Origin of the sequence: Wansuia hejianensis (assembly GCF_014337215.1) — a bacterium.
Taxonomy (GTDB): domain Bacteria; phylum Bacillota; class Clostridia; order Lachnospirales; family Lachnospiraceae; genus Scatomonas; species Scatomonas hejianensis.
The window spans coordinates 137,501-195,171 of the sequence record NZ_CP060635.1 but is presented as its reverse complement, the minus strand read 5'-3'; the positions used below and the strand labels follow the sequence as shown (position 1 = coordinate 195,171).

Below are 57,671 nucleotides of genomic sequence, written 5' to 3'. Positions count from 1 at the left end.
GTCACAACGCTGTTCTGCAGCTCTGACGTCAGTTGGGCGATCTCCGCTTCCTGATCTATCTGCCAGCCGAATACTTCATTGGGCACAGTCACCGGGTCAATTCCGGTAGCATGGAATGTCATGTCTTTATGCAGCGTGTCCACAGCGGCCGCCATATCGGCCACATACTGCCGGATGTTCTGATTCCACACCTCTTCATCTTTTCGGTATCTGCCCTGCTCATCCTGGACCAGCCAGCCTTTCAGGACGCTTCCGTCCAGCACCTGATTGCCTGATGGCAGCGTATAAGTGATGCTGCTGGAAACCAGCCGGTTCAGTTCCTCCGCCTGCTGCACAAGTTCCTCGGCATCCTGCTTGATCGAAGGTTCTTCATATATCCCCAGTTCTTCCACGTCCAGCTTCGTCTCTCCCGCAGCCACTGCCTCCCGTACCGCCTGAAGCAGCTTCTCCCGGTCCAGCCGGTTCCCGGCAACCTCCGGTACAACTGCAAAGCCGTCCTCCTGCCATGCCACATATGCATCCTGTGGAGCAGTCATCTGAGTTTCCTGAATCTCATCAATGCTAAAAACTGCTTTCTCCAGCCTGGCCGCATCATAGGAGGCGCCTGCAGTCGCCTCATTGACACTTTGGGTAAAATATCCTGTGATCCAGAAGATTGGCACCTGGCGGTCTTTGATCTCCTGCACGCTTCCGTCAGAGACATAGGAATAACCGATCTCATCTCCCTGGAGCTTCTCTGTCTTCCCGTCCCGGAACGTGATTGCGAGGCTGTAATCCTCTGTCAGCTTCTCTAACCGGTCCTCCACCTGTGAGACTGTCATGCCGCCGCAATCCACTCCATTAATAATCGTGCCTCTGAAAAACTTGTCCTGGTACTGATAAGCAAAGACCAGGTATACCCAGAGCAGCACGGCCACCGGCAGCAGAATCATAAGTGCGATTCGCCTGCCCTTTTTCTTCTTCTTACCCGGCTTCTTCTGTTGCTTTCCCTCCTCCGGCGGCACCTGCTCCCCAGCCTGGCTGCTTACTGAAGTTGCCTGAGACGGATTGCCCGCCTCCGTGCCGGGTGAAAAACCCAGCATGTTTTCCAGCTGTTTTTCCAGCCCTTCTTCAAATTGTTCGTTACTCATACTCCCTTACTCTCCTTTTTGATGTGACCAGCGGAGTCATCCCCTTCTGCGGCAGCACACCCCTTATTTGTGCCGCCGGCTCAATGCCCACACCAGTTACCGCGATGATACCTGAGTATCATAACATAAACATTTTAAGAAAAGCTTTATATTATCTTAATAACCTATCACATTTTTTCTTCTATTTTTTTACCAGCCTGTTATCAGTAAATTTCCAGTTCTGACCGCTATCAAACAGCCAAAATGCGGGTTTTCCATTTTTTTACCCCCTCAGCGGGCGATTCCGCTCTGTAACATTCCTGTTATATATTTAAATATTTGCATATAATAAGCCTTTGCAAAGCAAAAAATGGAGCGCATTTTTTGCTTTTTGAATGTACTTTCTTCTTATTATATACATGTTTAGATACACTTTTTTACGTGCTATTATGGTACACCGGGCCGTCAAAAGCAGATTTACCCCGCATCAGGGGTTCTCTGCCTGTTGCAGCCACCTGTATAATAAATGTATCCTCTACTCCATAAAAGGGCACGGGACCTTCATCCCGTGCCTTAGCTTTCATGGCTGCCTTTCCGGCCGCCAGATTTTTCTTATTTGTAGTTAACGATCTTCCCAAAATCTGGCTTCAGTGACGCTCCGCCCACCAGGCCGCCGTCGATATCTGCCATCGCAAACAATTCAGCCGCATTGCCCGCGTTTACCGAACCGCCGTACTGGATGCGGATTGCCTCCGCCGTATCTGTATCGTAGATCTCAGCAATGCATTCACGGATCCCTTTGCATACTTCCTCTGCCTGCTCGCTGGTGGCAGTCCTTCCGGTACCGATTGCCCAGATCGGCTCATAAGCGATGACAGCGGTCTTTGCCTGGTCAGCTGTTACGTTCTGGAAGCCGACCTTTACCTGCTGGCGAATCCAGTCCATAGTAATGCCCTGCTCTCTCTGCTCCAAAGATTCTCCGCAGCACATGATCGGGGTCAGGCCGTGCTCAAATGCTTTGAGGACTTTCTTGTTCACATCCTCACTGGTCTCATGGAAGTAATCCCTTCTCTCAGAATGGCCCAGAATAACATACTTAACGCCTGCGTCAACCAGCATCGCCGGAGCGATTTCGCCGGTATAAGCGCCTTTTTCCTCAAAATACATATTCTCTGCAGCAACTTCAATATTCGTTCCTTTGCAGGCTTCAACAACCGGAACAATATCGATCGCCGGCACTCCAAATACCACATCCACTTCATCACTCTGAACCAGCGGTTTCAGCGTCTCAACAAGTGCGACAGCCTCACTGGGGGTCATATTCATTTTCCAGTTTCCTGCAACAATTTTTCTTCTTGCCATGTTCTTATCCTCTTTTCATAAATTAATAGCTGCGCCTCCGGCTTGCCAATCGCTAAATTGCTTTCGGATGTTTCTTCAACTAAGCTCGTCTACGACTCGCTAAGGTTCAGAAACGGCCTCGCACTAAGCTCTGGCTGCGCCTCCGGCTTGCCAATCGCTAAGTTGCTTTCGGTCATTTATCGTTAGCCGCTGCCACGCCCGGAAGCTCTTTGCCTTCCAGGAATTCCAGCGATGCGCCGCCGCCGGTGGAGATGTGGCTCATCTTGTCACCAAAGCCCAGCTGGTTCACCGCCGCTGCAGAATCGCCGCCGCCGATGATCGTAGTTGCCTCTGTCTCTGCAAGAGCCTTTGCCACCGCGATGGTTCCGGCTGCCAGGGTCGGGTTCTCGAACACGCCCATGGGGCCGTTCCATACGACAGTCTTAGCGCTCTTTACCGCTTCTGCGAACAATTCTGCGGTCTTATTCCCGATATCCATACCCTCCATATCAGACGGGATATCATCCACGGACACTACCTTAACCTCAATAGGGGCATCGATGGGGTTCGGGAAATCAGCTGCGATAGTGGTATCTACAGGAAGCAGAAGCCTTTTGCCCAGCTTTTCAGCCTTTTCCATCATTTCTCTGCAATAATCTATCTTGCTGTCATCTACGAGAGATTTTCCGATCTCCTTACCCTGAGCCTTCAGGAAGGTATATGCCATACCGCCCCCGATGATCAGCGTATCACATTTTTCCAGCAGATTAGAAATCACATTCAGCTTGTCCGCAACCTTGGCGCCGCCCAGAATTGCCACAAAGGGACGAACCGGATTCTCCACAGCATTGCCCAGGAACGCAATCTCTTTCTCCATCAGATAGCCCACAGCGGCGGTGTCCACGAACTGGGTAACGCCTACGTTGGAGCAGTGCGCACGGTGCGCGGTTCCAAACGCGTCATTTACAAAGACATCACACAGGGAAGCCAGGTCTTTGGAAAAGGCTTCTCCGTTCTTGGTCTCCTCTGCGCGGTAACGGGTATTCTCCAGAAGCACAATATCCCCGTCCTTCATGGCCTCTACAGCGGCCTTTGCGTTGGGGCCGACCACTTCCGGATCAGCGGCAAATTTCACTTCCTGTCCCAGCAGTTCGCTTAAACGAACGGCCACCGGCGCCAGAGACAGCTCCGGCTTCGGCTCTCCCTTCGGCTTGCCCAGGTGGGAGCAGAGAATCACCCTGCCGCCGTCATTGACAAGCTTCTTGATGGTAGGCAGAGCGGCCACCAGACGGTTCTCATCAGTAATTTTTCCATCCTTTAAAGGAACATTGAAGTCACAGCGTACCAGGACTCTTTTTCCTTTTACATTAATATCATCCACGGATTTTTTGTTCAGCATATTCATTTCCTCCTGAATAGAATTAGCATTAAAAGGGCCCGGTCCAAACAGACCGGACCCCTTGGGTTCTGAATCAATGAAACTATTTACTGTAACTCAGAGAAGTATTTGATCGTACGAACCATCTGGCTGGTATAGGAATTCTCATTGTCATACCAGGAAACAACCTGAACCTCTGTGGTTCCGTTGTCCAGCGGCAGAACCATTGTCTGAGTAGCATCAAACAGAGAACCATATCTCATTCCAATGATATCGGAAGAAACGATCTCGTCCTCATTATATCCATAGGATTCGGTAGCGGAAGCTTTCATCTTGGCATTGATGTCGGCAACCGTCACAGTTCCTTCAACAACTGCGGTCAGGATGGTGGTGGAACCGGTCGGGGTCGGCACACGCTGTGCAGCTCCGATCAGCTTTCCATTCAGTTCCGGAATAACCAGGCCGATTGCCTTGGCAGCGCCGGTGCTGTTCGGAACGATATTAACAGCTGCTGCACGGGATCTTCTCAGATCGCCTTTTCTCTGCGGTCCGTCCAGAGTCATCTGGTCGCCGGTGTAAGCATGGATCGTTACCATGATACCGGATTTGATCGGAGCCAGCTCGTTCAAGGCCTTTGCCATAGGAGCCAGGCAGTTGGTAGTGCAGGAAGCTGCGGAAATAACAGTATCGGTAGCCTTCAATTCTTCATGGTTTACATTGTAAACGATGGTCGGAAGATCATTGCCGGCCGGAGCGGAGATAACAACTTTTCTTGCGCCCGCTTTGATATGAGCCTCTGCTTTAGCCTTGGAGGTGTAGAAACCGGTACACTCCAGAACAACGTCAACTTTCAGTTCTCCCCAGGGAAGGTTCGCGGCATCAGCCTCTTTGTAGATTCTGATTGTCTGTCCGTCTACAGTGATGGTGCCTGCTTCTTCATCAGAGGTAACTGTGTCTGCCAGAGCATATTTGCCCTGAGATGAATCATATTTTAACAAATGAGCTAACATCTTCGGAGATGTTAAATCGTTAATTGCAACTACTTCATAACCTTCTGCACCAAACATCTGTCTGAAAGCCAGACGCCCGATACGTCCAAAACCATTGATCGCTACTCTTACTGCCATGATTTTAATTCCTCCTAAAAGTGTTTAAAATTGATTTAGTTTCAACCTGCACTATATTCTACCTAATTATCTTTGAAAATTCAAGCCCTTATTTCCAAAAAACGCCGGCTTTTCCATTATATTTTTATAAACTCCGGTTTTCTTCCGTTAAATACCGTGAGACAGTCAAACCCGGCGTCAGACACAATCTGCTTCAACGTCTGGAATTGATACCCTATCTGCTCCGGCCTGTGAGCGTCTGAACCTGCGGTCACCATCGTGCCTCCCAGTTCCCGGTAACGCTTCAGGATATCCGGGTGGGGATTGGGAAAGCCCAGGCCGTATTTGAAACCTCCGGTATTCATTTCCAGAGCGATATCCCTTTGGATCAATTCCCGGAGAATCTCGTCTATGATGTCCGCATATTTATAATAGGAATAATCTCTTTCTTTCTGATAGCCGTACCTCACCACATAATCCATATGGCCCAAACTTTGAAAGCCACGTATATTCCTTACGCACTCCAATGTGAACCGGAAATACTCCCGGTACATCTCTTCATCCGTCCTTTTAATCTCATCCCGGTCATCGGGGTCTACCCCGTCCACCAGATGAACTGATCCGATCACAAAATCAAAGGAAAATTCGTTCAGATACCTGCTGATCTCTTCCTTCAAATGTGGCTGAAGCCCCAACTCCACACCCACACATAGATCCAGCCTATCGCTGTACTTTTCCCTGACCTCTTCCAGCTTCCTCAAGTAAGCGGCCGTGTCCAGCGTGAACTCGCCGTCCGGAAAATCCATGTCGTAGTGGTCTGTGATGCAGATTCGCTTCATTCCCAGGCTGATGGCCTGCTCTGCCATAGCCTCCACCGGCGTATTGCTGTCATCAGAAAAGCAAGTATGCATATGGCAATCTGATATCATAAAATTGTACCTCCTCCGGCCACGCAGCCGTCCTTATAAAATACGACTGCCTGTCCGGGCGTCACCGCTCTGACCGGCTCGTCAAATGTGCATTGAATTTCATCAGGTCCTGTCCTTTTCACCCGGCATCCGGCGCCTCTGTGTCCATAGCGGATCTTCGTCACAAAGTGGCCCTCTTCACCGATATCCATTTCGGGGACTGCCATAAAGGAGATATGATTCGCCTTCAGCGTCCCGGAAAAGACTTCATCCCCTTCACCGATGACTACCTCGTTTGTCTCCGGACGGATTTCCCGCACAAACACCCGGCGGCCCATGGGCAGCCCCAGACCTCTGCGCTGTCCCACCGTATAATGGGTAATCCCCCTGTGGCGCCCGAGAATCTCGCCTTCACTGTTGACAAAATTCCCTTCCGGCATCTTCCTGCCGGCATTTTTCTCTATGAATGCTGCATAATCTTTATCCGGCACAAAACAGATCTCCTGGCTGTCATGCTTGTCCGCTACCGGAAGTCCGGCCTTCTCCGCCATCTCCCGGATCTGGGGTTTTGTGTAATCCCCTACCGGCATCAGCGTGCGGGCCAGCTGCTCCTGAGTCAGGCTGTACAGCGCATACGTCTGGTCCTTTTCAGCCGTCACCGAATTGCGTATGGCATAGCGGCCGTTGGACAGCCGCTCAATCCGCGCGTAGTGTCCGGTCGCGATATAATCGGCGCCGATCTCAATGCTTCTCTGCAGCAAAGCCTCCCATTTCACGTAGCGGTTACAGGCAATGCATGGATTCGGCGTCCTCCCATGAAGATATTCCTCTGTGAAATAGTCAATCACTCTTTCTTTGAACTCACGCTTGAAATTCATCACATAATATGGGATCTGCAGAACCTGCGCCACTCGCCTGGCGTCTTCCACCGCAGACAGTCCGCAGCACCCGCCCTCAGCCTCCTGAGTAAATTCATCCTCCTCCTGCCAGATCTGCATGGTCACCCCGATCACCCGGTATCCCTGCTTCTGAAGCAGCCAGGCGGCCACCGAGGAATCCACGCCCCCTGACATTCCAACGACCACTGTTTCCCGTGCCATTTTAATATTCTTCCTCTTCTTCTCCCTCGCTGATGTCCGACTTAGGCTTCTGCAGCCCTTCTATTTTAATATGATGCTTTTCGGCATAATCCCAGAGAGCCGCATGAATCGCCTCTTCTGCCAGCAGAGAACAGTGCACCTTCACCGGCGGCAGTCCGTCCAGAGCTTCCATCACTGCTTTGTTGGTCACTTCCAGAGCTTCCTGGATTGTCTTTCCCTTGACCAGTTCTGTAGCCATGCTGCTGGTAGCCACCGCGGCGCCGCATCCGAAGGTCTTGAACTTGCAGTCCCGTATAATGCCGTTATCATCGATATCCAGGTACATTCTCATGATATCTCCGCATTTTGCATTGCCCACAGTTCCAACACCGCTGGCATTATCGATCTCGCCCACATTCCTGGGATTCTGAAAATGGTCCATCACTTTTTCGCTGTACATTCTATATTCCTCCATTCTGAACTTCAGATTATTTTCTCACTGTATCATGGATTTCGTCTTTCCCGCCACAAAATCTTCATACAACGGTGACATGGCGCGAAGCTTCTTCACAATTTCCTTAATCTTATCAACGGTAAAATCGATATCTTCCTTCGTAGTTTCATCCGAGAGCGTCAACCGCAGAGAACCATGGGCGATTTCATGAGGCAGGCCGATGGCCAGCAGCACATGGGACGGGTCCAGAGATCCTGAAGTACAGGCCGACCCACTGGATGCACAGATGCCTTCCATATCCAGCATGATCAGAAGGGATTCTCCCTCGACAAATTCAAAGCTGAAATTCACGTTGTTCGGCAGACGCCTGGACGGATGTCCATTTAATTTGCAGTTGGGGACTTCGGCATTGATTCTCTGGATCATATAATCCCTGAGCTGGATCTCCTTCTGTGTCCGTTCTCTCATGGTCTCCGCCGCGCGTCTGGCAGCCACACCGTAGCCCACGATTCCCGGAACATTCTCGGTGCCGGCCCGCCGCTTTCTCTCCTGGGCGCCCCCATGGACGAAGGACCGGATCTTCACCCCTTTCCGGATATACAGAAAGCCAATTCCCTTCGGGCCGTTGATCTTATGCCCGCTGGAGCTGAGCATGTCGATATCGTATTCATCCACCGGAATCGGTACCTGGCCAAAAGCCTGAACCGCATCCGTATGGAACAGAATTCCATGCTCCCTGGCAATCATGCCGATCTCTTTGATGGGCTGGATCGTGCCAATTTCATTGTTGGCAAACATCACAGATATGAGGATAGTCTCCGGCGTAATGGCATTCTCAAGCTGATCCAGCTTCACTACCCCGTCCTCATCAACGTCCAGATAAGTGATCCGTGCGCCCCTCTCCTTCTCCAGATATTCGCAGGTATGAAGGATCGCGTGGTGCTCAATCTTCGTAGTAATGATGTGGTTGCCCTTGCCCTTATATGCCTCAAAGGCTGCCTTCAGCGCCCAGTTATCCGCTTCACTTCCGCCTGCTGTGAAATAGATCTCTTCCGGTTTCGCACCCAGCACTCCGGCAATTGTCTCCCTGCTGGCTGTTATGGCTTCCTTACTTTTGCCGGCAATCGTATAGATGCTGGACGGATTGCCATACAGCTCTGAAAAATAAGGAAGCATTGCATCTACCACTTCCGGAGCGGTCTTTGTTGTAGCCGCATTATCTAAATAAATCATAGGTTTTATCTCCTCTTTTCTTTAATTCTTACATCTCTGGACTGGCTCCCCGCCATTCTTTTCCAAAAGCCTCCTGCTTTCTCCGACCAATTCACCCAGCATGATGGAATCCACCGTGTGGGTGATCGCATCATTGATTTTCTTCCAGACAAACTTGGTCACACAGCAGTCTGCTCCTTCGCAGCCCTGCTCTTCCTGGTAAGCCGAACATGCAACCGCTTTCAGATCGCCTTCGAGAGCGCGCAGAATATCTCCTACCGATATGGTATCCGCCGGCTTAGCCAGGCGGTAGCCTCCTCCGGCTCCCCGCACGCTGACAACCAGTCCAGCCTTCTTCAGAAGCCTCACCAGCTGCTCCAGATAGCTCTCTGAGATGCCCTGGCGTTCCGATATGCTCTGGATGGAAACTGTGTCCTCTTTTTCATGCACAGCCAGGTCAATCAACGCCCGAAGCCCATACCTTCCCTTTGTAGACAGCTTCATATCCGTTCCACCTTCTCAATAATAATTCCGACTAAATTACTCGGATTTTTGTTCATCCTTAGAATATCACCGCCTAACAGTTCTGTCAAGCCTAATCTTTTCATAAATTAGGGGTAAAGGACTTTTTGGGAGCAGTTATATGTCCAACACGAAAAAAGGGTTTTTGAGGGGTGCACTGATTCTGACAGCCGCAGGCTTTCTGAGCCGGATTATAGGCTTTTTTTATAGAATATTCCTTTCGAGAACAATTGGTGCGGAACAGATTGGAATTTATCAGCTGGCCTCTCCGCTGTACACGCTGTGCCTGGCCCTCTGTGCCGTCGGCATCCATTCGGTGCTTTCCCGTTCCATCTCAGCAAAATTCGCAAAAGGAGATAAAAAAGCCGCCTTTGACACTCTGATCACCGGCCTGATAATCTCTCTGACCCTCTCCATCGCAGCCGCTTTCCTACTCCATCGGTTCTCCGGATTTCTGGGCGCCGCCATCCTCCACGAAACACGGTGTGTACCTCTGCTGAAGCTGCTATCCTTTTCGCTGCCATTTTCCTGTATTCATTCCTGCATCAGTGCTTATTATTATGCGCGGAAAAAGACGGGAATCCCTTCCCTCTCACAGCTTCTGGAGCAGGTAGTCCGGGTGGGGGTCTCGTTCCTCTTTTACTCCATCAGCCTGCAGCAGGGTACGCAGCCTGGCGCTCTGCTGGCGGTCTCCGGCGTGCTGGCCGGCGAGCTGGCCTCCTGCCTGTTCTCACTGATCGCCATTAACCTGGAATTCGGCAAATACCACTATGCCGTACATACCCTGGAAAAGCCCATGACCTACACGCGGGAGATTCTCCTGCTCTCTCTGCCGCTGACCTTGAACCATGTGTTGGTCACAGTCCTTCACAGCACTGAAACAATCCTGATTCCCGGCAAGCTGGAAGCTTCCGGCCTGACCGCCTCAGCCGCCCTGAGCCTGTACGGGGTTCTGACCGGAATGGCGCTGCCCATGATAATGTTCCCATCTGCCATCACGAATTCCATCGCCGTCATGCTCCTGCCCAGCGTCGCGGAAGACCAGGCGATAGGAAACTGGAAAAGTATCAGCCGGACCATCGAATCTACCATTCACTACTGTCTGATACTGGGCATATTTTCCATCGGCGTATTTTTCTGCTTCGGGGACCCCATCGGAACACTGCTGTTTGACAGCACCGATACCGGAGTTTTTCTGAAAATACTCGCTTTTATATGCCCGTTCCTTTACCTGAACACAACCTTGTCCAGCATCCTGAACGGTCTGGGCAAAACTAATTTAAGTTTCATTGAAAATGTTATCGGTCTGGGAATCCGAATCCTCTTCGTGATGATCCTCATCCCGCAGTATGGCATACTGGGCTATCTCTGGGGCCTGCTGATCAGCGAACTATCCATCACCTGCCTGAACCTGCTGTTCCTGTATCACCTGACGCCTTTCCATTTCGATGCTGTCTGCTACATCATAAAACCCGCGCGCGCCCTGCTGGTCAGCCTGGGCTGCAGCCTGCTGGCTGAAAACCTTCTGTCACGTCTGTCCATCGGGGTACCGCTGCTGCAGCTCTTCCTGTCGCTGCTTATCATGGGAGTGATCTATCTTCTTTTCTTTCCCGAAGAATGGAAAAAATATACGAAAAAGAAGTGAGTGGTACAGGATCCGTGTAATATCACAGACAGCGGGCAAAAGGAATGAGATGAGCTTCGGAGAACATGATTTTATTTTTTATTATCGACAAACCTTCTCAATTGTAGTATTATAACGACGGTGGGGCAGACAGATCTGCCTGCCCGAACTGTAGTTTTACCGTCTATTTTACATTAAAGGAGACAATCGCAAATGAGCTTTCAGATTATGAAAGAGCTGCCCACGCCGGAAGAGATCCAGGAGCAATACCCTCTTTCCGCTTCGGCGCTCAGGATAAAAGCTGACCGTGACGATGCAATACGTAAAGTGTTCACCGGGGAATCGGATAAATTCCTGGTAATCATCGGGCCCTGTTCAGCTGATAATGAAGATTCTGTCTGTGATTACGTGAACAGACTCGCCAGGATACAGGATAAGGTGGCTGATAAGCTGCTTCTGATCCCCAGGATCTACACCAACAAGCCGCGGACCACCGGAGAGGGTTATAAGGGCATTGTCCATCAGCCCGATCCGGAGAAGAAGCCGGATCTGCTGGCCGGCCTGGTCGCCATGCGCAGAATGCACATCCGTGCGCTGGAAGAATCCGGCCTTACCGCCGCAGACGAAATGCTGTATCCGGCCAACTGGAGTTATGTGTCCGATTTCCTGTCCTATGTGGCCATCGGAGCCCGTTCGGTGGAAGACCAGCAGCACAGGCTGACAGTTTCCGGCATTGATATTCCGGTAGGCATGAAGAATCCTACCAGCGGAGACCTGTCTGTCATGATTAATTCAGTGATCGCCGCCCAGAGCGGACATACATTTATCTACAGAAGCGCGGAGACGCATACCTTCGGAAATCCTCTGGCCCACACGATCCTGCGCGGTGCCACCAACAAGCACGGGAACGCTATTCCCAATTACCATTTTGAGGATCTGGAGCTGCTGCTGGATAAGTATGCGCAGACCTCGCTGAAGAACCCTGCAACCATCGTAGATACGAACCATTCCAATTCTAATAAGAAGTATAACCAGCAGCCGCGGATCGCCCGTGAAGTTCTTCACAGCCGCAGGTATGATTCGCGCATCGCATCTCTGGTCAAAGGGCTGATGATCGAAAGCTATATAGAACCGGGCTGCCAGAAGATTGGCTGCGGAACGCATGTCTATGGTAAATCCATCACAGATCCGTGTCTCGGATGGGACGAGTCTGAACGGCTGATCTATGAAATCGCAGAGCTCTGCTGATAAGGGAAGGGAGCGGTATGCTAGAATATAAGTATGACACCCAGCTGTTGATCGAAGGACAGGATCTGGACGAGGATGTAATTAATGAATATTTCACACGGAACTTTAAGGGCGACTGCCTCCTGGCAGTGGGGGATGAGGAGCTGATTAAGATTCATTTTCACACAAACGAACCCTGGAAGGTACTGGAATACTGCGCTTCGCTGGGAGAAATTTACGACATCGTCGTAGAAGATATGGACAGACAGACAAGAGGCTTAAAAGGATAAATAACCGCCGAAAATGAGCTGACGCATGAATATCCATCATGCGTCAGCTCATTTTCATATTCCTGTCTGCGTCTCATTCGGTCATTTTCTAGGATGTGCCTTGGTGTACACATCCCTGATCTTGTAAATCCCCATGTTCAGATACATCTGAGTCGTAGAAATATCAGAATGCCCAAGCATCTCCTGGACGCTCTTCAGATCAGCTCCATTTTGGATCAGGTGTGTGGCAAAAGAATGCCGCAGCGTGTGCGGCGTGATATCCGCCGTAATTCCCGCGTCCGCCGCATAGCCCTTTAACACCTTCCAGAAACCCTGACGGCTCATGGGCGTGCCGGAGCAATTCGTAAAGAGATATTCACTGGTTTTTCCCTTCAGAAAGGATGCCCTGGCTTTCTCCAGATAATGTTCCAACGCCTTCTTCGCCGTCTCCCCGAAGGGTATAATCCGGTCCTTTCCCCGCTCTGTGCAGGTGATATATCCCATCTGCAGATTCACATCCCCCATTTTCAGGTGAATCAGCTCGCTCACGCGTATACCCGTAGCGTACAAAAGCTCCAGCATGGCCCTGTCCCGGATTCCTTTCATCGTCTCCCCATCCGGCTGCCGCAGAAGCTTGTCCACTTCTTCCACAGTCAGGATCGACGGCGCTTTCTTCTCAACCTTCGGTGGCTTAAGCTGCTCCGAAGGATCTGCCTGTATCTTGTGTTCTCTGACCATATACTGGAAAAATGACCGAATCGCCGCAATATTGCGTGAAACAGTGGCGGGAGACATATGCTCCCGTTCCAGATACAGCATGTAAGAATTCAAATTAGTGGCGGTTATCTGAGTCAAATCTCCAATCTGCTGACCTGCAAAATATACCGCCGCCTTTTTCAAATCCCGTTCGTAAGAAATCTCTGTGTTGTGTGACGTTCTCTTCACGTTATGTAAATAACTGATATAATCTTGAATTGCATTTATCATATTCTAGTCCCTCTGTCTGATATTATAAAAGCAATTCACCCTTCAAAATCTTTATAAGCCATTATAACCGTAAATTTTAGAAATTGCAAACGCATTTTTCGTTGAAAAATCGGGATTCCCAGGCGTTTTCGACAAAAAACAACAACATATCGGAAGGAGCCTTTTTTTACACACCACATCTTGTAAAAAAAATATTTTATTTTTTTTTAACTTTTAAAATACCAGATTTAATATGTAGGGGTTCACATAACATTCCAGCAGAATGCCGCAGAATATCACAGCCAGCGGCGCCAGACAATTCAGAAGATACCCCTTATATAATTTCCGGTTCAGACCGTCTGCCCCCCGGCTTTTCTCAGACATCTGGTATACGCTGGTCAGATAAAACAGCCCTGCCGGCAAATATAGAAAAATCTGAGGCACACACGCAGCCACAAGAACCGCGAACCCCTTCAGCCCGAGCTGAAGGATGGCAATTGCCGCCAGCGCGCCGCTAAGAAACCCCATCCAGAGAAGACCCGCGATAACCAGGACAGTTCCCAGCACAGTAACTCCGACGAGATGATAAACACCCAGCATACCCATCCGCTTCTGCACGAGGTACCACAGATAACCGCTCGTATGCACCTGTACGCTGACCCCTTCCCCTGTGCTGAACAGGCTGAGCGTATCAATATCCTGGGTCCTGTAACGCCAGACCAGATTGACAAATATGATTCCAAGTACAAATCCCGCCAGGAAGAGAAGCAGGAAGAAACGCCAGTATGCCAGTTGCTCAGACTTTCTGAATTTTCCCATAAGAAGACCCCCTCTAGCTATTGTATGAGGGGGTTCCTTCGATCATTACTTTTCTTTTACGCTTTCGTCCACGTCTGTTTCTCCCGCAGCATCCGCTTCTGTCTCACCGGCATCTGATTCTGCAGGCACCGTTTTTTCCGCAGCTGCTGTTTCTTCACCTGCCGTCTCTGCCTCTTCCACGGCCCCGGATTCAGCCTCAGCCTTCTCTTCCTCCGCTGCATCTTCCGCGGATTCTTTCTCTTCGAGGACTTCCTCCATCACCGCTTCATCCTCAATCTTCTGTTCATTGTCGCCGCGCATCATCCTCAGCAGCCCACGGATGCTGGCCAGCACGAAATAAGCCCCGGCGCCGAAGAAAAGGATACTGGCACATATTCCCAGGATCATGCTTCCCCCTGTCATGTTGCCCTTTGCGATCCCCTGGACCAGCTGTACAGCCAGATAAAACAGATAGGCCCCGGCAATAATCCTGATAAAGTAACTGAATTTTTCGTTTCTCATCTTCTACTCCTTTGTATGTTTTCTAATAAATAATTTACTATTCCATTGCAATTAAAGCCGCGCCGATGGCTCCGCAGAGCTGGGCATATTCTGATACGTAGATTCTGGTTCCCAGCTTCTCTTCGAGTACCCGGACAATTCCCTCATTCCTGGCCACTCCGCCGGTCATCATATATACCTCTTCGCCGCCGACCCTTTTAATCAGAGCTGCTGTTTTAGCAGCCACAGCCTTGTTCAGGCCATGGATAATATCCGGGGACGGCGTATTCCGGGCGATCAGGGAAACGACCTCTGATTCCGCAAACACCGTGCACATGCTGGAAATCGTCACATCTTCTCTCCACTTCTGGCCGAGAGCGCTCATTTCCTCCATAGTGAGCTCCATGGTCCGGGCCATCATTTCCAGAAAGCGTCCGGTCCCTGCAGCACATTTGTCGTTCATAACAAAATTCTGCACAGTTCCCTGTCCGTCTATACAGATTACCTTTGAATCCTGGCCCCCGATGTCTATGACTGTCCTGGCCTCCGGATTCAGATAGTGGGCACCCCTGGCATGGCAGGTAATCTCCGTCACGGATGCATCTCCCCTTCCGATCGTCTCTCTGCCATACCCAGTAGAAACTATTTTTCCGAGATCCGCTTCCGTAAGCCCCGCCTTCTCCAGCGCGCCGGCCAGAGCCTTGCCCGCTCCTGCGGCCGCTCCCGCTCCCGTGGGGACCACGGACCAGGCCACCAGATTCTTGTCCTGATCCAGTATCACCACATCCGTGCTGGCAGAGCCACTGTCAATCCCCGCCGTATATCTTTCGTCCCTTTTTGTCTCTCGCTCCGTATCAGACAAGGACAGGCTCTCCGCAAACGCATCCAGCCGGGTAGACAGCTGCCCGCTGCTCTGCCTGGTCCCGTCAGTCTCTATCTTCAGAAGAGGCACTTCCCGGCTGTCCTTAATATTCGCATATTCAAAACTGTAATAGTCACAAAACTTCATCGTGTGATAAATAATCCCTCTGGCCCCGCCTGTCAGCACCTTCCGCTTCTTAATGCTCATCATCCGCATGCAGGGTATCTGATTCAACAGGGCTTTCCCATAATCCGTCATGAATTCCCGGGCAGTCGCCGGCTTCTTGTCCGCAGCGGCGATCTGCCGGTTCCCGCTGCAGGTATCGTCACACACCGGTATATTAAAATGCTTTTGCACCAGATCGCGCAGATGGGCGCCGCTGTGTGCCCCCTGCAGACTCAGGTGCGGCTGTGCGCCTCCATCCGAGGAAACCTCCGCCGCCTTCAGCGCCGCCCAGGCCAGCTCCGGCTGGAATTCACGGCCGCTGTACTGTTCATATGCCTCTAACAGCCTGCCCAACTGCGCCTGAAACATCCCTTCCTCCGCCTCTCCGTTCTTATGGGGCAGATCCAGAAGATATAAAAAGCCCATCTTCTTATTCTGTTCCAAAATATCATAAATCCTTCGCACCACGTCGCAGCAGTTCACCAGAATCAGCTCATCCACCTCTGGCGCCAGCGCGGCTTCCAGCAGCGCCTTGCCATATCCGCAGATGTTCGGATGCCCCAGGCTCTCTGCTGCCTCGAAGGAATCGGTTAATTCCTCCAGCCTGCGGCAGGGAACCTGAAAGCCCGCGAACAGCTCGACCGGCGTGTATTTGCACATGTAGTATATCATCCTTTTTTCCTGTCCTCCAGCATTTCCACAAAAGCCTGCATCCTGGTCGACATCTGGCCATTGCTGGAATTCCCCCGGTCGCAGCCGTCTCCGTCCAGGATCAACACGGGATAGCCCTCCTGTTCCAATCGTTTTTTCACATTCTGCGCCGCTGCCAGAGTCTGCTTGCAGCCCCAGTGGCAGAAGTAAACCACTCCGTCTATCGCCTGATCCCTGCACATGGACAGGCTTCTGTCAATCCTGTGGCCGGATGACCCGTTGAAAGAATCCATGACCACCCTCCGGGCCATGCTTTCAAAAGGATTCTCCGGATCCATCCTGCAAAACGCGTCAAAATTCATGTCACAGGCAGTCACCTGACACCGGGGGCTGAAATTCAGCAGCTTCCGCAGCGGTTCCTGATAATAGGGGATCGTGTGCATCCACAAAAGCCTAATCCCTCTGGACGGCTCCGACTGCTCCAGATCCTTGCAGAGCATTCCCGCATACTGCTCTATCTGAGGCGTGCCCAGAAGCGCATGCGTTCCAAACACCTCGTAGAGTTCACTGGTCAGATCATTCCGAAGGTATTTCCCCCGCTTCAGCCTCTGGCTCTTGGCGAGAAGATCCATCGTCCGTCCGCTTCGCCCGACTGTCTCCTTCAGGCGCTGTTCATCCAGCCGTTCTCCTGTCAGATCCTCTAAAAAACGGGCGAACTCCTGAAGCTGTGCCGCCACATATTCGATGCTTTCACGGGAACGGTCATAGGGGATATCCACATAGAACTGTGGGATTCCATAATGCTCCGCCGCCAGACGGAAGGTCAGGTTATTGGCATCGCATACCAGAGAAGTGTTCGCTATAAACCGCGGTTTGGGAATCACTCCTGATAAGACGCCCCCCAGCAAGATTTTATGATAGGAACAGTACGTCTCCGCAATCCCTTTCCCTTCGGCGTATTCGACAAACCCTTTTTCAGCCGCCGCCCCGTTAATATAGCAGGACATGGCCTCCGCAAACATGGGATGAATCCCAAAGACGTGGAGCAGCTCACAGGGCATGAAAATACTGACCAGAGCCGACCTTTCCGGATGGACCAGCGGAGCGATAATCGCATCCATAGACTGCAGCGCCATCCAGTTCCGGGCCGGGCTCAGATTTTTATCCGGAAAATGCTTCAGCTGTATCCGCTTTCCCCGGTAGGCGGCGACCAGAAGCTTACGGGCCGTATCGGGGTGATCCTGTATTTTATTACCTACTAAAGCTCCAAATTTATCAACAATTGTACTCATAGCATACAGTATAACATAAAAAAATCCGGTGGTAAATTGAAAATACGGCCAATTTACCACCGGTTCCATATTGTCCCCCGGGCGGGCCGGGCAGCCCCTGTCAGCAGCGCAGCAGATCCAGTCCCACATCGCGGATTCTCCCGTTCACGGCGTCAAAGAGCCAGTCAGCCATGATATCCCCAGATTTCGTCTTATGGTAAAACTGCCTTTCCCGAACTGCCGTGTGGACAGTCCCGCCTCTCATCAAAAACAGGTTCTTCCAGTCATTTAAGAAAAAGCCGAAATGAGGCGTCAATTTCTTTAGCTCCCGCACCATATCGTTCAGCTGGTGGAAAAAGACCTCCTGCACCTCACTGTCCGTCTTATAGGTCTTGTGAGCCACATCATTATAATATGCGCTCAGAAGATAATCTCTGACGGAGCTGGCATATAGGTATTTGAGCCGGTCGCCCCACTTCCTGTACAGGCATCTGTACCACTCCAGTGTGATATTCGCGCCCTTAATAGGCCTCCAGAACTCTTCCTTTGTCTTCCAGATCTTTTTCGCCGTCCTCTGCCATTTGTCATACAGAAGCTGGCCGCTGTCCGACAGCAGCGTCACATCCTCACATTCCGGATAAAAACTCTCCAGAATCTCTCCCGTCAGGGCCGGAACCGCAAAGGCGCCGGCACTGTCTCCGGCTATGAGCAACTTCTTCGGGTTACTGAAGAACCGTTTCCCCGCCCTCATCCCGGCAATAAAATTGCCGTACCCGTGAAAATGGAGAATCTGGTCCGAGCCGTCCTCGCCTTCATAGGGGAAATCGTTGTTCCCTAAATGAAAGTCCCCGGTGGCATACGTGATGATAATAAAATTCCAGTCGTCAAAAGGATTCTTTGGGTTCCCAATCTCTGTAATCCCGATGTTGATATTCATGATCTGAGTGAACGGGCGCAGGTTATTCCAGTAATAATTCGGCAGCCCGGCAGCCACCTTTCCCCCTGTGACCGGCCGCGCAGCCGTATATTCATTCCAGGCGACTCCGCCGCCGGACAGAAAAACGCATAAATTGTCGGACTGCGCCCTTTTAATATAAATGTAGTATTCGGAGCCGTCACCGGTAATGCCCTCCGGTATCGGGTATTTATACCAGATATTCTTATCAGGCGCGCCCTGAAGCACAGGCGCCTCTTTTTTGCTCACGATTGTTTTCTCTATAGAATTCTCTACAAACTCTCCTACGCGGATGCTTAGTGCCAGTCCCGGTTTCAGGTCTTTCTCCTTCATCAGCCGTCTCCCCGTGTTCGATTCTTTCAACAGTTACATGTGAAACAGTTTCTCAGAAGCACTTTTAAGATCCCGGAAACGGAACAGCAGAGCCGCCACTCCCAGAATCAAAAGAGACGCCATGCTGATCACCGCCGGCCAGACGAACGCATTCATCCGGAGCGCGAGAAAGATCGCCTGCCCCATCGCCAGTACCATATCTACCGCCAGATAGAGAATATATTCCTCCAGCAGTACCTTAGCGCCTTTCCCGATGCAGACTGTCACGATCACAAGCCCCACAAAGCAGCAGGGAATCATCCACTGCACCGACCAGCCGTAAAATCCCGTATACCGGTCAATGAGAAATCCTGCAATCATGACGATATATACCTGTAATGTTATATTCTTCACCATATTATTTCGGAAATATACCCCCAACACCACATCCAGCCATACGACCAGGGCGCCGATCATTCCAAAGGGTACCCAAGCCAATTCAAAATCGGACAGAAACCAGACCGCGATGAATGCTATCTCCAGCGCTATCATGCAAAAGGTAAAGATCTTCACCAGTGACAGGCTGGAAATTCTCCCCCTCTTCAACGTAGGGAACGCAGCCGGCGACGGTATGCCGGTCAGCTCTCCCTGACAGAGAGGACAGCACTTTTTATTTCCACGGATCTGTATCCGGCATTTGCTGCAGTACAGCATGTTCCTCACCTCCCTGCACATCATAATCGGTAGTGGCTAATTCCACGGGTATCCCCAGCTCCACCAGGCGGCGGAAAAAATTCATGAGAAGGCTGTGGGTCTTAAAAGCAGTCGCTGCCCCAAAAGTCAGAGCGTCCTGAAAGGAGCTGATGCAGATCTGAGTGGTCTTTGCCGCCATAAAGCTGCTGAACTTCTCAATATACGGAACCAATTCCTCCGGCATTGTAACCTTACCCACATTGGAAATCGTGCTGGTGATTCCGCGCTGCATCAGGAAATTGATGCCGGATATCCCCAGGTCCTTCAAAAACAGCGGCACCATCTTAACCGCCCAGTTATGCTCTAAAGCCGCATAGGAATTCATCGTATGGAAAATCTGCTCTTCAGACAACTGTTCCTTGAACGCCTGCTTCATCTCCTTCACAATACTTTCCAGCGTCCCGTCATAGTGACTGGGCTGAAACGGCACATTGATTACGCCAAAAAAATTCCGGGTCGTATGCGATGGGAAATAATTTCTCAGATTCACAGGGACTGTGATGACAATCGGGAGCTTTCTCTCCCTCACAGCCATCTCCCTGATGATAGACTCTATATAAACTGCCACGGAAAAAATCGCTATAGTCGCATCATACTGATGCGCCACCTCCAGAATCTTGCTGACAGATACAGTGCCCTCCAGAAGCTGCAGTTCCAGATTTTCATTCCTTTCACCCTTCAGATGATACGCTTTCTTCGGCGGCTTCTCCTTCAGCCAGTTCTTATTCTTCTTGCTCTCATAAAAATGATCAAAAGCATCGCCAATCTTCTCACTGACAGAAGAACGTTCCTCCGGAATAATGCTTTCATCTAATTGATGGCACTCAATCAGATAATTCATCACGATACTTTTCATGAACACAAACGCCCCAGTCCCATCCGTCAGCACATGGAACATTTCCAGGTTAATCCTCTTCTTATAATAATGCAGGCGGAATAACAGGTCTTTCTTCCCAGCTGTATAGATAGCGCTGCAGGGCGGAAGATGTTCTTCGCATACCTTTGCCTTCTTATTGCTGGCCTCCAGATAATACCAGAACAGCCCTTTCTTCAGAATACAGTTAAAATGAGGGAATTCACGGATCGTTTTATCCAGAGCATGCTGCAGGATCTGTGCATCCACATCCTCCTTCAGCTCACAGCAAAGACGAAACACACGGGTATCCGACCCCTGTGTTGTAGAAGGGACAATCTTTGCCGCATTATCCAGTTCATACCATTTGCCATTTTTCGCCATTGTATCTCCCTTATGAAAGCCGCAGGACGGCGGCCAATCCTTCACCTTTTCAAATTCAGCCGGTATGGTATCATATCCGGCTGCTATTAATCATATCATTTTCTCACCTAAAGAGCAAGAAAATTCCAGTGCCCCGGCTGTCATAACGAAAAAGCTCCGCGCCCGATGGGAGGCGCGAAGCTTTTCTTTGGAGGAGGATTCGGGATGTCTGATGGGAGCATCCCGTCCTAAATGATGGGTAATTTATACAGATATGAGTAATTTGCCTAAGTTTTCACAGGCGGCGTTATCCTCGTCGCCCGGTTCATTGTTGCAGATCAGCCCTTCATCGCCTACGATGGCCGCCCCTGCATCCTTCATTCTGCTGGCCCAGGTCCGCATCCACTCGCCGTCGCCCCAGTCATAGGAACCAAACAGGGCGATCCGCTTTCCCGCCGCGAATTTTTCCACCTCATTTACGAAGGGTTCTACTATTGTATCCTCCAGCTCTTCCGCCCCCATAGCGGGACATCCCAGCGCAAACGCGCCGCTGGTCTTCAGATCAGCCGGTGAAATATCTTCCATTGACACTACCTTTGCTTCGCCGCCGGCTGCTTCTATGCCTTTTCCAATGGCGTTCGCCATCGCTTCAGTATTGCCGGTGCCGCTCCAATATGTAACTATAATCTGGCTCATAAGCGTCCTCCTGATTTTCTTTTTAGATTACCGCTGCCGGTTCTCTCCATTTGATGATGCTGCCAGTTATTTCACGGAAGCCTTTGCCTTCCTGCGCCAGTTGTACGGCTCTCCGGCGGGCTTCCCCATATCTGGCAAAAATTTTTTTCGCCTGCTCCGCATTGCTGTATACCTTCCAGTATCCGGAATACAGGTAATTCTGCCCTTTGTTCTCCATGAACCCCTTCACATCCGCCAGCGGATAGTCCAGCAGCACTCCCAGCTCATGGGGATATCCTTCCTCATTTCTCAGATACGCCTGATACCGTTTTTTCAGATGCATCAGGACAGAACTGCAGCTAAATTCCTGATAGCCGAACTCCCGAAGAAATATCCGGACCTCCGGCTTCTGCAGAACCGCTTCCAGTTCCTCCAGCCAGTAAACCAGCCACACCTTCCTGCTGCAGCCACAGTACAGATAATCAAATGATAATCCCGTCCCATCCATCATCCTCATGACGGTCAGCGGGCTCACCCGGCTCAATATCAGGAGATTGGAAACCTTAATCCCTGCCAGCACAGGAGCGCATTGTCTGGCCACCTGCAGTTTTGCCGCTTTTTCCTTTTGATCCATGCAGCCTCCTAAATAAGAAACCCGTCCTCTTTTTAGTTAGTTTATACTAACTAAATCCTTAGAAGAAACGGGGCTGTGCGCGCCCCGTTTTTTCTTTGGGTCGCCGTGATTCCTGATCTTTTTCATTCATCACAACATTTGAAAGGATTTTTTGTATGCAGCCCGGTTAGTGTTCTCTAACCACATTCTTATATTACCATACCCTCAATCATTTGTAAAGAGGAATTTTGAATTTTTTTCAAAATAATTTTCCCACAAATGAATAGCCTGTTTTATCAATGGCTTTCCGCCTGTTCCAGCAGCTCTTTTAAAACCGTTGAATCAAGATTACCCATGAGCACATAGGCGGCCGCCTCCGCGGTCTCTTCCGACAGCTTCAGCCGTTCTAACAGCAGCCCGGAAATACAGGCGTAATACCGCCTGCACTCCTGCATCATCTTTCTCCCCTCTTCTGTAAGCCGAACGTCCGAATACGGGTCCTGCTGAACCAGGCCCATATGTTCTAATCTGCACAGCATTCCGCATACGCTGGGTTTCTTCACCTGAAGCTTCCGAGCAACGTCAGTACAGCGGATCTTGCTGCCCCTGTCCAGTTCCCCCAACGCCAACATATATTTCATCTGTGACACTGTCAGTTTCATGATTCTTTCTCCTTGTCTTCCAAATACAGCCGCGTGCTGTTCCCGCTGATCACCATGGTTGAAAGATTGTGAAGCAAAGAAGTGACCGACGGGCTGAGGGCTCCGGCAATGCCAAAAGACATCAAAAGAGTATTAAATGACAGAATGAATCCATAATTCCTGTATATTCTTCCCATAAGCTTTTCACTCAATTCCCGGAGAGCCAGAAGATCCGTCAGCTTCTCCGACAGGAGAGTGATATCCGCCACTTCTTTGGCCAGATCCGAAGAGTCCCGCATGGCAACCGATACGTCGGCCGCCGCCAGCGCAGGTGAATCGTTGATGCCGTCACCTACCATGATTACTTTGCAGCCCTGCTCCTTCAGTTTTTTGACCATTCCCGCCTTATCCTCAGGAAGAACCTGCGCCTGATATTCTACAATATGCAGTTCCCGGGCGACACGGGCGGCCGCGGCTTCACTGTCTCCGGTCATCATAATAATATGCTTAAAGCCTTTTTTTCTCAGTATCTCTATAACCGCCGCCGCGTCTTTCCTGACCGGATCCTCGATGCCGATCATGCCTGCGACAGCGCCCCCGACGGCCAGATATATCACGGAAAGCCCCTGCATTTCCACATCTTCGGCACGCCGGACTTCTTCTGTATACGGAATTCTTTCATCCTCAAATATGAAATGGGCGCTTCCGATCTGGGCGCGCCGTTCTCTCAGGATCGTGCTGATACCATGAGCTACCACATACTCCACCCTGGCGTGCTCCTCCTGATGGTTCAGACTCTGTTCCGCCGCCTTCTCTACAACCGCCCTGGCTACACTGTGAGGAAAATGTTCCTCCAGGCAGGCCGCATCCCTCAGCACCTCTTCCTTTGTGTATCCGCCAAATGCTATCACCTTGGCCACCCTCGGGGCAGCAGATGTCAGCGTCCCAGTCTTATCAAAAATAATTGTATCCGCCTGGGCAAAGCCTTCCAGAAATTTTCCGCCCTTCACCAGTATCCTGCGGCCGGCCGCTTCCCGCATGGCCGATATCACTGCGATCGGCACCGAAAGCTTCAGCGCGCAGGAATAGTCTACCATCAGTACAGACATGGCTTTCGTCAGATTTCTGGTCAGCAGCAGAGTCGCAAGGGATGTGGCAAAGCTGAATGGCACGATAGAATCCGCCAGGCATTCCGCCTTGCCCTGAACACCGGCTTTTAGAATCTCCGACTGGTCAATCATGTGGACGATGGACTGGATGCGGCTCTCTCCCGCCAGCTTCGTCACTTCTATCTCAATATTTCCCTCTTCCACGGCTGTTCCCGCATAAACAGTGTGGCCTCGCCTGCGCAGTACAGCCATAGGCTCTCCAGTCATAGAGGATTCATTCACCATTGCATCTCCTGACCGGACGGCGCCATCCGCAGGTATCAGACTGCCTGCCTGGACTCTGATCCGGTCGCCCGGACGCACGGCGGACAGAGGCACTTTCACATCACCCTTTTCTGTGACCTGCCATACCTGATCCACATGGACAGCCAGGCTTTCTGCCAGCGCATTTCTGGTCTTTTTCCGGGTATTTTCTTCCAGGCATTCACTGATTTGAAGCAACAGCATGATTGAAGAAGCGGTCTTAGGCGACCGCTGGGCGAAGGCGCATAGAATTGAAGCAGCGTCCAGCACCTCCACATTCACTTTACCCGCCGCCAAAGCCCGGAGACCTTTTCTGACAAATTTTAACGCATGGAAAACCGCGCGAACCAGACGCAGCGGGGACGGTATCAAGAGACGCACCGCGTAATGGGCAATGACCATCCTCGCCACCTTGCCATAAAAACCCTGATTCAGCTCTCTTGTCTTCGTCTCCTCTGATTTCTTCCCTGCTTGCAGCTCTGTACGCCTGAGGCCGTCCAGGATTGTCAGAATCGTCTGACGGCATTCCCCCTGATAATGTATCAGAATCCCACCGTTGCTTGAAGACGTTTCCACAGAACAGATTCCCTTTTCCCTGCTCAGCAGATTTTCAATCCCGTAGCCCTGTTCCCTCGTAAACGCATATTGTCCCATGCGCACCCGGATTCTGCCCGGTTTGTCGTATATGATCAGGTATTTCACAAAGCCGCCTCTTCTCCCGCTGCTTTTCTTTTCGCATCTTCATAAATATCCTGCGCCTCTTCCTTCATATTCTGAAGGCCTGCTGCCATTTGATCCTTCATCTGCATTCCCGCGGCTATTCCATTGACACATGCCCTCCGCGCCGTTTTGCTTCTGGCAAAAAGGCCGGCTGCTGCTCCTCCTACGAACAGCCAGAATTTCGTGCTCTTTAATGGATTTCCCATCGTTCTTTCCTCCTCTTAAAAAGTATTTATTTATCAACAAGGGATGCCGTATCGACACCCCTTTTTTGATATCCCTGAATTATCTCTCCTTTTTCCCGGCCGTACCGCAGGAGCCGTGACACCCCGAACAGCCTCCTCCGCAGCCGCTGCAGGTCTTTCCGGATTTCTTATCCTTATGCATGGAACGGATCGCTAATACTACCACGGCAATCACCGCCAGCAGTATGACAAATGTTGGTGCATTCATGCTCTCACTCCTTTCCGGCCTTCAAGGCCTTCGGTCAGGCCTTTGCTCCTTTTTTAATGCGAACTTTCGCGTTCAGCGTCTGGCTCTCTCTGTAGGGACGAAACAGCAGATACAGGAAGCCTGCAAGGACTGCCAGTGCTACGAAGAACCAACCATTAATGGCGCTGGCTCCGACGGTAATCACAGTACCGATCTGATATACGCACAGAGCTGCGCAGTATGCCAGCAGACACTGGTATCCAATGGCAAACCAGAACCATTTCCGGTTATTCATCTCACGTTTGATGGCGCCCATCGCTGCGAAACAGGGGGCGCAGAGCAGGTTAAATACGAGATATCCGTATGCGGCAACCGTTGTCAGGCTTGCAGCCAGGTTTCCCCAGATTTCGGCGCCGTCTTCAGCAACCTCGGCAAATCCGTACAGAAGGCCAAAGGTTGCCACGACGTTTTCCTTGGCGATCAGGCCGCTGACAGCAGCAACTGCCATCTTCCAGCCTTCTCCCAGATTCGTCCAGCCCAGCGGGGCGAAGATCGGTGCGATCACATTCCCGATGGAGGCCAGGATACTGTAATTCAGTTCCTCAGCTTCCAGCATTCTGAACGCCCCTGCTGAATCCCAGCCGAAGCTCATCAGGAACCACAGCACGATGGTTGACAGCAGGATGATAGTTCCGGCTTTCTTGATGAAGGACCATCCGCGCTCCCACATGCTGCGGAGGATATTGCCCACGGTAGGCAGATGGTAAGCCGGAAGCTCCATGACGAAAGGAGCCGGATCACCTGCGAACATTTTCGTCTTTTTCAGTATAATACCGCTGCAGACAATCGCCGCGATTCCCACAAAGTATGCGCTCCATGACACCCAACCGGCATTGCCAAAGAATGCTCCTGCAATCATCGCGATAATGGGAAGCTTTGCCCCACAGGGAATAAATGTTGTGGTCATAATGGTCATCTTACGGTCACGGTCGCTCTCGATCGTTCGGGAGGCCATAATGCCCGGCACTCCGCAGCCGCTGCCGATCAGCATCGGAATAAAGGACTTTCCGGAAAGCCCGAATTTCCTGAAGATACGGTCCATGATGAACGCGACACGGGCCATATAGCCACAGGACTCCAGGAATGCCAGGAATAGAAACAGCACCAGCATCTGGGGCACAAAGCCGAGAACCGCACCGACACCGCTGATAATACCGTCTACCAGCAGTCCCTGCAGCCAGGCCGCGCAGCCAATAGCCTCCAGCCCTCTGTTGGCTGCCGGAACTATCCATTCCCCGAATAACGTGTCGTTGGTCCAGTCGGTCACAAGGGTGCCAACCGTAGTGACTGACACATAATATACGATAAACATGATACCCAGGAAAATGGGAAGCCCCGCCCAGCGGTTGGTCAGCACCCGGTCGATTTTATCAGAGCGGGATAGCTTCTCCTTACTTCTCTTCACGTAGGATCTTTTAATTACCTTCGCGATGTATGTATATCTTTCATTGGTGATGATGCTTTCCGAATCATCGTCCATGGCTCTCTCTGCGTCTGCAATCATCGGCTCCACATCCGGAACCCGGTTCATCTGCTCGCCGATTTTATTGTCTCTCTCAAACAATTTGATCGCGTAGAATCTCCTTTGTCCGGAGGGCACGTCGTTTCCCAGAAGATTCTCAATGGAATCCAGCACCGACTCTACCTCCGGCGCGAAGGTATGGACGGCCGGTGTCTCCCGGCGGGTTTCTGCCAGTTGTACGGCTTTTTCAGCCGCTTCTTTGATACCCGTTCCCTTCAGCGCTGAAATTTCAACCACTTCGCAGCCCATTTGCTTTGACAGCTCTTTTGTGTCAATCTTATCACCGTTTTTCCTGACCAGATCCATCATGTTGACAGCCATAATCACCGGAATGCCCAGCTCCATCAGCTGCGTGGACAGATACAGGTTCCTCTCCAGGTTGGTCCCGTCAATGATATTAATGATGGCGTCCGGCCTCTCTGTAATCAGATAGGTACGGGCAACCACTTCCTCCAGCGTATAGGGAGAAAGAGAATAGATACCGGGAAGGTCCATGATGATGACATCCTTATATCCTTTTAAACGCCCTTCCTTTTTTTCAACAGTTACACCGGGCCAGTTGCCAACGAACTGGTTTGAACCGGTCAGCGCATTGAAAAGTGTTGTCTTTCCACTGTTTGGATTCCCCGCCAATGCTATCTTGACTGACATACTTTACTCCTCCTAATTATTAGTTTATCCTAACTTTTTCCAAAAACAAATGGTTAGTGTTTTCTAACCTATTCATAAAAAAAATCATGACACCTCAATCATTTCTGCATCGGCCTTTCTCAATGACAGCTCGTAGCCGCGGACCGTAACCTCTACCGGATCTCCCAGCGGGGCCACTTTTCTAACGTAGATACTGGTACCCTTCGTGATTCCCATGTCCATGATGCGCCTCTTGACAGCACCTTCGCCATGCAGCTTCACCACTGATACCGTGCTGCCGATTTTCACTTCCTTCAACGTGCGCATATTTCTCTTCCCTCCTTCTAATATCCTGCTGCTTATACCATGATTCGGTTAGCCATCTCTTTGCTGATCGCTACCCTTGATTCCTTTACGTTTACGATCAGATTCCCGGCGGCAACGGATACGACCATGACTTTGCCGCCTGTTACAAACCCAAGGTTTTCAAGATGACGTCTTACTTCTTCGTTGCCGCCAACCTTTTTTATCGTTGCAGTCTCTCCTGCTGCCGTCATTGTTAAGGGCATCATTTTTCCTCCTTCACTGATAAGCTTTTAGTTAGAATTTGCTAACTTATTTTCTTTTAATAGATTAGCTCTACCTAACCGTTTTGTCAAGAACATTTTATGATTTTTTTATTTTTATCCCTTTTGCACAATGATACCCTCGTTTCGGCTGGAAATTTTTCACATATAGATTGCTTTTCCGTCCTTCAGGGTCGCCAGGACCCTGATTTCACGGAGCTTCTCCCCGTCCGTATCCAGGGGATTCTGGTCCAGAATCACATAATCTGCCCTTTTCCCGGCCGCCAGGCAGCCCTTGCTGTCTTCTTCAAAATACTGCCAGGCAGCGTTAACAGTCACAGCCTTCAGCGCTTCCAGCACGGTCACCTTCTCATTCCCGCCTAAAGTCACTCCCGCGCGTGTTCTTCGGTTCACCGCACACCAGACAGTCTCCAGCATATCCGGTTCCAGCACCGGCGCGTCCTGATGAAACGTAAAACGGATGCCCTCAGCGGCAGCCGATCCTGCCGGACTGATGGCCCCCGCCCGTTCCATCCCAAAATTCCTGATGTGAACATCGCCCCAGTGATACACATGGGCGACAAAAAACGACGGCGTTACGCCAAGGCGCCTGACTTCCTCCAACTGGTCTGTTCCCAGCAGCTGCGCATGAATCATCACCGGACGGCTTTCTCTGAACTCAGGCGTTTCTTTTTCCTGCGCCGCCAGCGTCCTCAGATACTGTGCGGCAGCCGCGTCGCCGTTGCAGTGCGCCAGAAGCTGCATCCCTCTCTCCGCCGCCATGGCCGCAGCGCTTCTGACTTCGGAATCCTTCATTGTCCCATAACCGCAGTAACTATCCTCTCCCTGGTAGGGTTCTCTCATCCAGGCCGTCCTGCCCTGGGGCGAGCCGTCCAGGAAAATTTTCAGTCCGCCAATCCGGAAATGCCCGTCGTAACGCATCACAGCTCCCGGAAAGGCATCGCACCACTCATCCACCGCAGCCACCTCTGAATAGCCGTTCACATCCAGCCTCAGAATCTTCTTTTGGCGCATCATCTGATAAAGCGGGATTAACTCCCTGGTCATCATGCCTTCCTGAACTGTAGTGATACCAAAGGAAGCATATTTCGTCTGAGCATCAGAAAATGCCTTCATCAGATCTTCAGGTTCCGGCATCGGCACCCGCCTTAAATATTCTGTAAACGCATTCTCTTCCAGATAACCAGTCAGCTTCCCATCCCTAATCTCGATTACGCCTCCCTGTGGCGCTTTGGTATCTTCTGTGATCCCCAGGCGTTCAAGCCCCCTGCTGTTGAAGACTCCCATATGCCCGGACTGATGCTGCAAAACTACCGGATTGTCGGGAAACACCCGGTCCAGAAGGCCGGCTGACGGATGCCGCCCCTCTTTCAGATGATTGTGGTCATATCCCTTAGCCATGATCCACTGGCCCTTTGGTATCCTCCGCTCCTCCGCAAATTTTTTAATAGCATCGCAGATATCCTGCCAGCATTCTGCCTCCTCCAATGATACCTGCAGTAATCCGGTAGCCACACCGGAAAAATGGCTGTGAGAGTCCAGGAACGCCGGCATCAGTGTATTCCCCTCCAGATTCACCGTCTCAGCCTCCGGCTCCTGTATTTTCAGCTCTTCATAACCGCCCGTATGCCTTATAATCCCATCCTCTTCCAGCAAAGCTTCCGTATACAGCTCTTTTTTCATGGTGAGTATTGTTCCGCCGTAATAAATTCTTTTCATCTGAGTATCCTCCTGAACAATTCAAAACAATTTAATACTTATTTTCCCAATTTTCTATCCCTATCATACGGCCAGTCCCGCACAATTTGCAACTTTTAATAAATAGAGGCGGGCGGATGCCCGGACGAAAAGCAGCGGGTATCCAAACGTCCCCCTCACCGCCCAATCAAAAGCAAACCCCTGCCTAAATCTAGTATAGTGTGTAATTTACACAAAAAAATGACTGATTTCCTGTATAGAAATAATCAGTCATTCCATGGGGCCTACAGGGCTCGAACCTGTGACCCTCTGCTTGTAAGGCAGATGCTCTCCCAGCTGAGCTAAGACCCCTTTTAGAAAAAGCGACCCGGATCGGGTTCGAACCGACGACCTCCGCCGTGACAGGGCGGCGCTCTAACCAGCTGAGCCACCGGGCCGCAATATCTAACAGATATGAAGTTGTAAAATGGACCTTCGGGGACTCGAACCCAGGACCGACCGGTTATGAGCCGGTTGCTCTAACCAACTGAGCTAAAGGTCCAAAGAGCCGATGATCGGACTCGAACCGATAACCTGCTGATTACAAATCAGCTGCTCTGCCAATTGAGCCACATCGGCTGATTCTGCTCTGTACGGATTCCTTATGACTCCGACGGGAATCGAACCCGTGTTACCGCCGTGAAAGGGCGATGTCTTAACCGCTTGACCACGGAGCCAGCAACGGAATTATAGTACCATATTTTGACCATGTTTGCAAGAGTTTTTCAAATTTTTCTTAATAGAATTTCTGGCTCACCCATACACCCCAGTATCATAACAGTGATCTTGTATTTCTATTTGTATTACTGTATAATGCAATCATGAGTTAGTCACGGCTTCCCGGTGTTCCCGGCGCCCGGCAAAATACCCCATATAACCAGAAGGCCCGCAGATGCCCTCAGGAGGCCGGCTCTGGCATCGATGCACAACTTCATTTTCCATCAGAAAAATTAGCTAACCGCCGGAAATAACGGCAGAAAGGATACTCTCATGAAAGAAATCATCCTGATCTTCCAGTTGGAGGACAGTTCTATGAAAACAGCAATCGGACAGGCTCTTCTCCCGTTCCATGTGCGTCTGAAAAAGGTGGAACCTTCCGAATACAACAAGCCTCTGGGCGCCCTGGCGGGACTGCCCGGCTTTGAGGCAGATGGCTCCGCAGGAACCTACACGGGAGCCCCTCTTCCCGCACCCATGATGATCTTCGCTGGGCTGCCGGAAAATAAATTTGACCGCATTCTGAGGCAGCTCCGGAATCATAAGGTCATACTCCCCTACAAGGCAGTTCTGACGCCCACGAATCAGGCCTGGACGCCGCTCCAGTGTTTTGAGGAAATAAAAAGGGAGCATGAGTCAATGAACTGCTCCCTATAATTCTATTTATTTCCAAGAATCGCTTTTAAGTCTTCCTCCGGGGTAGTGACCGGCGCGATGCTGAATTTTTCAACCAGAAAGTCCAGCACATTCGGGGAAATGAAAGCCGGAATCGTCGGCCCGAGGCGTATATTCTTGATTCCCAGGTGCAGCAGCGTCAGCAAAATGCAGACCGCTTTCTGTTCATACCAGGATAATATCATGGACAGCGGTAGCTCATTGATTCCGCATCCAAAGGCCTCAGCCAGTGCTGCGGCTACCTTGACCGCGCTGTAGGCGTCATTACACTGCCCCATATCCATCAGTCTGGGAAGCCCGCCTACCGTACCCAGATCCAGGTCATTAAAGCGGTATTTTCCGCAGGCAAGCGTCAGGATCACCGTATCACCGGGCGTCTGCTTCACAAACTCGGTATAATAGTTTCTGCCTGCACGCGCTCCGTCGCAGCCGCCTACCAGGAAGAAGTGGCGGATTGCCCCTTCCTTTACCGCGGCCACCACCTGGCCGGCCACGCTCAGAACGGTTCCATGGCCGAATCCGGTCATCACTGTTTTCCCGCCGTTGATCCCCGTGAATTCTGTATCTTCCGGGAATCCGCCCAGTTCCAGGGCTTTTCGGATCACCGGTGTAAAATCTTTGTCTTCTCCGATGTGAACCATTCCCGGATAGGAAACGACCTCTGTCGTAAAGACACGGTCGGCATAGCTTTCCTTCACGGGCATCAGACAGTTGGTGGTGAAGAGAACCGGAGCCGGCAGATCGGCAAATTCCTTCTGCTGGTTCTGCCAGGCAGTCCCATAATTCCCTTTCAGGTGCGGATACTTCTTCAATTCCGGGTAAGCATGGGCCGGAAGCATTTCTCCATGGGTATAGATATTAATTCCTTTTCCCTCTGTCTGTTCCAGCAGCAGCTTTAAGTCATACAGATCATGACCTGTAATCACGATGAACGGACCCTTTTCCACAGTCAGCGGAACCGTGACGGGAGCAGGCGTACCGAACGTCCCTGTGTTGGCGCTGTCCAGAAGCTCCATGCATTCCAGATTCACCTTTCCAACCTCCAGAACGACCGGAACTAATTCTTCCATTCCCAGATCCTCGCCCAGGACCGCCAGCGCTTTATAGAAGAAGCTGTTCACCGCCTCACTGGTGCGCCCCAGCACCATGGCGTGGTAGGCATAGGCAGCCATTCCCCGGATGCCGAACAGGATCAGTGACTTCAGGGAACGGATATCCGGATCAGCATCCCAAAGCTCTTCCAGCCAGTAATTATCCGCATTCCCGCATTTCGTACAACATTTGGCACAGCCGGGAGCAATCCGCTCCTTTTCGCAGTTCACACGGTCAATGAGCCGGCGGAGCGTATCATCGTTAAAATTCACATTCGTCACTGTGCTGAAAAGCCCTTCCAGCACCAGGCGGTCTGTCTTTTCTGTCCTCGGATTGTTCCCGCAGGCCCTGGCCAGCCCGATCAGGGCTCCGGTCAGTTCATCCTGAAGCCTGGCTGTATTGGCAGATTTCCCGCACACCCCTGCGCTTCCCGTACAGCCCGTACAGCCTGCTGTCTGTTCACATTGAAAACAAAACATATTTCTCTCCATCTTATAGTTCCTCCTCTTTTCTATGAATGAATTCACCTTCTGTAGTAATAACCTTTACCTCCGTCGGTATTTCCCTCCCGCTGTTCTCCACAGCCTGCTTCACGGCATATTCTATACCTCCGCAGCAGGGAACCTCCATCCGTGCCACTGTTATACTGTTGATGGAATTCCTCCTGAAGATCTCTGTCAGTTTTTCCGAGTAGTCTGCCGCATCCAGCTTCGGACAGCCGATCAGGGTTACTCTGCCTCTGATAAAATCCTCATGGAAGCTCCCATAGGCATAGGCTGTGCAATCCGCCGCAATCAGCAGATCCGCCCCTTCAAAATACGGGGCGCTGGCAGGCGCCAGCCTGATCTGAACCGGCCACTGACGGAGCAACGAGCGGCCCATACCCTGCGGAACAGCATTAGCTGTTCCCCCGCCCGCCAGGGCATCTGTTACGGGACTTCCTTTGGATATATTTTTCTGAACGGCGGCTTCCTCATACGCAGCCGCCTCTCTTACCGTAAAGGTAATCGCTTCTGCCGGACAAGCGGGCAGGCAATTGCCCAGGCCATCGCAGTAATCATCCCGCAGCAGCTTTGCCTTTCCGTCCACAATGGCGATCGCCCCCTCCTCACAGGCTTTTGCGCACAGCCCGCAGCCGTCGCATTTTTCCTCATCAATCTGAATAATTTTTCGGATCATCTCTGTTCCCTCCCAGTTGTCCTTGACTTTATGAGTTGAGTATAATACACTTTTTACAACAAATATGTTGTTTAAACAACGAGGAGAACAAAATGGATTACAATTTTTTATCAAAAACAGTCCTTTTCCGTGGAATCGCTCCGGATGAGGTCAAATCGATCTTACGTTGCCTGAATGCTGAACAAAGGCAATACAAAAAAGGCATGGTCATATACCATGCCGGTGATTCCGTTCAGTCCATGGGTCTGGTTCTTTCCGGACATATTCAGATAGAAAACGATGATTTCTGGGGAAACAAGAGTATTCTCGATATAGCCGGGCCGGGAACCGTATTTGCCGAAACCTACGCCTGTGTCCCCGGGGAACCCCTGATGGTCAGCGTGCTGGCCGCCGGACCTGCGGACGTGCTCTTTTTAAATATAGGGCGGGTTCTGAAAACCTGTTCGGAAACCTGCGCCCATCACAGTAAGCTCATAAGGAACCTTCTGACTGTCTCCGCCGGGAAAAATCTGAACCTTTCCCGCCGCATCTTCCACACCTCCTCCAAATCTATCCGGGGAAGGCTCCTGTCCTATCTCAGCTACCAGGCCGTCCGCTGCGGGAAGAAGGAATTTGAGATCCCCTTCAACCGACAGCAGCTTGCTGACTATCTGAGCGTGGACCGCAGCGCTTTGTCGAACGAACTGGGCAAAATGCAGCGGGAAGGATTGATTGTTTTTTCCAGGAATCATTTTGAATTAAAAGAAACACTGTAGCTTTCCAGCTCCTCACCGCTGGCAAGCTCATATACTTTTATCCGTATCTGTCTCTCATCTACAGTAACCTCCGCGGCCGCCGGTCCGTCCGCCCGGCCGGCGGCCAGATAAACCGGACCCTCTTCCAGGTTCCCGCCGACAATAGTCCCTCCGGACTGTCCGCAGATCACCACGTCTACTCCGGATTCCTCAAACATCGCTTCATATTCACGCCTCTGGCCCTCCTCCAGCTCTCCGGCTCCATGACGCATCACGGCAAATATCCATTTTCTCCGGGCATTGGCTGCCGCATTCTCTATGAAAGCACGGTGGGCGGCCATATCTCCGCTGTCGGAATCCAGCATCAGGAACAGGCTGTCCTGATAAGTAAAGGAATAGTCCCCTGTTCCCCCTTCCCCGGCGCTCTTTGTGATTCCCACCGGAATCTTTTTAAAGATCCAGGGCCGTCTGAAGGCCAGATTCTCCCCTGCTTCCGTTCCTGCGCCAGGATACAGTAGAAAATCGCAGGTTCCCAGCAGTTCTTCCCATGCTTCAGCACTCTGCTCCCAGGCCTGGCTGCCTTCCGCTGAAAAACCTCCCACCAGCCCAAAGGAATATTTGTTATTGACCGCCGTCGTGAAGCTCATGAGTTCACAGCCCCTGACTCCTCCGACGCGCACCACCCGGTACAAATATTCTGTCCCGACCTGGAGCCGCTTTAAGACCGCATGGTTCAGATATTTCCCACTTTCTGGCAGATACTTCCTGCCCATCAGCACAGAGGAAGATACCTCCGAAAATTCCTTGTTCCAGCTTGTATAATCAGATTTCGTCATATACTCCACCTGATAAAAGCTGTCTGAATCAGTGATCCAGCTCACGCAGATCTGTTCTTCATTCTCTCCCTGCTCCAGCATAAGCCCCTGGATATCAGGCTCATCTTCTTCCAGCTCTATCCCCAACAGCCTGAAGCCCTGGAAGCTGAAATAGGCGTCATCCTGCTCCATATCCTCCTGATGCACCTCAACAGCCAGTATATTTCTCCCCGCGCGCAGCGCAGACAGGTCTGTCACCTGAAAATAGCTCTCCTGGACTCCCTCTGATGCCTGTGCGGTCCCAGTCTCCTGGTTGGATTCATATCCTCCGGCAGGAACATTGCCCGCAAAAATGATTTCACCGTTCAGATACACAATCACCGCGTCACTGTATCTGATCTGCCCTTCCATAGACAGGATCTCATCAATACCGTCCAGCTCAAACTCTTTTCTGAAAAAATACGTACCCGCCTCGCCGTGTTCCGGTGTTTCCGCCTGCAGTACGACGCCGGCGCCTCCTGCTCCGGCAGATTCCGGAGCCGCGAAGACGCCCCTGCCTTCTTTCCATCGGGAAGTATCATACCGGTCAGTCGTCCAGACATTCCCCACGCCAGGCTCTTCGCCTCCGTCCATATAAGCCCACTCAGATTCGGGGCCAGCGGCCTCCAGGATCTCTCTCCTTTCAGAGCCCGCCTGAGCCATGCCGCCGAGAAATCCGTACCTCTGCGCCGCCAGAATGAATACGCAGAGGCAAAACACAATCATCAGCCCTATACAGATACCCCTCTTCAGCCACCGGCCTTCTCTGCTGTCCACATTCATCCTCCATTTCCCTTCAGTTCAAAATATCTGCCAAAATCCCTCTTCCGGCAGTTTCCTCATAACTGTCCTTCAGCGCTTCACAGGCCCTCGCCGTCCATCCGGCGTCCGCCGTATGAAGAGGGTATTCCCTGTTCTCCCCATACGCCGCCTCATATGCCTTTACAAACCTTTCAGCACGCTCTTCATCGCCCAGCTCCACCGCGATACAGGCCAGGACCGGCCAGTCAAACGTCCCCCCCAGCCCCAGGCTCTCCCACTCATACCGGGAGCACAGTTTCTCATACAGCTCCACCGTCCGCTTCCTGGACAAGATCATCCCGCAGGCAGACGGATAGACCTGCGCGATCGCATCCGGGTAAAATTCCTGCCAGCCGGTAAAATCCAGCGGCCTCCCCCTGCCATCCAGGCCGATTTCAAACCTCTGTTCCTCTGCATTCCATAATTTACCGCTCACGGACTGCCAGATCCCCTCTTCCAACAGTCCATAACGCCGGCCCGTCTCCGCGGCCCCGGCCCAGCCCGCCACCTCCACATCCTCCGACTCCAGCAGCAGCCGTATTCTATGGCATCCCTCCCATACCTCTGCGTTATCCATCAGATAGGACACCTGGTTTTTCTCCGATACTTGAGTCAGGCCTCCGGGATTCAGTTCTTCCAGTTTTTCCGCGCAGACTGCCAACGCCTCCTGCCAGTCCCCTGCCTCTGAAAGCCGGCCGCCCTTTTCCTCATATTCACTCAGCAGCGTCAGATATACGGCGATATAAGAATCCACGGAATCAAACTCTCCGGTTGGCTCCAGACCGTTTCCATCATTTCGGTAATTCGTTACGACCCCTTCACACTCCGCCAGCTTTTCCGCATGCCAGGACAGATACTCTGCCGCGCAGCTGAGATCCTCCGCCGACGGCTGTCCCGCCAGCAGCCCCATGGCTGCCTGGCACGCAAAATAGGGATTCACGTCTCCGGCCCCGCCTGACAGATTCATATAGATTTCTCCTCCGGCCCCCTGATTTTCCCGTATCCATTCTTTTTCACGATCCATAATCTTCTGCACCGTTTCCGTCTTCTCCCGGCAGGCAGCCCTTTTTTCCGCCCGATACCAGATGTCCGCGGCAGCAAACACCATGAGACAGAGAGCCGCCAGGGAGAGGCCTGTCAGCCAACAGCGTTTCTTACTCTTCATCACTTCACATATTCTCCAGCAATCTGCGGATTTTAATGCTGGCCCTGCCGTCCCCATAAGGATTCCTGGCCTGGCTCATCTCAGAATAGAATACGGGATCCGTCAGCAGCCGCCGGCACGCGTGATAGATCCCATCCTCCTCTGTCCCCACCAGCTTCAGGGTACCGGCTTCCACGCCTTCCGGCCGCTCCGTAGTGTCACGCATCACCAAAACCGGCTTGCCCAGAGCCGGCGCCTCTTCCTGAATGCCGCCGCTGTCCGTGAGAATCAGGTAACTGGCATTGAGGAAATTATGAAAATCACTCACCGCCAGAGGCTCGATCAGCCGGATTCTGTCACAGCCCTCCAGCTCCTCCCGGGCGATTCCCCGCACCTGCGGATTCAGATGAATGGGATATAGCGCTTTAACGTCAGGAAACTCCTCTACAATTTTCCGGATAGCCCGAAACATTTCATGCATGGGACGCCCCAGGTTCTCCCTCCGGTGGGCGGTTATGACAATCAGCCGGCTGTCCTTGCTCCAGCTCAGGACCGGATGCGAATAATCCTTTCTCACGGTCGTGAGCAGGGCGTCAATTCCCGTATTGCCTGTCACAAAGATATCCTCCGCCCGCTTCCCCTCTCTCAGCAGATTATCACGGGCAGTTTCCGTGGGAGCAAAATGGTATCTGGCAATCAAACCGATCTCCTGCCGGTTAAATTCTTCCGGATAGGGGGAATAGATGTTATACGTGCGGAGTCCGGCCTCCACATGGCCCACCGGGATCTGCTGGTAAAACGCCGCAATCGCCGCTGCAGCCGCCGTTGTGGTGTCCCCGTGCACCAGCACCACATCGGGGCAAACCTTCTTCAGGATATCCCGCATCCCCTTCAGAACATCAGAAGTAATATCATAGAGATCCTGGCCCTGCTTCATGATATCCAGATCAAAATCAGGCTTTACATCAAAAATTTCCAGAACCTGATGCAGCATTTCCCTGTGCTGCCCGGTTACGCAGACCACGGGCTTCAGCTTGTCACTTTTCTTTAACTCTTTCACAAGTGGACACATTTTGATGGCCTCCGGCCTGGTCCCGAATATCAGCATCACATTTTTCATTTCGTTTCCTCCAGTCAGTTCACACAGTTCGCGTATAAATCCTTCATATGAGAATCTAAAAATTCAAACCGCAGGTCCAGCGCGGTATACAACTGCTCCATAGCCTCTTCATAGCTTTCCAGGTCACGGTTTTCCCCCGTCAGGAGATTCAGCCCGAAGCTGTATCCCCATACGGCGAAATTCCGTCCCACCGCGTCTCCCAGCTCCGCCTGATAAGCCGCTATTCTTTCATAAATATGCTCCTGGGACAGCACTCCCTCTCGCAGCTTTCCGTACCGGGATACAACCTTTTCCACAAAACTCCGGTCCTCCAACAGCCTGGAAAACCAGGCGTTTCCCGTCATGCAGAATTCAGAAAAATCCTGTGCGAACCACTGGTAATTGTCCAGGCAGTTGTTATAGTCCCAGATCGCGATCTGAAGCTTACCTCCCAATTCTTTATAGACATAGGTCGACAGATTTCCGGCGTCATAATTCATGAACACTTCATTCAGGATCACATAGTCCACAAAAGCATCCACATCGATATAGGCCGCGTACCCAGTCTCCGGGTCCGCGAAATCATCGCCGTACAGCACTTCTTCAAATGCACTGATATCCTTCTCTATCCAGCTTCTCTGCTCTTCCGTCAGCCTGCCGGACGTGGGATATTCAATATACAGATCATTGTTCGTCTTTCCGCTGTACTTTCCATATACCTCCAGGGGATCTTCTTCCGTCCCCACCCGGTCACGTTTTACAATATATGGCGTTTCTCCCGAAAGCAGTCCGAATTCACTGAGCCGCAGCCGGCTTTCGCCGTTGGTGACAGGCTCCACCGCCAGGTATACGCCCTGATATTTCCCATCCACAAACAGCTCCACATACCGGCTGTCCGGCGCCCATTCGAAAATCTCTCTTCCCAGGCCGTATACCAGGCGGTTCCGGAGCAGCGTTTTATCCAGGAAAGGCCCGTTCAGCACCCATTCGCTGTTGGAACCCATACCCAGAAGTTCATAGTCCTTTGCCTTGCTGCTCCCCTCTTTTTTGTAAAATTTAATGCGGTACTGCATTTTATCAAATTGTGAATAGGAGGACGCTCCCCTGTATTTAATCGTTATCGGGGCCTGACCGTCCGGTTTCTCCAGAATGGAACGCTCCCTCCCATCTTCACTGGCCTCCAGCACGGCCAGCGACGCCCATATTTTATTCTCCTTCGTAATCCGATGTCCGCCGGTATCTATATAGAGAACCGGCAGGGTTGTCTCAAAGGCGTCCAGCCCATGCTCCTTCAAATCCTCCAGGTCGGGTTCCCCATAATCTTCTACTGTTACACCGGAAACGCTGTCTCCTGCATCCTTCTCCCTTTCCGGGACACGGCTGACGGCCAGCCCGGCTCCCGTCACAATCAATAGCAGAACAACAGCCGCTGCCGCGCATTGAATCATCTTCTTCATATATTTTTGTCCTCAGAGGTTTACCTGGAAATATCATCCTGCTGTTCCACCAGATTGACCCGTTCTACTCCTTCCAGCTTCATCAGCCTCTGGGCGATATCAATCATATTCTTCTCGTTTGCCTTCGCCAGATCCCCTTCCCGGATGCTGTATACCAGCTCACAGGAAGCCGCCGACAGATTCTTAACATTCAAATGCGCTTTTCCGTCAAAGTGCCCGCTGACCACCGCCTCAATCTGATTCTGCGCCTCCGGGCGCCCCTGCACTACCATCAGTTGCTTTCCGGAAGAAACCACATTCTTTGTCAGCAAGAGGAAGAGCAGCAGAAATACGCTGCCCACACCGATCAGCAGATACTGGGACACCCCGCAGCCAATCCCCGCGGCGATCGCCCAGAAAATGAAGGCGGCATCTCTCACATCCTTCACGGCGGTACGGAAACGGATAATGGACAGCGCGCCCACCATACCCAGTGATAACGCAATATTATTGCTGATCACACTCATGATCATGGTGGTGATAATCGTAATCGCTCCCAGCGAAATATTAAACTTACGGCTATAGGCTGTTCCTGAATAGGTAACCTTATACGCCAGCATGACAAAAAATGCCGCGGCCATCGCCACAAGGTTGTTCAGAACAATCACGGCAAAGCTGATTGTCTCTGCGCTGGTCAGGTTTTCCACAATAAATTCTCTCATCCTGTCTTCCTCTTTTCGTTTAGATATATGCCAGCCTGGCTTTTGAATATTTGCTGCTGGCCTCCGCCAGGCCGTCTATACGGCTCACGGCCGCTTTTAGCTGCGGCGGCAGAAAATCATTATATTTTACTTCCAGTATTCCCACATCTGGCTGCAGCAGCGGCGTATAAAACGGCTGTTTTTCAAACAGGCCGTAAGGATTCACGCTTCCCATGATCTCATGGTCATAGGTAATCCTCGTATCACTGACCGGGTAAGTAAACGCTGTCCTCTGATATTCCACGATGGTCCTCGGCCGGTAAGTGCCTCCCGCCATCCTGGCATACAGCTGTGCCGCCAGAGGCTCTTCCCTGCCCAGCAGAAATTCATACCTGTGATCCTCCATCAGGGATGCTTCCTCTCTGCTGATGTTCAGGGAGTATTTTTCTCCGTCTGATCCGCTCTTACATTTATATTCCAGTTTCACCCGCTGATCCTCCGGAGAATAGATCCTCAGCCTGATCTTTCTCTTCTCCATGACTCCCGACAGATTATCCCACAGGTCCCTGTCCGTCAGGGAATCATAATACTGTGACCGCACCCTATAAGTTCCGTTCTCCCCGTAGCTGTCCCGCTTCATCAGAAGATCAAGCTGTCCCTCTATGCTCACAAATGCCTCCAGCGGAATTACATATTTTATCTCTTTCCGATATACACTCAGCATTCCGTTTTCCTCTTTTCCAGCCAGTGAGTGACCCGGTCGGGACACACCTTCCTGAACATGGTCTGCCGCCGGCTTGTCAGCATCTGCAGCCCAAATCCCGCGCCCGCACACAGGGCAACGGCAGCCGCCTTTAACAGCGGCCCCGCGCCGGGCCAAAACCACAGGAATAACACGTCCGCCAGCAGCCAGCCGCCCCACAGCGCCGTCAGGGAGGAAAGGGCCAGCACGGGGAACAACAGCATAAAGATGCCGCCCAGGATCCCTCCCGCCGCCGCCGTCCAGACCGACGGTTCAACCAGACAGCCTATCCAGACGCCAATCAATGCGCACAGTATACAGCCGCCGAACCGGTACCAGCCATAGGAGAGGACCGCCGCGGCCGTACCGACAACGGCAAAACAGGTCACTACCGCACCCCATTCCACCCGGCCGCTCATACACACCGTACAGACAAAGGCGATCAGAAAGAACAGAAATACAGCAAAATAGGCACGGTACACCCAGAAGCCGAGAAAACAACCCAGCGCTCCCAAAACCAGAAGCACGTAAGGCCCGAACCCCTGATATTGCCTGATATCTCCCAATATTCCCGTCTCTGAAGCAAATTTACCAAACCATTTACTCAATATATCAGCCATTTTTCTTCAATCCTTTTACTCATTCTGGTTTAAAAAGCCGTTCACCGCACCGCAATAGGACATGTCTCCCATATACAGAGAGCTTTGGGCCCAGACCACATGTTTCACCCCGTACTCAGCCAGGATTCCGGCCATATCGGCAGAAAATCCCGTGTCCTCCGTCACATTTATCACATAAACTGCTTTGTAATAATTCGCCAGAAACGGGGCCAGCAGCTTTCCCCTGTCATCGCAGATCAGGAGCAGAGTTTCCTCACCGGTCATTTTCCGCTTCTGATCCCCTTCGACAACCGCCGACAGATACCCGCCTGAGACAAACGTTCCCAGCCCTCCCGCCGCATGAGAAATCGCAGGCTGAACGCTCCACTGCCCTTCTTCCTTTTCAATCCGCTCTCTGTTCTTCCCGTCCGGAAGCAGATAGTAATAGACCCTGTCCTCCGGCATCTCGCCCAGCCGCCCGGCCAGCTGCGGGTCGTCCTCGTATTTCTGCAGTAGGCTTCCCTTGAAGCTGTTGTACATATATTCCTCATAGTTCTCCAGTGAGAACGGTTCCAGCCCCAAAGCCCTTCCGAGCACCGATGAGCCGTAATAAGCACCTTTCGCCGTCCACGAATCCTCTGTGCGGAAAAACACGTATTCCTCCTCATGCCCGGCCAGCTCCGGCAGAACATCCACAAGGGATGTCCCCTCCGGCAGGCTGGACGCCATGCGCTCCAGGTAAGCCTGATAAGCATCCTGATCCGCCTCATATCCTTCCTCCAGAACAACTTTGGGCGGGATAGGCATAACATAAATATGCTCCAGAGAAGGATTCTGATCCTTCATTCCTTGTACTGCGCCGGCGGTGTTCTGTACCTGGCTCTCGTCATAAGAGAATCTCCGCAATATTCTGTCCGCATAGCAGGACACCTCTTCATTTTCGTAAATAATAACATCCGAAAGCTCCTGATTCCCCTCCAGGCCGTAACCGTTATACAGGTCTTTGGCCATAACCTGCACCTTCTCCGTGGGATCTGGCTCCTTCTGACCTTCCATGAGAAACTCCAGATACATCAAAAGAACCAGCGCCGCTGCTGTACACGCTGCCGCCAGAATCATCTTAATCCATTTTCTGTGCTTCATCAGACCGCTCCTCTAAAATTTCTCTGAAAACCAGCTCTACGCCAGTATCCCTCAGCTCCAGAATCCCCGCCTGTCCGCTGCACGTGCCGGGCAGGCTGATCCTCGCCAACGAATCACAGCCTTTAAACGCACTGACGCCGATATATTCCGTGGTATCCGGAAGACGCAGCTCTTCCAGGCTGGCACAGCCCCTGAAGCAATGATCCCCAATCTTCCGGAGCAGAGAATCTTCCGGAATCCTGAAATTTCTCAGATGGCTGCACCCTCCGAAGGCTGCACCCTCCAGAACACAGACGCCGGCCGGTAGCTCCAGGCTCTGAAGTCCCTCACAGTTTTCAAAGGCAGACGTTCCAATGGATGTCAGCATGGTATTTTTAAATCCTGCCAGCTCTTTCAGCCTACGGCAGTCTGCAAACGCATAGCTCTCAACAGTACGCAGCGATTCCGGGAATACTGCCTTTTCCAGCTTCCTGCAGTCAAAAAACATGCTTCGCTGTACGCAGGAAGCTCCCGCGGGAATAATCACATCCAAAAGCTCCTCTTCCTTCCGGAATCCCTGCCAGTCCACATGCTCATATTCATACAAATCTCTGAAGGAAAGGTGCTTCAGATGACGCGGCAGCTCCAGAAAGCTGAAGGATGCGGCTTCTTCCCCCGCCTTCTCCCGGGCGGCCGTGCTCCCACCCTTCTCACACCTGACATATCCGAATACAAAATTATCCTTGTCAAAGGTAATCGTCTCCCTGGCAATCATCGAGCTGATCTTACCTCTCTGTCCGACGGTCGCCCTTTCCTCCAGCCGAATGCTTCCCTGAGAAAAAATATTGCCCAGCACAGCCGTATTTTTCTCCAGCAGCACATCGCCTTCAGCAAAAATATTTCCACAGACAACCGAATCCTCGCACAAGCGCACCCCCCGGTGAGAGCGTATATCCCCCTGCACTATAATCTTCTCTGTCACTGTCACATTTCTCCATGACAGGACGGAAAAATCTACGATCCCTTCATCATTTATCATTTCTTTGCTGATATAACGCATGTTATTCTCTCTGTTTACCTGCACCGGCAGCCGGTAAATCCTGGCATCCTTTCCATCCTCAGCCTCCAGCGTGCTGCCGGGTCTCTGGCCGATACGGATTTCTCCGGCATAAAGCCTCTGGAACCGGCAGTCCGCCCCCACGCACATCTGCTCCCCCGCAGATGCGCTGACGCCCAGATCACAGCCGTCATAGACAGCCAGGGTTTCCCCGGCGTCCACCCACCGCGAAACGGTAATGCCATTCCCCAGCACCATCCGCTTTACGCAATATGCCGCCCGCATCTTAAGGCCGCTGTGTATCAGGGAGACATTTTCCTCACTGTAGATTTCCTTCTGAAACTCCTTCACGCTGTCCGGAGGGCAAAAAGCCTTCTGTCTGGCGATGACCAGCTCTTCCACACATTCCTCCGCACAAGGATCTCTGTCGGCGTCCAGAAATGCCTCTTCCTTGGAAAGACGGATTCTGTTGCCCCTGACAGAAGCCAGGCTGCCCTGTACGAGAGATGCGAAAGACTTTCCGAAATAGCGGGGGTCCCGTATCCGTCCCTGATTAATGTGCAGGATCGTCCCCTTCCGCCTCTTGTAATAGACCGCCGCCCATGCAATGGGGCCCGCCAGCATGATGACAAACGCCGCTGCCAGTATGATAATCGCTTGCAATTACAGGCCCTCCTTTTCCAGTCTTTTTTCTTCTTTTTTATTTCCCCGGGCCGCTGACGCCGCGCTATCGGTAAACCGCTTCGTCTTCGCCCAGTGCACCTTCCTCTTGGTGATGATATCCGCAACGGCGTCCAGAAATCCCCGGCTGATGTTCCACATATAGAAATAGAAATTAAACATCAGAAGCGGGAGAAGCAGCACCTCTCCCTTGATTCCGTCCAGCACCAGGGCCGTCCCGATCTGGTAGAAGGGCGCAAAATTGCCGAAGGAGCAATAGACTCCGATGAACAGAAGCACCCACCATCCGGCAAACAGATCCATCTCGCCCAGAAAGAACAGCGCAAGGGAAACCATCTGCCCCAAAAGCAGGAAAAAGGGAATCGCATATACAAACAACAGCAGGATACCATCCAGCTTTTCCCTGAGATTCATGTGGGTTGACACAACCGTGCGGAACAGATAGCGGAACAGCACCTGATTATGGCCTCTGGACCATCTGCGTATCTGGCGGCCCCGCACCTCCCAGGTTTCCGGCGCTTCCTCATAGCATTCCGCTGAATTGGCGTACACCACCTTCCAGCCATGGGTATACAGCCGGTAAGTCAGCTCTGTATCCTCCGCCAGCACCAGCGGGTTAAAGCCCCCCATATCCAGCATGACATCCTTGCGGAAGCCGCCCACCGTTCCCCCATACTGGGGAATTGTCCTGAGATTGTAGCGCGCCTGCTGATCCACCTGATATCCGCCGGAACGTTCCAGGTTAATCAGCCTTGTCAGCAGGTTTTTATTCGTGTTGTATGGGATCACACGCCCCATAACGGCTCCCACCTCCGGATCTTCAAAGGCAATCGCCAGCTGCTTCAGCATGTCTCTGGCTGGACGGTAATCCGCATCGAACACGATGATGATTTCCCCGGTCGCCAGCTCCATGGCGTCATTCAGGCCGGCCGGCTTGCCGCGGTCCGGGCAGTCACGGTGGAGCGGGCGGATAAATTCGTACTTCTCATGATACGCGTCCAACAATTCCCTGGTCCTGTCCGTGGAATTGTCGTTGATAGGTATGATCTCCAGCCTGTCCCTGTCATAATCGCATTCCAGAAGCGCTTCCAGCACATAGGACAGCACCTGCTCTTCATTGTGCATGGGGATCAGAACAGAGATCCTTTTCATACGGCTGGAAATAATATCGTTATAATACATCCTCTGCCGCCCTGACAGGCGGTTCACCGCGAACAGATAATGCCTGACCGTATAGACCAGCATGATGATGATGACAAAAATCATGTAAATTTTTAATATGTTTACAACCATTCCCAGTCCTCTCTTCCCTCGCCCGTATCGTACATTTTAACCATCTTATTCGCAAATATAGAGTAGATACCGACAAAATATAAAAAATCAAATAAAGGCCCGAAAACAAAGTACATCAGCGCCATATAGAGAATCGAGAACTGCTGCAGAAGATACAGAAACAGGATATACCTCACTACGCCAAACACCAGCGAATAAGCCATTGTTGCCAGGAAAGTCAGTATTTTGTACAGATATCCCCGGTTGCCCAGAAATCCGGTGACCAGCCCGGAAAGCACAATAAACGTGAGCCAGATTCCAATCTGCTGCTTCATATACAGATTAGAAAACTGGTCTGCCAAATACGGGAAATGATTGGCCGCGAATATAAAATACACACAGTTAACTATGTGTATGATCACCATGAGCATACAAAAAATAGCAACCGGTTTTCCTTTCCTCCTGCCTGTCCCCAGAAATACCAGGGCCAGAAGCATGATCACCAGATTGGCGAATACAAACGGCAGCCCCGGATAAGTGGTCGGCATGTCAATATACTCAATCGTGCCCAGGAATGAAAACACATCCCTGGAAATATACATGGGTATCCCGGGAAACGCCCTGCCCAGAACAGCAACCCCGGTATCTGATATAAACTTTGTTAAATTGTGCAGATTCATGCTGAAAATAATCAGGCAGGGCAGTATAAAAATCAGAAGATACAAGACGCTTTTTAAATGATTCTTTTTAAGATGCCTGTACGTCCTGGTATAATAAATTTTCTTTTTTTCATTCATCTGACTGCCTCCGTGTATACTTTACTTATATTTCATATTATTATTACCTTGATTTTACTTTATGGGCAAAATATTGTGATTATTAATTAATTACTCTGATACAATATCATGTTTCAATCACACGGAAGTCACATAGACGACAAACATATGAAAATTTAATTATATTTCACCAAATTAAGCAGCTTTCCCTCCTGTACGAGTACAAAGAGTCCGGCCTGCCGGACTCGCGCGCCGGAGCGCGGTCGCCCCAGCAGCCATATTTCCTTAGCGCGGAGTGCGCATCTCCCAGAGGGTTTTATATCATAGGGCGTACTTTCCTATAATATAAAAAACAGGCGGGAAATTCCCGCCTGAACTGCATAAACCTGAAAAAATCTGTCTCTGCCCTCGCATGGGCAAAGCTGCTTCGCCGTGCGCCGACAGCCAGCTATCTATCCACTCATACCACCCCAGATGGCTGAAAATGTCCACAGATTGTTAATCTGATACTCTATAGTCCCATAATCCCACAGACGGCTGCTCCTCTCCATGCTGTTCGGATCATTAATCTGAATCTTACCATCCACTACCCCTGTAAGTACGATAAAATGGCCTTTAGTCGTAAAGTCTCCCGGCTTCATGCTACAGATGATAGGGTTCCCGGCTTCCAGCTCCGCATATATCAGATTCTTATCCAGACCCAGCTCCCTTCCCTGGACGCCAAAGTTCTTGCAGCCTTCCGTCATGAGACTCCAGCAGGTTCCCTGGCCCTCTGCATAGTACCCATTCTCATCCGCAAACCTTGCAATCTGGCTGGGCGTTACGCTGCTGTCCCCCGTCAGTCCCGCAATCACCATGCAGAGAGCTGTAGGACCGCATCCGGTGTAGCCCAGAACTCCGTCCCCGTAGCTTGAATAACCCCAGCGCTCATCCCATTGCAGCAGCTCCGGGATCTCTCCCCGTTCAATTTCTCCAATGGTGTCAGCCGGAGCCATATTCTTCTTTTCTGGATAATCCAGAGCAAAATCAATAGTTTCCAGGTTATTAGCAACCATCTCCAATATCCCTTCCGGATACTGATCCATCTGCTCCAGCAATTTCTTCACCTTGTCGTCATTCCCTGCCATGTCCTGCAGTTTTCCCAAAATCTCCGGATCACATTCTCCCGCCTGGACAGGCTGCAAATCTATATAGGCGGATGCCTTTTCACCTTTTATGCCGGAATTCAGAATACCGCTCCTCCCTTCGGCCCCCCGATTAAAGGTAAATACCAGGACTACCCCCAGAACCCCTATAATCGCCCATCTCACAATCCGCCTTTTTCTTTTCATGGCTTTTCTTTTATAACCTTTTCCCATATATGCTCTTCTCTTCTCCAATGAGGCACTCCCTTTTCCATACGAATAATTGCTTGTCTGGCCGGTACTTACATCCTCTCATACAGCTGCACAAAAAGTCATCAAAAAAATGCAAGAAAAATGCAAAATCATCCGGTCTGACCGGTAATTACCATCATTTGGGATTTCTGAAAATCTCCGCGAGACCAAAAAGATAAATGGCGTAATTAACTATCTTTGCCGCGGCAGTTTTATTGGTTCTTAATTTCATCATAAATATCAACGCTGTCCTGAAACCTGGCATCCTTAGTAGATCTCATCATTACGCAGATATAAGTTTCTCCGTTAATAACCGCTGCCGAAATAAGACAGGCGCCGCTAAGACTGCTATTCCCGGTTTTTAGGCCGATTACCTCAGGACGATAATATTGGCTGTCCGGATTAAGAAGTTCATTTGTGTTGTTATAAGTAACTTCCCTGCCGTTCACCCATTTTTCATAGGACGTATAGCTTGCCACAATTTCCGAAATGGTGGGATTATCCAGACATGCTTTTGCAATGACAGCGAGGTCATAAGCCGTGGTATACTGCCCTTCAGCATCATACCCGTCAGGGACTACAAAATTAGATTTTTCTGCACCCAGTGCTCTGGCTTTCTCATTCACCTTACCCATAAATATATCTACGGACTGTTTATTTGTCAGACTATTATCTCCTGCGATGCTCTTTCCGGCATTAACAGCCAACGTATAAGCTGCGTCATTACCGGAAGGAAGCATGAGTGCAATCAGAAGTTGTCTGACGGTCAGAATATCCCCCCGCGTGAGCCATGCCCTTGACGAATCCTCTTGGATCATTTCAATTTCCCCACCTACTGTCAATTCGTCTTCCGGAGCGCAGTAATCAAGCGCGGTTAACGCTGTTATCATCTTAGCTGTACTGGCAGGCGCAACTTCGTCAGTGCTGTTTTTCTGATATAACGCAGTATCCGTTCCTGTATTTATCACAATTGCGTTTTCTGCTGTGATATCCGCTGAAATCAAATTATTCTGATTAGCATTGGCAGAAACCCTCCCACTCTGCCTGCCATTCATTTGAGAAAATCCTCCGGTGTTTTCTGCACTCCTTTTGCCTGGAGGGGAAGCTTCTTTACCGACACTGATCAGACTCACAGCTCCAAAGACTGCAGCTCCCATGAATAAACAGAGTATGATACAGACAGCTCTTTGAAAAGTCCTTCTCCTCTTCACCTGTTTCCGTCTGCTCTTTTTATCATAGTCATTATTATTGTAGCTTATCATTGCTATCCTTAACTCCTTTCTGAAAGTAACACAAAGATCGCTCCCCCTATATACAGAATATCAGAGTGGAGCGATCTTTGTTTTCTCTTTCCATTGCGGATAACATATGATTTCATACGGAATTACTTACGATTTTCCTACGAGAGGCAGAGTAACCTCAAAACAGGTAAGACCATTTTCGCTATGAGCGATGATCTGGCCGTGATGAAGCCCGACAATCTCCTTTGCAATCGCAAGCCCTAAGCCGGCCCCGCCGGTTCTTGAACTTCGGGACATATCCAAACGATAAAACTGCTCAAATATTCTCTCCAGTCTCTCCTGTGGAATCGTATCGCCTTCATTCATTATTTTAATCAGTACATGATCTTCTATTTGTGCAGCCGATATCTTGATGCTTGTATTATCATAACAGTAGCTGACGGCGTTGCGCAGCAGATTATCGAACACCCTCTGCAGCTTGTCTGCATCGCACGATAACATAATGTCTGCCTGAATGTCAAACGCAATGTCCAGATTTCTCCCGGCCAGCATCGGTTGAAACTCATATGCCAGCTGCTCAAGCATCCTCGTCAGATTGATCTTTCCGTATACAAGCGTAATGTTTGAAAGGTTAAACCGTGTGATTTCAAAAAACTCGTTGATCAAATCCTCCAGGCGCTCTGCCTTGTCCAAGCATATGGACAGATACCGTTCCCTGAGTTCACCGGATATCTGCTTTTCATCCCTTAACAGGGTTAAATATCCTATGACCGATGAAAGCGGGGTCTTTAAATCATGGGCCAGATACATCACAAGATCATTTTTCCTCTGCTCTGCCAGCTCGGCGTCCGATTTCCGTTTCATCAGAGTATGCCTTATAGAATTGATCTTCCGCTCCGTTGAAGCCAGTTCCGGCGGCAAAGCTATATCTCTGTCATCCTCACTGACCAATGTATCAATCCCCCGGTTAATTTCCTTAAAATATTTTGAAATACTGTTCAGATAGCGGCGGAAAATGATAAACAGCACACCTGAAAATGCTATCAGGAAAAGCCATATTTCATATGCTTTGAAGGTTCTCAAATAAGCAAACGTCGCTTCCTCCCGGTCATGGTAGATCAAACGGTCTAAAATGGCTACAGCAGCATTTGCAAAATTATCTTTTATTACCAACAGATAAACAACACCTATGATTAAAATGGCGCCCCCAATCATCAGGAGCATTTTAATAGATAATCTGTTTTTAAAAAGTAAATAGTCATCTTCACTATGGATGCTTTTTCTATTTTTCAATGGTATATCCCACTCCCCATACAGTCTTTATGAATTTAGGGTTTTTGGCTCTTTCCTGCATTTTTTCCCTAAGACGTCCGATATGCGCCATAACAGTGTTATTGTTATCTAAATATTTTTCTCCCCATACGGCTTCAAATAACTCTTCCGTTGAAACAACCTTCCCCTGATTTTCACTCAGATACCAGAGAATAGAAAACTCAGTCGGCGTCAGCTGAATCTCTTTTCCATACAAGATACATTTATGGCTGTTCTTGCTGATCGTCATGCCTCTTATATCGTATTCGCTCCTTTCATTATGAGGCTGGCTGTACCGCATATATTGCCTTAGCTGTGCCTTCACTCTGGCAGTCATTTCAAGTGGATTAAATGGTTTCGTAATATAATCGTCAGCAATAGAGAGCCCCATGATTTTATCCCCGTCTTCCACTTTTGCTGTCAGCATAATCACCGGAAAACAGAATTTTTCCCGGATTTTCTGGCAGATCCGCAGGCCGTCAATATCCGGGAGCATGATATCTAATATGGCTAAATGCAGCTCAACTGTTTCAATGCACTTCAGCGCATCCATGCCATTATAACATTTATAAACTGTATACCCATCGTTTTTCAGATAAACTTCCACTAAGTCGGCTAATTCTTTCTCATCATCAACCACCAGGATTCGTTCATTCATTGTCTTTACTCCTTGCTATATCCAATACCTTTATCAACCAACGGCAGCACGCCGCCGGCTTACATCATTTTTTCCTGCGCAGCTTCAAGTCTATATGATTTTTTGCTGCCGCAGCCTGCAGCAACCCCGCAGCAAAAGCACTTTTCTCTTTTAGCGCCAGCGTTTCCAGATCAGCTCTGCTCACAATCTGCCTGAGTGCCTCCCGCAGCTCTTGCAGGTCTAAAAGATTGACTGCAACACAATAGAGAGTTTTTTTGCGTCCGTCATTAAAGCCGGACAGAAGTGCATCCAGTATTTTTGCCTTTTCCACCTGTTCCTCGTTGTAAGCTTCTATTCCGTACCGTCTGGCCTTTTCCATATCAGCCCTGCGATTGCGGTGCGTTATAAAGGAATCAAAATCGTCCATGTGCTTATATTGGAAACAGGGATATTCACCACACTGAAAACAGTAGTCTACACCATTATGTTCCATGCTGCATCTCGCAATCTTGCACGACTGATTTCCTTCACCACCGCCGCATCCAGGGCAATATTTATATAAAAACATGGGGCATAACCCACAATTCAATCCACATAAGGAAAATAATTGATTTTGCCGGTTAAATCCTTTCATGGCTCCTCCCGAAACAGCTTGTCTTCATACTTTCAACTAACATGTACTGTTCCTAATTATATATCCACTTCACCGATGGCTAATCATCCTATTTTTTCTTTACACTTACTGCATTCCACATTTCTATTCCTTACATTGGTATAAATTGCTCTTAAATCATATCAAAACAGCTCGTGACCGACATGCAGCGTTCCGGTTTTCAGATAACTGTTTCTTCTTCAAACAAATGTCTACTATAACAAAATTATTATAGAAAATTTTTTTTTAAAAATCAATAATAACAAGGCACTATTGACCGGGTATATAAAAATACCAGCTCTGAGAAGGGGTGCATTAGCGCTTGAAACTGTCAGCGTCCGCACGGCTGAGTGCTGTGCGGACGCCTGGGTGTGGGAATTTTACCTTTTCGGCATTTCAAATTCTATAAGAGCTTTGTTCAAGTAATCGTTAAATGGCTTCATCATTTGAAACATTTTAACCGCTTGCAAGAATAATTTCTCAGAATCACATATTTCCTCATCAGAAAGCGGATGTTCCAGATACCAGCTCTTCATTTTCAGAAACTCGGCCTGGCTGTGTTCTTTATCATAACCGTTCGGTACATTTTTTAAAGTAGTTCCCTTGACGGTAAAAATTTCCGAGAACTCCTGGTCGCGAATGACAGCGTTCCATTCATCCTCATGGGACACAATATAATCCCTTACCATAGTCGTTGCATCCTTAAACATATCTGCAAACAGGCCTCCTCCCAGGAACGAATTGTTCCCCGGTCTGATCATAATGTAATATCCAACCGGAACGGGCAGCTTTCCCTTAGCCGAAATATGTGCGCGGAACGCAGGGGTATATGGCGACTTATCATTGCTGAAGCGCGTATCCCGCGCCAGTTTAAAGGTAAGGTTCTTTGGAATATTATGTATAATACTGCTGTCGAATTTGCCGATTTCAAAAATTAATTCCTGTAAGAAATCCTCAAATTGTGCATTTGCCTCTTTATATTCCTTTTTATGGGCATGGTACCACTCTCTGTTGTTGTTTTTTTCGAGCTCCGATAAATATTCCATGATTATCCGGGTATTCACAGCTTCCTCCTATGTGCTTCCATAACTGTATTTGTAACAGTAGAATTCAAAAAATCCTCAAAATACTGTTTTACTTTATCTGTCGACTCATAACATTTACAGAATGAAAACTGCTGCGACAAATCATCGATTTCTTCCATAGCATTTTTCACCTCAATCATCTGTTCCACGCTAATAACCGCTGCAGCTGTGAAATCCAACTGCGATGGATTGATACGGTGATTTTGAATCGCATAGTTTACTCTGTCTCTGCATTTACACTTTCCGAGGCCGTATTCTCCGCAGTATTGCGAAAGAAAATCTGCCATCTTTCTGCGTATCCTGGAAAATCTCTTCCGGTAATTTTCCGGGGATATCCCTAAGATATCTCCTGCAATGCGGCTGTCAAGCTTGAACATTGTCCCCAATATAAAGATACAGCGGCTTTCCGGATCGAGACATTGCAGCATGACATTCGTACAGGACATTTTCAGTTCTTCTGCCAAAATCGAATTTTCAACATTCTGTGTCAGATCCGGAATATCCTGTGTGTCCGCATTTTCAATATCGTCCCCGTAGAATTCAAAGCTCAGCGGAAACTGGGCAAACATATGCTTCTTATAGTTCGTTAAATGATTGGAAGCAATACGAAACACCCATGTTGAAAATGAACTTTCTTTCCGGAATGAGGAGAGATGGGTTACCACCTTAAACAAAATATCCTGGGCGGCGTCTTCGGCATCGGAAAAGGTGCCCAGCATACGCAGTGAGAGATTGAAAACCATGTCCTGAATATTTTTGATAAGCAATTCAAGGGACTCTTTATCTCCTGCGACGGCTTTGTCAATTAATTCTGTCATCTCTTCATTTATTTTTTTCATAGATTTATACCTCCTATTAAGTTAGACAACGGTTTCAACAGTTTGTGACAGTTTATTTTTATTCTTTTTAAATTTTATCGGCAGACTTTGCCGCATCTTTCACTATTTCGCAATCTACTCCCACTTGAAACATTTGACCGCAATCCCCCCACAGACCAGGGTGACATCAAGCATGATCACAATCGGCAGCCCTGCATGCTCTAACGGCAGTACGAGAAATGTCGCTTTCATGAGCTGAATGCCCTGGATCATAGGAAAAACGCCGACGAATCTCTGTACAAATTCAGGCATGACCTCAAATGGAAGCGTGGCCCCGGAAAAAATCAGCATGGGAAAATACAATATTAGGTATTTTATCAATCATAGCAAACCTCCTGTATTTTTATCTTCCCCATATGTATCTACCAAAATTATTTCTCCTATATCAGCGCTGCTAAATTATAAAACAAAAAAGTCCGACAGCCTTTATTTACTATCGAACTTTATAATCATTTTACAGCCGCGCAATTACATATTATGGGGTTCGCCCCTGCAAGAAGCTCTGTGAGTTAAAGAAAACCCGTAAATGACAGGATTTACGGGTTTATTCTTAACTCCCCGAGTTGGGCTCGAACCAACAACCCTTCGGTTAACAGCCGAATGCTCTACCATTGAGCTATCGAGGAACACTTCCATTTCTTCCGCCCTTCAGCAGATCCATGGGTTATGAAATTGAAGGACATACCTTCAAAACCGCATACACAATCTTTCATCTTTTCCCCTGCTTTTCTCTGAACGCCTGCCTTCTTCTGGTCAAGCCCTCGACCGATTAGTAACAGTCAGCTCCACACATTGCTGCGCTTCCACCTCTGCCCTATCTACCTCGTCGTCTTCAAGGGGTCTTACTTCTTCTTAGAATGGGATATCTCATCTTGAGGGGGGCTTCACGCTTAGATGCCTTCAGCGTTTATCCCTTCCGGACTTGGCTACCCTGCCATGCAGCTGGCGCTGCAACAGGTCCACCAGCGGTCCGTCCATCCCGGTCCTCTCGTACTAAGGACAGCTCCTCTCAAATATCCTGCGCCCACGCCGGATAGGGACCGAACTGTCTCACGACGTTCTGAACCCAGCTCGCGTACCGCTTTAATGGGCGAACAGCCCAACCCTTGGGACCTACTACAGCCCCAGGATGCGATGAGCCGACATCGAGGTGCCAAACCACTCCGTCGATGTGAACTCTTGGGAGTGATAAGCCTGTTATCCCCAGGGTAGCTTTTATCCGTTGAGCGATGGCATTCCCACTTAATACCACCGGATCACTAAGCCCTACTTTCGTACCTGCTCCACCCGTCGGTGTCGCAGTCAAGCTCCCTTCTGCCTTTACACTCTCTGGATGGTTTCCAACCATCCTGAGGGAACCTTTGGGCGCCTCCGATACCCTTTCGGAGGCGACCGCCCCAGTCAAACTCCCCGTCTGGCATTGTCCCCCGCCCGGTTCACGGGCGCAGGTTAGAAACCCAATACTGCAAGGGTGGTATCCCAACATTGGCTCCACGGCAACTGGCGTCACCGCTTCATAGCCTCCCACCTATCCTGTACATGCAATACCGAATCCCAGTACCAAACTGGAGTAAAGCTCCATGGGGTCTTTCCGTCCTGGCGCGGGTAACCAGCATCTTCACTGGTACTTCAATTTCACCGGATGCATTGTCGAGACAGCGCTCAAATCATTACGCCTTTCGTGCGGGTCGGAACTTACCCGACAAGGAATTTCGCTACCTTAGGACCGTTATAGTTACGGCCGCCGTTTACTGGGGCTTAAATTCAAAGCTTCGCCGTTCGGCTAACCTCTCCTCTTAACCTTCCAGCACCGGGCAGGCGTCAGCCCATATACTTCACCTTTCGGTTTCGCATAGACCTGTGTTTTTGCTAAACAGTTGCTTGAGCCTATTCTCTGCGGCCTGCTCTCGCAGGCACCCCTTCTCCCGAAGTTACGGGGCCATTTTGCCGAGTTCCTTAACAATGCTTCTTCCGTCGGCCTTAGGATTCTCTCCTCATCCACCTGTGTCGGTTTACGGTACGGGTACAGTAAAAGCAATAGCGGCTTTTCTTGGTACATGGCTCACACGCTTCCCTACTATATTTCGGTCCGCATCACGTCTTCGGCTTGGCCGGCGGATTTGCCTTCCGGCCACCTACCTCGCTTGCACGCGGCTTTCCACTCCGCGCCCGTGCTTTCCACATACGTCCCCACAGTTCTGTTTTACTGCAGTGCAGGAATCTCAACCTGCTGTCCATCGGCTACGGCTTTCGCCCTCGCCTTAGGTCCCGACTTACCCAGGGCAGATCAGCTTTACCCTGGAAACCTTAGATATTCGGCCGAGAGGATTCTCACCTCTCTCTCGCTACTCATTCCGGCATTCTCTCTTCAAGGCATTCCACAGCTCCTTACGGTACTGCTTCTTTACGCCTTCAATGCTCCTCTACCATGCCCCTTTCGGAACATCCTGAGCTTCGGTGTCGTGTTTCAGCCCCGGACATTTTCGGCGCAGGACCTCTCGACCAGTGAGCTATTACGCACTCTTTGAATGTGTGGCTGCTTCTGAGCCAACATCCTGGTTGTCTTTGAAATCCCACATCCTTTTCCACTTAACACGCACTTTGGGACCTTAGCTGCAGGTCTGGGCTCTTTCCCTTTTGACTGCCCAACTTATCTCGTGCAGTCTGACTCCCGGTCATCAATTACGCGGCATTCGGAGTTTGATATCTCTTGGTAAGCTTTGACGCCCCCTTAAGAATTCAGTGCTCTACCTCCGCAAATCTTGACCGAGGCTAGCCCTAAAGCTATTTCGAGGAGAACCAGCTATCTCCGGGTTCGATTGGAATTTCTCCCCTACCCACACCTCATCGCCACCCTTTTCAACGGATGTGCGTTCGGCCCTCCACTACCTCTTACGGCAGCTTCAGCCTGGACATGGGTAGATCACCCGGTTTCGGGTCTGCCTGCTCTGACTCCTTCGCCCTCTTAAGACTTGGTTTCCCTTCGGCTCCGCAGCTTCTGCTGCTTAACCTTGCCAGAGACGGCAACTCGCCGGACCGTTCTACAAAAAGTACGCGGTTCCACGCATGATCGTGGTTCCACAGCTTGTAGACACAGGGTTTCAGGTTCTCTTTCACTCCCCTCCCGGGGTCCTTTTCACCTTTCCTTCACAGTACTATGCGCTATCGGTCACTGAGGAGTATTTAGCCTTGGGGGGTGGTCCCCCCTGCTTCCCACAGGGTTTCCCGTGTCCCGTGGTACTCTGGATCCTGCCGGGCTGTTCCTGATTTCGTCTACGGGGCTTTCACCCTCTCTGGCTGGCTTTCCCAAAACCATTCCCCTATCATTCACAGTCCCTTGCGGCAGTCCACAACCCCGCGATGCATGCATCACGGTTTGGGCTCCTTCCCTTTCGCTCGCCGCTACTTAGGAAATCGATGTTTCTTTCTCTTCCTCCGGGTACTTAGATGTTTCAGTTCCCCGGGTTCCCCTCCATACGTTATGGATTGGCGTATGGATCTATGAGGTCTTCTCATAGGGGTTTCCCCATTCGGATATCTCCGGATCTATGGATATTTGCTCCTCCCCGAAGCTTTTCGCAGCTTGTCACGTCCTTCATCGGCTCTCAGTGCCTAGGCATCCACCCTGCGCCCTTCATGCTTGACCTTTTCTTTCGGCCTCCCTTCCACCCTAGCGTGGGCTTCTGGGTTTTCTCGTTCATGAATTGCATTTTCCCCACCCCTTTGGCAAAGGGTGCGGCTGCCAGTCGCCTGCCTCAGATCTCTCCTTCGCAGCCTCCTGGACTTCTGGTTTGATAACGTTACTTTCGTAACGCCTCGGATGTCTTTCCTATCTCTTTACGTTATTACGCTTGGATATAGATTATTGTGTATGCAGTTTTCAAGGTACGTCTGTACGGGAGCGGTTGAAAAAACGGAGCTGCGTGGCATGCTCGCATGACTAAGCAGATTTGTTTTTTCAGACATTGGCGTGCAACGCCATGACCAAATGAACCATCGGTTCATGAGGTTCCCGTCTGTTGGGTTTCAGTGGACCTTTCCCCGCTGTGAACGGTTCTGAGGTTCTCTCAAACCATGGGTTTCAGTGGACCTTTCCCCGCTG

General features: G+C 50.5%; 53 protein-coding genes, 6 tRNA genes and 1 rRNA gene (1 of these 60 cut by a window edge). 5 read left to right on the top strand and 55 right to left on the bottom strand.

The features are described from left to right. The 9 genes from H9Q79_RS00945 to H9Q79_RS00905 form a co-directional block, all read right to left on the bottom strand. Positions 1-1,130: the 5' portion of a L,D-transpeptidase family protein gene (locus tag H9Q79_RS00945; RefSeq protein WP_249329013.1), read on the bottom strand. Its footprint begins 472 nt before the window's first position; 1,130 of the gene's 1,602 nt are visible here — the first part of the coding sequence; its start codon is at positions 1,128-1,130; its stop codon lies beyond the left edge, outside the window. Positions 1,131-1,721: 591 nt separating this feature from the next. Then, entirely contained in the window at positions 1,722-2,471 is a 750-nt protein-coding gene (gene tpiA / locus H9Q79_RS00940; RefSeq protein WP_118648431.1) for a triose-phosphate isomerase, read from the bottom strand. Positions 2,472-2,643: 172 nt separating this feature from the next. Further along, the gene (locus tag H9Q79_RS00935; RefSeq protein ID WP_249329012.1) at positions 2,644-3,849 is read right to left on the bottom strand and encodes a phosphoglycerate kinase; all 1,206 of its coding nucleotides are present in this window, start codon (positions 3,847-3,849) and stop codon (positions 2,644-2,646) included. 86 nt (positions 3,850-3,935) lie between these two features. Continuing rightward, the gene (gene gap / locus H9Q79_RS00930) at positions 3,936-4,955 is read right to left on the bottom strand and encodes a type I glyceraldehyde-3-phosphate dehydrogenase (protein ID WP_118648429.1); all 1,020 of its coding nucleotides are present in this window, start codon (positions 4,953-4,955) and stop codon (positions 3,936-3,938) included. A 116-nt stretch (positions 4,956-5,071) separates the two neighbouring features. After that, complete coding sequence (locus H9Q79_RS00925) at positions 5,072-5,863, bottom strand: histidinol-phosphatase HisJ family protein (protein WP_249329011.1); 792 nt, start codon at positions 5,861-5,863, stop codon at positions 5,072-5,074. Then, positions 5,860-6,942, bottom strand: coding sequence for a tRNA 2-thiouridine(34) synthase MnmA (mnmA, locus tag H9Q79_RS00920; RefSeq protein WP_249329010.1), 1,083 nt, complete (start codon positions 6,940-6,942; stop codon positions 5,860-5,862). Before mnmA ends, H9Q79_RS00925 begins: the two co-directional genes overlap by 4 nt. 1 nt (position 6,943) lies before the next feature. Beyond that, entirely contained in the window at positions 6,944-7,381 is a 438-nt protein-coding gene (gene nifU, locus H9Q79_RS00915; protein ID WP_118648423.1) for a Fe-S cluster assembly scaffold protein NifU, read from the bottom strand. A 36-nt stretch (positions 7,382-7,417) separates the two neighbouring features. Further along, positions 7,418-8,617 (bottom strand): cysteine desulfurase NifS, encoded by a 1,200-nt coding sequence (nifS, locus tag H9Q79_RS00910; RefSeq protein ID WP_118648421.1) that lies wholly within the window; start codon positions 8,615-8,617, stop codon positions 7,418-7,420. A 12-nt stretch (positions 8,618-8,629) separates the two neighbouring features. Further along, positions 8,630-9,091, bottom strand: coding sequence for an RrF2 family transcriptional regulator (locus H9Q79_RS00905; RefSeq protein WP_118648419.1), 462 nt, complete (start codon positions 9,089-9,091; stop codon positions 8,630-8,632). Between the two features lie 139 nt (positions 9,092-9,230). On the opposite strand from H9Q79_RS00905, the gene H9Q79_RS00900 reads away from it, so the two are divergent. From H9Q79_RS00900 to H9Q79_RS00890, 3 genes are all read left to right on the top strand, one after another. After that, positions 9,231-10,754, top strand: a complete 1,524-nt coding sequence (locus H9Q79_RS00900; RefSeq protein WP_118648417.1) for a putative polysaccharide biosynthesis protein — start codon at positions 9,231-9,233, stop codon at positions 10,752-10,754. Between the two features lie 192 nt (positions 10,755-10,946). Beyond that, positions 10,947-11,981 (top strand): 3-deoxy-7-phosphoheptulonate synthase, encoded by a 1,035-nt coding sequence (locus H9Q79_RS00895; RefSeq protein ID WP_249329009.1) that lies wholly within the window; start codon positions 10,947-10,949, stop codon positions 11,979-11,981. Between the two features lie 17 nt (positions 11,982-11,998). Continuing rightward, positions 11,999-12,250, top strand: a complete 252-nt coding sequence (locus H9Q79_RS00890; RefSeq protein WP_249329008.1) for a fatty acid kinase subunit FakA-related protein — start codon at positions 11,999-12,001, stop codon at positions 12,248-12,250. Positions 12,251-12,331: 81 nt separating this feature from the next. On the opposite strand, the gene xerD is transcribed toward H9Q79_RS00890, so the two are convergent. The 23 genes from xerD to H9Q79_RS00775 all read right to left on the bottom strand — a co-directional run bounded on the left by xerD (position 12,332) and on the right by H9Q79_RS00775 (position 30,385). Continuing rightward, entirely contained in the window at positions 12,332-13,216 is an 885-nt protein-coding gene (gene xerD, locus H9Q79_RS00885) for a site-specific tyrosine recombinase XerD (RefSeq protein ID WP_118648413.1), read from the bottom strand. Positions 13,217-13,429: 213 nt separating this feature from the next. Then, positions 13,430-14,014 (bottom strand): stage II sporulation protein M, encoded by a 585-nt coding sequence (locus H9Q79_RS00880; RefSeq protein ID WP_249329007.1) that lies wholly within the window; start codon positions 14,012-14,014, stop codon positions 13,430-13,432. Positions 14,015-14,059: 45 nt separating this feature from the next. Beyond that, entirely contained in the window at positions 14,060-14,515 is a 456-nt protein-coding gene (locus H9Q79_RS00875; protein ID WP_249329006.1) for a hypothetical protein, read from the bottom strand. 37 nt (positions 14,516-14,552) lie between these two features. Continuing rightward, on the bottom strand, positions 14,553-16,181 hold the full coding sequence (locus tag H9Q79_RS00870) for an acyl-CoA dehydratase activase (protein WP_249329005.1): 1,629 nt from the start codon (positions 16,179-16,181) through the stop codon (positions 14,553-14,555). Between the two features lie 8 nt (positions 16,182-16,189). Beyond that, positions 16,190-17,593 carry a 2-hydroxyacyl-CoA dehydratase subunit D gene (locus tag H9Q79_RS00865; RefSeq protein WP_249329004.1) on the bottom strand — a complete coding sequence of 468 codons (1,404 nt, stop codon included), beginning with the start codon at positions 17,591-17,593 and terminating at the stop codon, positions 16,190-16,192. Then, positions 17,565-18,731 carry a pectin acetylesterase-family hydrolase gene (locus H9Q79_RS00860; protein WP_118647318.1) on the bottom strand — a complete coding sequence of 389 codons (1,167 nt, stop codon included), beginning with the start codon at positions 18,729-18,731 and terminating at the stop codon, positions 17,565-17,567. The genes H9Q79_RS00865 and H9Q79_RS00860 overlap by 29 nt, the downstream gene beginning before the upstream one ends. Before the next feature lie 33 nt (positions 18,732-18,764). After that, entirely contained in the window at positions 18,765-19,424 is a 660-nt protein-coding gene (locus H9Q79_RS00855) for a DUF6320 domain-containing protein (protein WP_118647320.1), read from the bottom strand. Then, a complete protein-coding gene (locus tag H9Q79_RS00850; protein ID WP_249329003.1) occupies positions 19,381-20,700 on the bottom strand; it encodes a hypothetical protein in 1,320 nt (439 codons plus the stop codon). The genes H9Q79_RS00855 and H9Q79_RS00850 overlap by 44 nt, the downstream gene beginning before the upstream one ends. A gap of 243 nt (positions 20,701-20,943) precedes the next feature. Next, the gene (locus tag H9Q79_RS00845; protein ID WP_249329002.1) at positions 20,944-21,375 is read right to left on the bottom strand and encodes a flavodoxin; all 432 of its coding nucleotides are present in this window, start codon (positions 21,373-21,375) and stop codon (positions 20,944-20,946) included. Positions 21,376-21,397: 22 nt separating this feature from the next. Next, a complete protein-coding gene (locus H9Q79_RS00840; RefSeq protein ID WP_249329001.1) occupies positions 21,398-21,988 on the bottom strand; it encodes a DUF3793 family protein in 591 nt (196 codons plus the stop codon). Between the two features lie 275 nt (positions 21,989-22,263). After that, positions 22,264-22,629, bottom strand: coding sequence for a metal-dependent transcriptional regulator (locus tag H9Q79_RS00835; RefSeq protein WP_249329000.1), 366 nt, complete (start codon positions 22,627-22,629; stop codon positions 22,264-22,266). Next, positions 22,626-24,722, bottom strand: coding sequence for a heavy metal translocating P-type ATPase (locus H9Q79_RS00830; protein ID WP_249328999.1), 2,097 nt, complete (start codon positions 24,720-24,722; stop codon positions 22,626-22,628). The genes H9Q79_RS00835 and H9Q79_RS00830 overlap by 4 nt, the downstream gene beginning before the upstream one ends. Continuing rightward, positions 24,719-24,946 (bottom strand): DUF6110 family protein, encoded by a 228-nt coding sequence (locus H9Q79_RS00825; protein ID WP_249328998.1) that lies wholly within the window; start codon positions 24,944-24,946, stop codon positions 24,719-24,721. The genes H9Q79_RS00830 and H9Q79_RS00825 overlap by 4 nt, the downstream gene beginning before the upstream one ends. A gap of 79 nt (positions 24,947-25,025) precedes the next feature. After that, on the bottom strand, positions 25,026-25,193 hold the full coding sequence (locus tag H9Q79_RS00820; RefSeq protein ID WP_249328997.1) for a FeoB-associated Cys-rich membrane protein: 168 nt from the start codon (positions 25,191-25,193) through the stop codon (positions 25,026-25,028). 34 nt (positions 25,194-25,227) lie between these two features. Further along, the gene (feoB, locus tag H9Q79_RS00815) at positions 25,228-27,405 is read right to left on the bottom strand and encodes a ferrous iron transport protein B (RefSeq protein WP_249328996.1); all 2,178 of its coding nucleotides are present in this window, start codon (positions 27,403-27,405) and stop codon (positions 25,228-25,230) included. A gap of 84 nt (positions 27,406-27,489) precedes the next feature. After that, on the bottom strand, positions 27,490-27,711 hold the full coding sequence (locus tag H9Q79_RS00810) for a FeoA family protein (RefSeq protein WP_118647334.1): 222 nt from the start codon (positions 27,709-27,711) through the stop codon (positions 27,490-27,492). Between the two features lie 32 nt (positions 27,712-27,743). After that, positions 27,744-27,953, bottom strand: coding sequence for a FeoA family protein (locus H9Q79_RS00805; protein ID WP_334298973.1), 210 nt, complete (start codon positions 27,951-27,953; stop codon positions 27,744-27,746). Positions 27,954-28,112: 159 nt separating this feature from the next. Continuing rightward, positions 28,113-29,690 (bottom strand): amidohydrolase, encoded by a 1,578-nt coding sequence (locus tag H9Q79_RS00800; protein WP_249328995.1) that lies wholly within the window; start codon positions 29,688-29,690, stop codon positions 28,113-28,115. Between the two features lie 257 nt (positions 29,691-29,947). After that, positions 29,948-30,020: transfer RNA gene (locus H9Q79_RS00795), tRNA-Val, on the bottom strand. 12 nt (positions 30,021-30,032) lie between these two features. Then, a tRNA-Asp gene (locus H9Q79_RS00790) sits at positions 30,033-30,106 on the bottom strand. A gap of 30 nt (positions 30,107-30,136) precedes the next feature. Further along, positions 30,137-30,210: transfer RNA gene (locus tag H9Q79_RS00785), tRNA-Ile, on the bottom strand. Between the two features lie 4 nt (positions 30,211-30,214). Next, positions 30,215-30,287 (bottom strand) — tRNA-Thr (locus H9Q79_RS00780). A gap of 26 nt (positions 30,288-30,313) precedes the next feature. Continuing rightward, a tRNA-Glu gene (locus H9Q79_RS00775) sits at positions 30,314-30,385 on the bottom strand. Between the two features lie 313 nt (positions 30,386-30,698). Here H9Q79_RS00775 and H9Q79_RS00770 point away from each other — a divergent pair. After that, complete coding sequence (locus H9Q79_RS00770) at positions 30,699-31,082, top strand: DUF3783 domain-containing protein (RefSeq protein WP_249328994.1); 384 nt, start codon at positions 30,699-30,701, stop codon at positions 31,080-31,082. A gap of 2 nt (positions 31,083-31,084) precedes the next feature. Here the strand turns inward: H9Q79_RS00770 and hcp are convergent, their stop codons facing one another. Continuing rightward, positions 31,085-32,683 carry a hydroxylamine reductase gene (gene hcp / locus H9Q79_RS00765; RefSeq protein WP_249328993.1) on the bottom strand — a complete coding sequence of 533 codons (1,599 nt, stop codon included), beginning with the start codon at positions 32,681-32,683 and terminating at the stop codon, positions 31,085-31,087. A 1-nt stretch (position 32,684) separates the two neighbouring features. Next, positions 32,685-33,371, bottom strand: a complete 687-nt coding sequence (locus H9Q79_RS00760; protein ID WP_249328992.1) for an ATP-binding protein — start codon at positions 33,369-33,371, stop codon at positions 32,685-32,687. 92 nt (positions 33,372-33,463) lie between these two features. Between H9Q79_RS00760 and H9Q79_RS00755 the strand changes: the two genes are divergently transcribed. Then, positions 33,464-34,126, top strand: coding sequence for a Crp/Fnr family transcriptional regulator (locus tag H9Q79_RS00755; protein WP_249328991.1), 663 nt, complete (start codon positions 33,464-33,466; stop codon positions 34,124-34,126). Here the strand turns inward: H9Q79_RS00755 and H9Q79_RS00750 are convergent. From H9Q79_RS00750 to H9Q79_RS00650, 21 genes are all read right to left on the bottom strand, one after another. Beyond that, positions 34,099-35,736: a fibronectin type III domain-containing protein gene (locus tag H9Q79_RS00750; protein ID WP_249328990.1), complete on the bottom strand. Its 1,638-nt coding sequence runs from the start codon at positions 35,734-35,736 to the stop codon at positions 34,099-34,101. The two genes, H9Q79_RS00755 and H9Q79_RS00750, sit on opposite strands and share 28 nt — an antisense overlap. 19 nt (positions 35,737-35,755) lie before the next feature. Next, positions 35,756-36,925, bottom strand: a complete 1,170-nt coding sequence (locus H9Q79_RS00745) for a hypothetical protein (RefSeq protein ID WP_249328989.1) — start codon at positions 36,923-36,925, stop codon at positions 35,756-35,758. Positions 36,926-36,929: 4 nt separating this feature from the next. Next, the gene (wecB, locus tag H9Q79_RS00740; RefSeq protein ID WP_249328988.1) at positions 36,930-38,024 is read right to left on the bottom strand and encodes a non-hydrolyzing UDP-N-acetylglucosamine 2-epimerase; all 1,095 of its coding nucleotides are present in this window, start codon (positions 38,022-38,024) and stop codon (positions 36,930-36,932) included. Positions 38,025-38,038: 14 nt separating this feature from the next. Then, positions 38,039-39,460 carry a CotH kinase family protein gene (locus tag H9Q79_RS00735; protein ID WP_118647350.1) on the bottom strand — a complete coding sequence of 474 codons (1,422 nt, stop codon included), beginning with the start codon at positions 39,458-39,460 and terminating at the stop codon, positions 38,039-38,041. A 20-nt stretch (positions 39,461-39,480) separates the two neighbouring features. Beyond that, the gene (locus H9Q79_RS00730) at positions 39,481-40,161 is read right to left on the bottom strand and encodes a DUF4956 domain-containing protein (protein ID WP_249328987.1); all 681 of its coding nucleotides are present in this window, start codon (positions 40,159-40,161) and stop codon (positions 39,481-39,483) included. A 19-nt stretch (positions 40,162-40,180) separates the two neighbouring features. Next, positions 40,181-40,864, bottom strand: coding sequence for a polyphosphate polymerase domain-containing protein (locus H9Q79_RS00725; protein ID WP_118647354.1), 684 nt, complete (start codon positions 40,862-40,864; stop codon positions 40,181-40,183). Continuing rightward, a complete protein-coding gene (locus H9Q79_RS00720; RefSeq protein WP_118647356.1) occupies positions 40,858-41,502 on the bottom strand; it encodes a hypothetical protein in 645 nt (214 codons plus the stop codon). Before H9Q79_RS00720 ends, H9Q79_RS00725 begins: the two co-directional genes overlap by 7 nt. A 15-nt stretch (positions 41,503-41,517) precedes the next feature. Further along, the gene (locus H9Q79_RS00715; RefSeq protein WP_249328986.1) at positions 41,518-42,624 is read right to left on the bottom strand and encodes a DHHW family protein; all 1,107 of its coding nucleotides are present in this window, start codon (positions 42,622-42,624) and stop codon (positions 41,518-41,520) included. Beyond that, positions 42,602-44,323: a leucine-rich repeat protein gene (locus H9Q79_RS00710; RefSeq protein ID WP_249328985.1), complete on the bottom strand. Its 1,722-nt coding sequence runs from the start codon at positions 44,321-44,323 to the stop codon at positions 42,602-42,604. The genes H9Q79_RS00715 and H9Q79_RS00710 overlap by 23 nt, the downstream gene beginning before the upstream one ends. After that, the gene (locus H9Q79_RS00705) at positions 44,324-45,634 is read right to left on the bottom strand and encodes a glycosyltransferase family 2 protein (RefSeq protein WP_249328984.1); all 1,311 of its coding nucleotides are present in this window, start codon (positions 45,632-45,634) and stop codon (positions 44,324-44,326) included. Beyond that, complete coding sequence (locus tag H9Q79_RS00700; protein WP_118647364.1) at positions 45,625-46,410, bottom strand: hypothetical protein; 786 nt, start codon at positions 46,408-46,410, stop codon at positions 45,625-45,627. The genes H9Q79_RS00705 and H9Q79_RS00700 overlap by 10 nt, the downstream gene beginning before the upstream one ends. Positions 46,411-46,841: 431 nt before the next feature. Then, a complete protein-coding gene (locus H9Q79_RS00695) occupies positions 46,842-47,747 on the bottom strand; it encodes a C39 family peptidase (protein ID WP_249328983.1) in 906 nt (301 codons plus the stop codon). A 230-nt stretch (positions 47,748-47,977) separates the two neighbouring features. Beyond that, the gene (locus H9Q79_RS00690; RefSeq protein ID WP_249328982.1) at positions 47,978-49,027 is read right to left on the bottom strand and encodes a D-alanyl-D-alanine carboxypeptidase family protein; all 1,050 of its coding nucleotides are present in this window, start codon (positions 49,025-49,027) and stop codon (positions 47,978-47,980) included. 126 nt (positions 49,028-49,153) lie between these two features. Continuing rightward, entirely contained in the window at positions 49,154-50,230 is a 1,077-nt protein-coding gene (vanS, locus tag H9Q79_RS00685) for a vancomycin resistance histidine kinase VanS (RefSeq protein ID WP_249329678.1), read from the bottom strand. A 58-nt stretch (positions 50,231-50,288) separates the two neighbouring features. Further along, entirely contained in the window at positions 50,289-50,975 is a 687-nt protein-coding gene (vanR, locus tag H9Q79_RS00680) for a VanR-ABDEGLN family response regulator transcription factor (protein ID WP_118647368.1), read from the bottom strand. A 64-nt stretch (positions 50,976-51,039) separates the two neighbouring features. Beyond that, entirely contained in the window at positions 51,040-51,588 is a 549-nt protein-coding gene (locus H9Q79_RS00675; protein ID WP_118647370.1) for a DUF3795 domain-containing protein, read from the bottom strand. Positions 51,589-51,986: 398 nt separating this feature from the next. Further along, positions 51,987-52,670, bottom strand: a complete 684-nt coding sequence (locus H9Q79_RS00670) for a DUF2461 domain-containing protein (RefSeq protein ID WP_118647372.1) — start codon at positions 52,668-52,670, stop codon at positions 51,987-51,989. Further along, positions 52,667-53,530, bottom strand: coding sequence for an RNA polymerase sigma factor (locus H9Q79_RS00665; protein WP_118647374.1), 864 nt, complete (start codon positions 53,528-53,530; stop codon positions 52,667-52,669). The genes H9Q79_RS00670 and H9Q79_RS00665 overlap by 4 nt, the downstream gene beginning before the upstream one ends. 114 nt (positions 53,531-53,644) lie before the next feature. Beyond that, a complete protein-coding gene (locus H9Q79_RS00660) occupies positions 53,645-53,890 on the bottom strand; it encodes a hypothetical protein (RefSeq protein ID WP_249328981.1) in 246 nt (81 codons plus the stop codon). 233 nt (positions 53,891-54,123) lie between these two features. After that, positions 54,124-54,195 (bottom strand) — tRNA-Asn (locus H9Q79_RS00655). 123 nt (positions 54,196-54,318) lie between these two features. Continuing rightward, positions 54,319-57,215 (bottom strand): 23S ribosomal RNA (locus H9Q79_RS00650). Between the last annotated feature and the right edge of the window lie 456 nt (positions 57,216-57,671).

Coding starts and splice junctions, on each gene's coding strand:
- tpiA (WP_118648431.1), bottom strand. CDS start 2,471: ATGGCAAGAAGAAAAATTGTTGCAGGAAACTGGAAAATGAATATGACC.
- H9Q79_RS00935 (WP_249329012.1), bottom strand. CDS start 3,849: ATGCTGAACAAAAAATCCGTGGATGATATTAATGTAAAAGGAAAAAGA.
- gap (WP_118648429.1), bottom strand. CDS start 4,955: ATGGCAGTAAGAGTAGCGATCAATGGTTTTGGACGTATCGGGCGTCTG.
- H9Q79_RS00925 (WP_249329011.1), bottom strand. CDS start 5,863: ATGATATCAGATTGCCATATGCATACTTGCTTTTCTGATGACAGCAAT.
- mnmA (WP_249329010.1), bottom strand. CDS start 6,942: ATGGCACGGGAAACAGTGGTCGTTGGAATGTCAGGGGGCGTGGATTCC.
- nifU (WP_118648423.1), bottom strand. CDS start 7,381: ATGTACAGCGAAAAAGTGATGGACCATTTTCAGAATCCCAGGAATGTG.
- H9Q79_RS00905 (WP_118648419.1), bottom strand. CDS start 9,091: ATGAAGCTGTCTACAAAGGGAAGGTATGGGCTTCGGGCGTTGATTGAC.
- H9Q79_RS00900 (WP_118648417.1), top strand. CDS start 9,231: ATGTCCAACACGAAAAAAGGGTTTTTGAGGGGTGCACTGATTCTGACA.
- H9Q79_RS00895 (WP_249329009.1), top strand. CDS start 10,947: ATGAGCTTTCAGATTATGAAAGAGCTGCCCACGCCGGAAGAGATCCAG.
- H9Q79_RS00890 (WP_249329008.1), top strand. CDS start 11,999: ATGCTAGAATATAAGTATGACACCCAGCTGTTGATCGAAGGACAGGAT.
- xerD (WP_118648413.1), bottom strand. CDS start 13,216: ATGATAAATGCAATTCAAGATTATATCAGTTATTTACATAACGTGAAG.
- H9Q79_RS00880 (WP_249329007.1), bottom strand. CDS start 14,014: ATGGGAAAATTCAGAAAGTCTGAGCAACTGGCATACTGGCGTTTCTTC.
- H9Q79_RS00875 (WP_249329006.1), bottom strand. CDS start 14,515: ATGAGAAACGAAAAATTCAGTTACTTTATCAGGATTATTGCCGGGGCC.
- H9Q79_RS00870 (WP_249329005.1), bottom strand. CDS start 16,181: ATGTGCAAATACACGCCGGTCGAGCTGTTCGCGGGCTTTCAGGTTCCC.
- H9Q79_RS00865 (WP_249329004.1), bottom strand. CDS start 17,593: ATGTGGGACTGGATCTGCTGCGCTGCTGACAGGGGCTGCCCGGCCCGC.
- H9Q79_RS00860 (WP_118647318.1), bottom strand. CDS start 18,731: ATGAAGGAGAAAGACCTGAAACCGGGACTGGCACTAAGCATCCGCGTA.
- H9Q79_RS00855 (WP_118647320.1), bottom strand. CDS start 19,424: ATGCTGTACTGCAGCAAATGCCGGATACAGATCCGTGGAAATAAAAAG.
- H9Q79_RS00850 (WP_249329003.1), bottom strand. CDS start 20,700: ATGGCGAAAAATGGCAAATGGTATGAACTGGATAATGCGGCAAAGATT.
- H9Q79_RS00845 (WP_249329002.1), bottom strand. CDS start 21,375: ATGAGCCAGATTATAGTTACATATTGGAGCGGCACCGGCAATACTGAA.
- H9Q79_RS00840 (WP_249329001.1), bottom strand. CDS start 21,988: ATGGATCAAAAGGAAAAAGCGGCAAAACTGCAGGTGGCCAGACAATGC.
- H9Q79_RS00835 (WP_249329000.1), bottom strand. CDS start 22,629: ATGAAACTGACAGTGTCACAGATGAAATATATGTTGGCGTTGGGGGAA.
- H9Q79_RS00825 (WP_249328998.1), bottom strand. CDS start 24,946: ATGGGAAATCCATTAAAGAGCACGAAATTCTGGCTGTTCGTAGGAGGA.
- H9Q79_RS00820 (WP_249328997.1), bottom strand. CDS start 25,193: ATGAATGCACCAACATTTGTCATACTGCTGGCGGTGATTGCCGTGGTA.
- feoB (WP_249328996.1), bottom strand. CDS start 27,405: ATGTCAGTCAAGATAGCATTGGCGGGGAATCCAAACAGTGGAAAGACA.
- H9Q79_RS00810 (WP_118647334.1), bottom strand. CDS start 27,711: ATGCGCACGTTGAAGGAAGTGAAAATCGGCAGCACGGTATCAGTGGTG.
- H9Q79_RS00805 (WP_334298973.1), bottom strand. CDS start 27,953: ATGCCCTTAACAATGACGGCAGCAGGAGAGACTGCAACGATAAAAAAG.
- H9Q79_RS00800 (WP_249328995.1), bottom strand. CDS start 29,690: ATGAAAAGAATTTATTACGGCGGAACAATACTCACCATGAAAAAAGAG.
- H9Q79_RS00770 (WP_249328994.1), top strand. CDS start 30,699: ATGAAAGAAATCATCCTGATCTTCCAGTTGGAGGACAGTTCTATGAAA.
- hcp (WP_249328993.1), bottom strand. CDS start 32,683: ATGGAGAGAAATATGTTTTGTTTTCAATGTGAACAGACAGCAGGCTGT.
- H9Q79_RS00760 (WP_249328992.1), bottom strand. CDS start 33,371: ATGATCCGAAAAATTATTCAGATTGATGAGGAAAAATGCGACGGCTGC.
- H9Q79_RS00755 (WP_249328991.1), top strand. CDS start 33,464: ATGGATTACAATTTTTTATCAAAAACAGTCCTTTTCCGTGGAATCGCT.
- H9Q79_RS00745 (WP_249328989.1), bottom strand. CDS start 36,925: ATGAAGAGTAAGAAACGCTGTTGGCTGACAGGCCTCTCCCTGGCGGCT.
- wecB (WP_249328988.1), bottom strand. CDS start 38,024: ATGAAAAATGTGATGCTGATATTCGGGACCAGGCCGGAGGCCATCAAA.
- H9Q79_RS00735 (WP_118647350.1), bottom strand. CDS start 39,460: ATGAAGAAGATGATTCAATGCGCGGCAGCGGCTGTTGTTCTGCTATTG.
- H9Q79_RS00730 (WP_249328987.1), bottom strand. CDS start 40,161: ATGAGAGAATTTATTGTGGAAAACCTGACCAGCGCAGAGACAATCAGC.
- H9Q79_RS00725 (WP_118647354.1), bottom strand. CDS start 40,864: ATGCTGAGTGTATATCGGAAAGAGATAAAATATGTAATTCCGCTGGAG.
- H9Q79_RS00720 (WP_118647356.1), bottom strand. CDS start 41,502: ATGGCTGATATATTGAGTAAATGGTTTGGTAAATTTGCTTCAGAGACG.
- H9Q79_RS00715 (WP_249328986.1), bottom strand. CDS start 42,624: ATGAAGCACAGAAAATGGATTAAGATGATTCTGGCGGCAGCGTGTACA.
- H9Q79_RS00705 (WP_249328984.1), bottom strand. CDS start 45,634: ATGGTTGTAAACATATTAAAAATTTACATGATTTTTGTCATCATCATC.
- H9Q79_RS00700 (WP_118647364.1), bottom strand. CDS start 46,410: ATGAATGAAAAAAAGAAAATTTATTATACCAGGACGTACAGGCATCTT.
- H9Q79_RS00695 (WP_249328983.1), bottom strand. CDS start 47,747: ATGGGAAAAGGTTATAAAAGAAAAGCCATGAAAAGAAAAAGGCGGATT.
- H9Q79_RS00690 (WP_249328982.1), bottom strand. CDS start 49,027: ATGATAAGCTACAATAATAATGACTATGATAAAAAGAGCAGACGGAAA.
- vanS (WP_249329678.1), bottom strand. CDS start 50,230: ATGCTCCTGATGATTGGGGGCGCCATTTTAATCATAGGTGTTGTTTAT.
- vanR (WP_118647368.1), bottom strand. CDS start 50,975: ATGAATGAACGAATCCTGGTGGTTGATGATGAGAAAGAATTAGCCGAC.
- H9Q79_RS00675 (WP_118647370.1), bottom strand. CDS start 51,588: ATGAAAGGATTTAACCGGCAAAATCAATTATTTTCCTTATGTGGATTG.
- H9Q79_RS00665 (WP_118647374.1), bottom strand. CDS start 53,530: ATGAAAAAAATAAATGAAGAGATGACAGAATTAATTGACAAAGCCGTC.